The sequence below is a fragment of the Arthrobacter sp. efr-133-TYG-120 genome (assembly GCF_030209785.1).
In the GTDB taxonomy this organism is placed as follows: domain Bacteria; phylum Actinomycetota; class Actinomycetes; order Actinomycetales; family Micrococcaceae; genus Arthrobacter.
This window is the reverse complement of the sequence record NZ_JARVRI010000029.1, coordinates 57,494-113,836: the sequence shown is the minus strand read 5'-3', so window position 1 is coordinate 113,836 and position 56,343 is coordinate 57,494. Positions and strand designations below refer to the sequence as shown.

The window sequence follows — 56,343 nt, the reverse complement described above, 5'->3', positions numbered from 1 at the left end:
TCGCAGGCTGCATGGTCACGCACAAGTGCATAGGCGATCCGATTGGCGCGATGGGCCATCGCGCACGCGATGACCCCGCCATGTTTGCCCCGTTCCTTGAGAGTGGCCGCGCGGACCCGGCTGGGCGGGTCGTTGAACCAGAGTCCCATGCCGAGATCGATCAAGGCCCGGCGGAGTGCAACACTTCCCTCGCGGCTGATCGAACCGTCCCGCCGTTTGCCTGCCGACTCATACTGGGCCGGTGACAGCCCCGAGGCCCGGTAGATCTGTGCGGGCCCGGGCCAACGGTGCGGATCGCCCAGCGCCCCGCCGTAGTTCCCGGCGCGGACCACGCCCCAGCCCGGGGTCGTGGTGAGAGTCGCGAACGGGCTCATCGGCAGCAGCCGGGCGAACTCTGTCTCGGCCGCGTCGATCTGCGCGCCGAGCTCCGCCAACAGCGCCAGATCAGCGACAAGAACCTCCCGGGCCACCGCCGCGTCCTCAGTGGTCAGAGCCTCGCGGGCGGCCTGAACCAGCCGTTCGGCCAGCGGCCAGCGCACCCGGAGCCCGCGGGCGGCCGCGAACCGGACGAACCGGCCCGCGCCCAGTTTCGCGAGCCTTTTGGGGTCTGTGAATTCAGCCGCGACAAGGCGCCCCACTTTGGTGCCCAGCACATCCGGCAAGACCAGCGTCAGGCCGGGGAAGGCCCGATCCAACTGGCCCAGCAGCTGGTTCTTCGTCGCGGTCCGTGTCTGGATCCTGCGGGTCCGGTGCGCCGCCCAGGCCCCAAGCTCTCCGATCACGGCCTCACCACCAGCGACGGGGATGCCGCGGCCAGCCAGCACCTGCCAGTCCGCGGGCCACACGGACGGCACCAGCAACGGCCGGTGATAATGCCCGGCAGCTTCGATGCCGACCCGCACCGGCACGTCGGCCCCTGCGAGTCTTCTGCGGATCAGCGCGAGGACACCCTCCACACCGCGTCCGGTCATCTCGAAGTCCACCGGACCCAACAGACGGTGCCGACCGGCATCGGTCACTGACAACGCCACCGCCGTCTTACCAACATCGACAGCCACCACAACAGGCAAATCAGTAGCCACCACGGCCTGAACAGACATAACAAACACCTCCAGGTATCGGGAGGACCACTCAGATCAACCACAGGCCCTCCACGGGGAATCTGATACAACCCGTCCTGACATCTCCGGAGGTGTTTGGGAAGGACTAACTCAACTCATATCAGCCCCGGCCCGTTGCGAGTTTGAAGATTGCCTTTTCGACCTGCACGCGGGTGCGCCCGTATGGCTCGCCCCAGCATGCCAACAACTCGAGATACCTCCCATAAGAAGCGGTCGACTTGTCCAAAGACAAGTCCGTTTCGTTGTCTAACCATCCCGTTATTTTGTCGTCGAGGATTGGCGCTGCCGCCGCATCGTCAGGACCTTCGAGTGCAGATGCGAAATACAACCACTTTGTGAAGTATGAACGCCCGAGGTGTTTGATGAACGCCACAAAATGTCAGTCAAGGCCAACACCGCGATCGCCCGCGAACTCGCCGGCTGGTGCTGGTCACTAGCCGCCCCGCTCCAACAAGGAGAACGCATGAACGCGGCCTGACATGAACTGCCGGCCCGGGACGCGAGCGAAGCGCGATGGCAGCACCCGGAGCTAACTCGGGAAGCGCTCTATGAGCATACGGATCACCAACCGTCGGACGATCGATCTTAGACACCGATACTGCTCCAGCCGAACAAATCGTCATGCGGTAACCAACCCGCGAATGTCAGCCTGACACTGCAGTCGAGAAAGACTCGCCACCACGGGTCACCACGGCCCGGCCGGCAGACGATGAGCGGGCCCCCGGAACCACAAGCCAGGAGCCGCTCATCCACGCATCTTGACAAGCACGGGCTACATATCAGCTGGCGGCTCCGACCGGCGTCGGGTGACCTTTCGATTTTTCAGACTAAAGGTCCTACTTCAAACTGCCGCCAGTGGCGGTCCGGACTGGAGCAGGTAGCCGAGCAGCCGGGAGGATTACCTCCCAGTGGCCGCTCTAGGCCATCTGGAGGCCCTTACTCGACAGCCGGTACGGATCCAGCTGTAGCAGGAAGATGGGGCTGCAGAGGGCTGCCGAGAGCCTAACCGTTGCGTCTCAGCACCCCCGTGCCGGAGCAGCCATTTAACAGCCACTCCTCAGAGAATATGGCGCCTTTTGAGGGAATCTGAGAGACGCCTCTCGAAGGTGAGTCGTCTCATATGGAGAAAAAACCCCCGGAATCTCGCGGATTCCAGGGGTTTCACTTGGTAGCGGTGGGGAGGCTCGATCTCCCGACCTCACGATTATGAGTCGTGCGCTCTAACCAACTGAGCTACACCGCCACGAATGAGAAAAACCTGCGTCAAGCCGGTCAAAAACCGCCTTGACACAGGCCCTCATTCAGAGCCCCCCACCGGAATCGATCCGGTGACCTCGTTCTTACCAAGAACGCGCTCTACCACTGAGCTAGGGGGGCAACGAGTAAATACTCTACCGGACGATTTCTCAGGCCACAAATCGGCTGCGGGACAGGGAAAAACGGCACCGACACAATTTGCATCCGCCCCGTTTTCTTGGGCAGGAAAGGGTCCGAATCAGGGCAGTCGGAGCACTTGGCCAGGGTAGATGTGGTCCGGGTTGGGCACGGTGTCCGCGTTCACGGCGATCAGGGCACCCAAGTCAACCCCGAACTGCAAGGCGATGCCGCTGAGGGTATCGTCTGCCTCCGCTACAACTTCCGTGACCGGCCCTGCGCTGGCGGCGGAAGCACCGGCGTCGGGCAGTGCGGGGCCGGGCGCCACGGGAGCCTCCACTGACGGCTCCGGACCCGGGCTTTGGACCGTTACCCCCGTTGAGGCTTCAGCGGCCTCCTGTGGCGCCTCAGACGGCCGTCCAGTCGGCTTGTGTTCGGCCTTCTCGAAGCCGAGGTTCTTCTTCAACCCATCGAGGAATCCCATGAACCTAGCTTTCCACAGCCGGGCAAGCGCGGAACCTGGGCGGGCGTTAAAGTGGGGCCACCGTTAAACGGCCAGAGGCCGGCTCGAAAGCCGGCCTCTGACGAGAAACCCAGGAACTAGTCCTGTTTACCACTTACCCTTGCGGTTGAAATCGCGGTTGCCCGCGTCGCCACCAGTGCGCGGCTTGCGTGCGCCGCGGTCGGCGTAGCTGCCCGTTCCGGTACCGGCGCTGCTGCGCTCGCTGTAGGAACGGCCGCCGCGATCAGCGGAAGAGCGCTCGCCACCGGAGTAGCCGCCACGGTCGCCTTCAGTCTTACGGAACTCCTTCTTGAAGCCACCGTTGCCCTTGAAGTTTCCGCCACGGTCACCACCGGAGTAGCCACCACGGTCGCCGCCGCGGCTGCCTCCGGAGTAACCGCCACGCTCGCCGCCACGGTCAGAGGCCGGCTTGCGGCCGTTGTCCAGCTCGAGGTGAATCAACTCGCCGCCGATCCGGGTGCGGGACAGGGCACGCAACTGCTCGGGGCTCAGGTCCGCCGGGAGCTCCACCAGGGAGTGGTCCGAGCGGATGTCGATGCCGCCGATCTGTGCCGAGGAGATGCCGCCTTCGTTGGCAATGGCGCCAACGATCGAACCCGGCATGACGCGCTGGCGGCGTCCGACGGCGATCCGGTAGGTGGCGTTGCCCTCCGTCAGGGCGCGGGTCGGGCCACGGGAACCGAAGCCGTCCTTGGAGCGCTCGCGCTTCTGGAATTCCGGTGCAGCCGGCAGTTCCTTGACCAGGAGCGGCTGGCCGCCCTGTGCCATGACGGCCAGTGCAGCTGCGATCTCCGAAGCCGGAACGTTGTGCTCCTCTTCGTAGGAAGAGATCAGGTCGCGGAACGCGGCAACGTCCTCGGACTCGAGGGTCTCCGTGATCTTGTCCGCGAACTTGCCAAGGCGCAAGGTGTTGACCGTCTCGGCAGTGGGCAGGTGCATCTGCTCAACCGGCTGGCGGGTGGCCTTCTCGATCGAACGCAGCAGGTACTTCTCCCGCGGCGTCATGAAGAGGATGGCGTCGCCGCTACGGCCTGCACGGCCGGTACGGCCGATGCGGTGGACGTAGGACTCGGTGTCGTGCGGGATGTCGTAGTTGACCACGTGGCTGATGCGCTCAACGTCAAGGCCACGGGCCGCGACGTCGGTGGCGACCAGGATGTCGATGCGGCCTTCCTTCAGCGCGTCGACAGTCCGTTCGCGCTGCTGCTGCGGAATGTCGCCGTTGATGGCGGCGGCCTGGAAGCCGCGGGACTTCAGCTTGTCAGCCAGGTCCTCGGTAGCCATCTTGGTGCGCACGAAGGCGATAACGCCGTCGAACTCTTCCACCTCGAGGATGCGGGTCAGGGCATCGAGCTTGTGCGGGCCCATGACCTGCAGGTACCGCTGGCGGGTGTTGGCGCCGGTGGTGGTCTTGGACTTGACCGAGATCTCGGCAGGGTTGTTCAGGTACTGCTTGGACATACGGCGGATCTGGCCCGGCATCGTGGCAGAGAACAGCGCAACCTGGCGGTCTTCCGGGGTCTGCTGGAAGATCTGCTCAACGTCCTCGGCGAAGCCCATGCGGAGCATTTCGTCGGCTTCGTCCAAGACGAGGTACTGCAGCTCGGACAGGTCCAGGGAACCCTTGGAGATGTGGTCGATAACGCGGCCCGGGGTACCCACAACAACCTGTGCACCGCGGCGAAGGCCAGCAAGCTGCGGGCCATAGGCGGAGCCACCGTAGACGGGGAGAACCGTGAAGTCATCGATGTGCTTGGCGTACGAGGTGAAGGCCTCGGCAACCTGGAGCGCAAGCTCGCGGGTCGGAGCGAGGACCAGTGCCTGCGTCTTGCGGGACGGGCCGTTCAGGTCGTGGAGTTCGGCCAGGCGGGACAGTGCCGGTACTGCGAATGCTGCAGTCTTACCGGTGCCGGTCTGGGCGAGGCCGACGACGTCGCGGCCTTCGAGCAGCAGCGGAATGGTTGCTGCCTGGATCGGAGACGGCTTCTCGTAGCCGACGTCCTGCAGGGCCGCAAGGACGCGGGGGTCGATTCCGAGGTCGACGAAGCGGATGCCCTCTTCCTCTTCTTCGACAGGCGATTCGGCCGGAACCGCAGCCGGGGCCTTGGCGGAAGCCTCGGCGGGTGCCTCGGCCGGGGCCTTGGCGGAAGCCTCGGCGGGTGCCTCGGCCGGGGCCTCAACGGGCGCTGCAGCCTCGATGAACTCAGCGGCGGGTGCGGCGGTTTCGGCGGGTGCGGTTTCGGCGATCTCGGCGGCGGTCTCTGCTTCTTCAGCAGACTCGGCGACGAACGGGTCGTTCAGGTTTTCGGGCATAGGGGAAAGTTTCCTCATCCATAGGGGGCCAGTCGGCGCGGCCCGGTTGGGCTTGGCCGCAGTACACGTTGCGGGCAAAAGAACCCGAAGGCTCTGGTGCTCGCAAGAAGTCCGGCGCTGTCGCAATCCCATGGCAGGACTTCCCGCTGCATCTCTTGGCTGCTATCTCAGCAGTCTGTACAGCGTTTTCTTCGCCCGGCTCTCCCTATGAAACTGCCCACACACATTTTGCGGGCCCCAACACTGACCAGTCCTGCCTCAAGAATTGGGCAGGAAAAAGGGATTTCCGGAGTGGGGGATACTTCTAGTGTAGGGCACAGATTGGTCCCGCGGCGACATAACTGCCGACGGCGGCGGTGAGCTTGCGCACAAAGCCGCGCCGGGCGCCCTCAAGACCGCCCCTCAGGACGGCAGTACGAGGGCATCTTCAGGCGTCCACCCCGTTGCGGCGCATGAGCTTTTCGAAAGAGTCGTGGTAGTCGGACTGCAGCAGGATTTCTCCGTCCGCCTCTGCGTCGAGCAGCAATTGCATGTCATCGAGGTTGGGGTTGCTGAACCACTGCCCCACCGTGATGCCGTGTTTCGGCACAAACAGTTTGTGGATGTAGTCACCGGCCGAAATGGTGCCGGTCTTCACTACGCGCAGGTAGGTGCCGACCCGCCCTGCTTCGGTGAAGCGCTTGACCCACTGCGGTTCATTCATGCGGCGCTGGAACGTTGCACACGGTACGCGAGGGGACGTGACCTCGACTTCGACGTCCAAGCCGATCTTCCACCGTTCGCCGATCACCGCACCGCTGGTCTCGATTCCGGCAACGCGGAGGTTCTCCCCGAAGATCCCGGCGGGCATGTCCCGTTGGAGTTCATTCGCCCAGTAATCGGCATCCGCCTGGGAATACGCGTAGAGCGCCTGGTCCTCGCCGCCGTGGTGGATCCGGCTCGCCTGGATGTCGCCGTGGATTCCCAGCTTGTGGACCTTCACCGGCCCGTCAACGGGGCGCTTGTCAATGGCCGTCACTCCTACCGACCCTTCGGGATCGGGCAGGAGCTCGTATACCCGGCAAACAGCAAGCAACGATGCGGTATCCATGACTACAGTCTACGTACGCAGCTACGGATCGAAGCGATATCCCATGCCGGCCTCGGTATGGAGGTGTCGGGGCTGTGCAGGGTCGCGTTCGAGCTTGCGCCGGAGCTGGGCAATATAGACACGCAGGTACTGGGTCTCCTTGGCGTAGGCCTGTCCCCAGACCTGTGTGAGGATCTGCTGCTGGCTGACCAGCCGTCCGGCGTTGCGCACCAGCAATTCCAGGATGTTCCATTCCGTGGGCGTCAACCGGACTTCCGCGCCGTCTTTGGTGATCTTCTTTCCGGCCAGGTCAACCAGGAAGTCGGCGGTCTGGAGCGTCGGCGCTTCATGCCGGGGCGCTGCCCGCCTCGAGGCTGCACGGAGCCTGGCCAGGAGTTCGTCAAGGCCGAAGGGCTTGGTCACGTAGTCGTCGGCCCCGGCATCGAGGGCCTCAACTTTGTCTTCCGAACCGTGGCGGGCAGACAACACGATGATGGGCATGGTGCTCCAGCCGCGGATTCCCTTGATCACGTCCACGCCATCCATGTCCGGCAGGCCGAGATCGAGCACCACGATGTCCACGGGCTGCTGGGCAGCCGCCTTGAGTGCGTCTGCGCCGTTGCCGACGCTGATGGCACGGTAGCCGTGGGCATGGAGATTGATCTGCATTGCCCGGGCGATCTGGGCTTCATCTTCCACGATCAGCACGAGGCTCATGGCCGCCCTCCCGTCCACAGAGGGAGTGTGACCACCATGGTCAGCCCGCCTCCCGGCGTCGCCTCGGCCATGAGCGTACCGCCCATCGCCTCGGTGAAGCCCTTGGCGACAGCGAGTCCCAGGCCGATTCCGCTGCGGCCGTCACGGCTGGATGGAGAATCATCGAGGCGTTGGAAAGGCTGGAAAAGCTCCAGCACGGCCGCGGGCGCTATCCCCGAGCCATGGTCCATCACCCGCAGTTCGCTGGCCGGCCGACCATCCACCATGATGCCCGCACCGGTCCGCGCCACCAGCACAACATCGGAATCGGGCGCGTATTTCACCGCGTTCTCCACGAGGTTCGCGACGACGCGTTCCAGCATCCCGGCGTCGGCCTCTATATACGGAAGGTTGGCCAGTAGCTCGTTGCGTATGCGCTCCCCCGGCACCCCGCGTAAAGCCTCCGGCAGGATCTGGTGCCAGCCCAGTCCGCGCAGCAGCGGGTTCACGGCATCCGCGGTGATACGGGACATGTCCAGCAGGTTATCCACCAAGTGATCCAAACGGTCCGCGTAGTCCTCGATAGTGGCCAATAGTTCGCGCTCGTCTTCGGGAGCAAAGGTCACGTCTTCCTGGCGCAGGCTGCTGACGGCAAGCTTGATGCCCGCCAAAGGAGTGCGGAGATCATGGGAGACGGCTCGCAGGATGGAGGTCCGCATCTTGTTGCCTTCCGCCAGGCGCGCGTTGTCCTGCCTGCTCTTGACCAGCTGCTGGCGCTCCCGCACGGCCACCACGAAGGCGCCGAACGCGGCGAGCATGCGGCGGTGCTGTTCGGAGAGCGTTCCGCCCCTGAGCAGGAGCGTGTAGTTGCGATCGACGACGGCGGCATGGTCGGCGGCCGCATGGGTCACCGGTGGTTGAATCCCGGAGCTTGCAAGGACCTTCCAACTCGGACCGGGCGCGTCCGGCGAGTCAAACGTGGAGAGCAGCGTCATCGCTTCCATTCCGAGGTTGACGCGGATTTTGTCCAGGAACGACTCGAGGCTGCCGTCCGAGCTCAGGATACGAAGGGCCAATTCGCTCAGTGCCCTCGCCTCGGCTCCGGAATGCGCGGCTTCCTGGGCCCGTCGGGTCGCCAAACCGACGGCGAGCGCCACGCCGCACGCCACGGCAAGGAAGATGACCAGGGTGAAAAGCGTGGCAGGATCCGCGATCGAGAGGGAGCCCACCGGATCGGCTGAGAAGTAGTTCAAGAGCATGCTGCCGAGGACGGCGGACACCACCGCCGGCCACAACCCGCCGATTGCGGCAACGGCGGCGGAGACGGCCAATTGGAAGAGCATGATCATGGCGAAGTTCCGGTATTGCAACGCGGAGACCAGGACTTCGATCGCAGAGGGTAGCAGCAGGGCCAGGACCAGGCCCGCCAGAATTCGGAGTCGCCCGATTCCCTTGACTGCCGGTAGCTGCAGCCCAATTGCGTTCACATCCGCGGCGGCCATGGCTCAATTCTGGCACGGCGCAGGTGCCGCGCCAGCGCCGACGGTCCTTACAGGACGCTGCGGGGAACATGTCCGGCCTTAGGATGCTGGCATGAGCCATTCAACGACGAATACCTCCGATGTCCTTGCCCTCGATTCCCTCTTGGGCTCCGAGGAACTGGAGCTTCGCGAGAAGGTACGCGATTTCACGGACCAGCGGATCCGGCCGAACATCGCCCGCTGGTACGAGGACGCGGTGTTCCCGCGGGAACTGCCGGCAGAACTCGGCGAACTCGGCGTCCTTGGCATGCATCTGGAGGGCTACGGCTGCCCCGGCCGCACCGCCGTCGAATACGGCGTTGCCGCCATGGAACTCGAGGCCGGCGATTCCGGCATCCGGACCTTCGTGTCCGTCCAAGGCTCCCTGGCCATGACGGCGATCCACAAGTGGGGCAGCGAAGAGCAGAAGGAACGATGGCTCCCGCGCATGGCTGCCGGCGAACTGATCGGCTGTTTTGCCTTGACGGAGCCGACGGCGGGTTCGGACCCGTCGTCCATGGCCAGCTTTGCCCGCCGCGACGGGACGGGCGACGACGCCGGCTGGGTGCTGAACGGTTCGAAGCGCTGGATCGGGATGGCATCGATCGCGGACGTCATGGTGGTGTGGGCAAACACCGACGACGGCATCCGGGGCTTCCTGGTTCCGGCCGGCACCCCGGGAGTCACCGTGACTCCCATCGACGCGAAGCTCTCCATGCGTGCCTCGATCCAGTGCGATGTGGTGTTCGACGCCGTCCGGCTGGGTCCGGAGGCACTCCTCCCGGGTGCCATGGGACTCCGCGGCCCGTTCTCCTGCCTCAACGAGGCGCGGTACGGCATTGCCTGGGGTGCCATGGGCGCTGCCCGCGACTCCTACGAGGCCGCGCTCGAATATGCCGGAAGCCGCATGCAATTCGGCAAGCCCTTGGCCGGCTACCAGTTGACCCAGGAAAAGCTCGTGAACATGGTCCTGGAGATCCAGAAAGGTACCTTGCTCGCCCTGCACCTTGGGCGGCTCAAGGATGCGGGCAAACTGCACCCGGAGCAGATCTCGGCGGGCAAGCTCAACAATGTGCGGGAGGCAATCAAGATCGCCCGCGAAGCGCGCACCATCCTCGGTGGCAACGGCATCACGCTGGACTACCCGCCCATGCGCCATGCCAACAACCTGGAATCCGTGCGCACTTACGAAGGGACGGACGAGGTGCACACGCTGATCCTTGGCCAGCACATCACGGGCGTCCCGGCTTTCCGCTAGCTCCGCGCGCGGGGGGACCAGCCCAGCGAGCTAGGCTCCGACCGAAACCGGTTCCTTCTTTCCCGCGTCCTTGCGGATGGTGGCGCTGATGACGGCGGCCACCGTGCACATCGCTGCGGCGCCGATCCATGCGTAGGTGTAGTGGCCCGTGGCGTCCCGGATGTAACCCGCGAGGAACGCTGCGGCCGCGGCCCCGAGCTGGTGGGCGGCAAAGACCCACCCGAACACCACCGAGCCGTCCGCGCCGAACACCTTCCGGCAGATGGCCGCCGTCGGGGGCACGGTGGCCACCCAGTCCAGGCCGTACACCACTACGAACAGGATCATGCTCGGTTGCACGGCGGAGCCCAGAAGCACGGGCAGCACCAACAGCCCAACCCCGCGGAACTGGTAATACACAGCCAGGAGCACCTTGGGATTGAAGCGGTCCGTCAACCAACCCGAGGCGATGGTGCCCACGATGTCGAAGATCCCGACGACGGCCAGCAACCCGGCCGCGGTGGTTTCCGGCATGCCGTGGTCGTGCGCCGAGGGGATGAAGTGGGTGCCGATCAGGCCGTTGGTGGTGGCACCGCAGATGGCGAAACCGGCAACCAGTGCCCAGAACGTGCGCACTTTGCTGGCGCGCTTGAGGACCTGCAACGCCCGCACCGCCGCGTTGGGCGTCTTGGCGCCTTCAGCGTCGGCGACTTCCGGGACCGGGGCGGGCTCCGCCGTCGTCGGCTCCTCTGCTTCGGCACCGTAAGGCTGGACCCCGACGTCGGCAGGTGAGTTCTTCAGCCAGCGCAGCACGAGCGGCACTACGGCAAGCGCACCCGCTGCGATGAGGAGCGAGGCACCGCGCCAGCCCGGGCTCTGGGCAAGCACCGCGATGAAGGGCAGGAACACTAGCTGCCCGGCCGCGCTGCCCGCCGTCAGGATGCCGATCACCAGTCCGCGGTTCTTGGAGAACCACGTATTGGCGATGGTGGCCGCGAAAACCAAGGCCATGGAGCCGGTGCCCAGCCCGATCAGGACGCCCCAGGTCAGCAGGATCTGCCACGACTGGTTGACGAACACCGTCAGGGCGGAGCCGAGACCGATCAGGCAAAGGGCAATCGCGGTGACGGTGCGGATGCCGAAGCGTTCCATGAGCGCGGCAGCGAAGGGCGCCGTGAGGCCGAACAACACCAAGTTGATGCTGACGGCGAGCGACAGCACGGTGGTTGACCAGCCGAATTCCTGTTGCAGCGGCACCATGAGCACACCGGGCGCCGCCCGGAAACCGGCCGCGCCTACGAGGGCCAGGAACGCGACGGCGGCGACCATCCAGGCGGGGTGGAGGCGCCGCTTCCGCGGAGTCTTGCCAGCTGGTTTGCCGGCGGAAAGTTTGGTGGAATTGGGTGCGGTCATGCGGAGGGCTCCGATTCGTCCAGGAGGTCACGTCTGGCGGGGGCGGTGGCCAGGGCCATGGGGTGTTCCGATCGCGTGAGGCTATGCCAACTGGTGTTGGCCGCGGTCAGGCGGGACCCGCAGTGGGAGCACGTATCAGCCGACGCGGTCGGCAGCCCGCAGCCGTTGTGGATCACGCGCATGTGGGCGTTGTCCGCCGGCGCGTCGAGATGCTTCTCGGACCAGAGAATGATGGCGTTCAAGACGGGCAAGGCATCTTCGCCCTTGGCCGTGAGGACGTATTCCTGGCGCGTGCGGGCGCCATCTTGGTAGGGCCGTTGGGCAAGGAGGCCTGCCTCGACCAGCCAGCCCAGTCTTTTACTGAGGACGTTGTCTGCGATGTGGAGGCGGGTTTTGATGGCGTCGAAGCGGCCGTTGCCGAAGAAGACCTCCCGCAGCACCAGGCTTCCCCAAGGGTCGCCGAGGATATCGAGGCCGCGCGCCAGGCTGCACGTCCGCTCGGACCAATCGGATCGTAAGGGCATGGTTTGAGATTAGCTGGCTTTTCTAAAGAAAGCTAGGTTACTTCGTGAGGGCTTTCAGTCGGTGATGTTGCCGATCGCCTGCTCGAGGTCCGCGATCAGGTCCTCGACGTCCTCGATGCCGCAGGAAAGCCGGATCAGGTTGACAGGCACGGCCAGCTCAGTGCCCTTGACCGAAGCGTGCGTCATCTCCGAGGGATAGTTCATGAGGGACTCGATGCCGCCCAGGGACTCGGCCAGAGTGAAGACCTGGGTGGACTCTGCCACCTTGCGGGCCGCAGCTTCGCCGCCCTTGAACTGCACGGAAATCATGCCGCCGAACTTCTTCATCTGCTTGGCCGCGAGCTCGTGGCCCGGGTGGGAAGGCAGCCCCGGATACAGCACGGCTTCAACCTCGGGGCGCTCCAGCAACCACTCGGCCACGGCTTGGGCGTTCTCGCTATGGCGGTCCATGCGCACGCCGAGCGTCTTGAGGCCACGCGTGGTCAGGAACGCATCCATGGGTCCGGACACGGCGCCGACAGCGAACTGCACGAAGCCGATCTTCTCTGCCAGTTCGGCGTCCTTGACCACGATCGCGCCGCCCACCACATCCGAGTGGCCGCCGATGTACTTGGTGGTCGAGTGGACCACGACGTCGGCCCCCAGGGCGAGCGGGGTCTGCAAGTAGGGGGACGCAAAGGTGTTGTCGACCACCAGGAGGGCACCGGCGTCGTGCGCTACTTTGGCGAGCGCTTCGATATCGGTGATCTTCATCATGGGGTTGGAAGGCGTTTCCACCCAGACGATGCGGGTCTTGTTCGCCGCGACGGCCGCGGCAACGGCGTTCAGGTTGGACATGTCCACTGGTGTGTTGCCGATGCCCCACTCACCCAGCACGCGGTTGATGAGCCGGTAGGTTCCGCCATACGCGTCGTTGCCGAGGACGATGTGGTCGCCGGGCCGGGCAACAGCACGGATCAGTGAGTCCTCCGCTGCGAGGCCCGAGCTGAAACTGAAGGCGTGGGTGCCGCCTTCGAGCGCGGCGAGCTGTTCCTGCAGCGCATCTCGGGTGGGGTTGCCGCCGCGGCCGTATTCGTAGCCGTCGCGCAAACCGCCTATGCCGTCCTGGGCATACGTCGAGCTGAAGTGCAGCGGCGGAACCACGGCGCCGGTGCGCGGTTCGAACGCCTGGCCGGCGTGGACGGCACGCGTGTTGAATCCTGCTTCGTTTGCAGACATATGAACTCCTAGTGTCAGTTGCTCAGGTAGGCGAGAAGGTCGTGGCGGGTCAGGATGCCCACGGGAGCTCCAACGAACGTCACCATGACGGTGTCGACGTCGGACAGCAGCTCGCGTGCGGCGGAAATGGTCTCCAGGGAGCCGATCACGGGCAGGCGCTCCCCCATGTGCTCGGAGATCTTGTCGGTCAATTTCGCCTCGCCACGGAACAGCTTGGAGGTCAGCGTGCGCTCATCGACAGCGCCGAGCACCTCGCCCATGACCACGGGCGGCTCCTGCGAGAGGACCGGGATGTGCGAGACCCCGAATTCGTTCATGATGTTGATGACATCGCGGACGGTCTCGTTGGGATGGATGTGGACGAGGTCCGGCATTTCGCCGGTCTTGGACTTCAGGACCTCGCCCACCGAGGCTTCCTCGCCGCCGGAGAGGAAGCCGTAGGAACGCATCCACTTGTCGTTGAAGATCTTCGCCAGGTAGCCACGGCCGGAGTCCGGCAGGATCACGACGACGACGGCTTCCTCGCCAAGGTCTTTGGCCACCCGCAACGCGGCAACCACTGCCATGCCGGAGGAACCCCCTACCAGGAGGCCTTCCTCGCGGGCCAGGCGCCTGGTCATCTCGAAGGAGTCGGCGTCGCTGACGGCGATGACATCGTCCGGCACAGTCTTGTCGTAGTTGGCCGGCCACATGTCCTCGCCGACGCCCTCCACGAAGTAGGGCCGCCCCGTGCCGCCCGAGTAGACCGAGCCTGCCGGGTCCGCGCCGATGACCTTGACGCGGCCGCCGTCGGACTCCGGCCGCTGGGCGGACACATCCTTGAGGTAGCGCCCGGTGCCGGTGATGGTGCCGCCCGTCCCGGCGCCGATCACGACGTGGGTGATCTTCCCGTCGGTATCACGCCAGATCTCGGGCCCGGTGGTTTCGTAGTGGCTGCCGGGGGCTGCGGGGTTGGAGAACTGGTCCGGCTTGTAGGCTCCGGGGATCTCCGACACGAGCCGGTCGGAGACGCTGTAGTAGCTTTGCGGGCTGTCCGGGGCCACGGAAGTAGGCGTCACGACAACTTCGGCGCCGTACGCCTGAAGTACGGCACGCTTGTCCTCGCCCACTTTGTCCGGGACAACAAAGATGCATTTGTAGCCCTTTTGCTGGGCCACCAGGGCGAGTCCGACGCCGGTGTTGCCCGAGGTGGGTTCCACGATGGTTCCGCCCGGCTTGAGCTTTCCGTCCCGTTCCGCTTCCTCGATCATCTTCACCGCGATGCGGTCCTTGATGGAGCCACCGGGATTCACATATTCAAGCTTCACCAGAATGGTGGCTTTGATGTCCCCGGTCACGTGGTTGAGCTTGATGAGCGGTGTATTGCCAATGAGGTCCAGGACGGACTGGGCGTACTTCATAGGTACCAAGTTACCGCTTGGTCGGGACTGCTCCGGTGCAGCGGAGGACTCAGCCGGGTGCCGCGTCTGCATCTAGCCAAAGGACAGGCTCTCGGGCAAGCTAGCCGTGACACCCTCCAAGGAAAGGACATGCACCATGGATTGGACCCTCGAAGTTGTTGTGCTCCCCGTGAGTGACATTGACCGTGCCATCGAGTTCTACCGCGACAAAGTGGGCTTCAACCTTGACCACAACACCACCAACGAGCACATGCACGTGGCGCAACTGACTCCCCGGGGCTCCGGCTGCTCGATCGTCATCGGAGACTTGCCGGCGCAGAGCGAGATGGCGCCGGGTTCCATGCGGGGCCTTCAGCTTGTGGTCGCCGATGCCCGCGCCGCACGCGAGGAATTGCTCGGCCGCGGGGTCGAGGCCAGCGAAATCACCGTCTTCGACGAGCGCGACGGCGGCACGTTCTTCGGCTTCAGCGATCCGGACGGCAACACGTGGGCGGTGCAGGAACTCAAGGTCCGGGCCGAGAAGCCGCTGATTCCGGCGGAGTCCCGCGGGCGCTTCGGAGAGTAGTTTCGGGAGCGTAGGGCCAGCCCCGCGTAAAGGGCCGGCCCGAGCAACCCACTCACTCTGCCGGTGCAGTGCCTCCTGCCGAAGAGTCCGTCTGCCAGAGGCCAAGGATGTTGCCTTCGGTGTCCTTGAAATAGGCGTAGTAACCCATGCCCGGAACAGCATCCTTGCCTTTGACCACAGAACCGCCCGCACTCTCAATTTGGCCGAGCGAAGCCTCGATGTCTTCGACGTCAACCGTGATGATGGGCGTCTTCAATTCCTCTGTGCGCGGGAACAGTGCACCATTGATGGCCCCTGGCGCGCTCGGCATGCCCGTCTGTGGGTCCGAAGGCGTGGTGATGGCGATCGTGTAGTCCATTTCCTGCATGGGGTTGAGCATCCAGCCGAAGGCACCCTGGTAGAAAGTGTTGGCCCGCTCCTTGTCGTCCGCGGGGATCTCGAAATGCACTACACCGGCCATTGCGTTCTCCTGAGATTGTCATGGAAGGCGCAGACGCCCCGCGCCACACGTGGAGTCTAGTCGTGTGGGTTTCGCGGCGTAAGGGCTTGAGCGCGGCTCTTTTCGAGTGTTGTCACACGAGCATGCGACCATGAATGAATGACCATCGTCGATGCCCCACCCGCCGCAGCGGCTGCGGCCGACGCATCAGTGCGATGGCACCCCGGCGGCCCCTTCGACCTCCTGCAGACCGTGGGAATCCTCATGCGCGGCAACGGCGATCCGTCCTTCGCTGCACGGCAGGACGGGGTGTGGATGGCCTTCACGACGCCGGATGGCCCGGTCACATTGCGACTCACCGCCGCGGGAACCGGCCAAGACACCCGTGTCGATGCCCAGGCGTGGGGCCCCGGCGCGGGCTCCGCCATTGCCTCCGTGCCTGCGTTGTTGGGGAGCGGGGACGACTGGTCCGGCTTTGATGACGCTGCGTTCCATGCCACCCTCCCGCGCATGGTCCGGGAAGCCCGACGCCGGAACCTCACCGTCCGTTTGCCCACCACCGGCCGCGTGGTGGACTCCCTCGTGCCCACGATTCTTGAGCAAAAGGTCACCACTATCGAAGCCCGCCGGGGCTACCGCTACCTGATGTACAGGTACGGCACCGCAGCGCCAAGCGCAGGCCGCCTCCCGACGTCGGGCCCCTCGGGGCTGCTCGTGGCGCCGACCGCCGCCCAATGGTTAGCCATCCCTTCGTGGGAATGGCACAAGGCAGGCGTGGGTCCCCAGCGTTCGGCGACGGTCATGCGGGCGCTGCGATCCGCCGTCGCGCTTGAACGGCTCGCCTCACTCAGCGCGGTTGAAGCCGGGGCAAAGATGCAGACCATCCCGGGCATCGGCATCTGGACGGCCGCCGAGGTGGTCCAGCGGACCCATGGCTGCCCTGATTCGATCGCGGTGGGCGACTACCATTTGGCCTCGTACGTCGGTTATGCGCTCACAGGCAGGAAGACGGACGACGCCGGAATGATCGCCCTCCTGGAACCGTGGCGTGGGCACCGCCAGCGGGTAGTCCGGATGCTCGGGCTCAGCGGCTTCCGCAAGCCGACCTTCGGACCACGGATGACCATCCAGGACCACCGAGGGCACTAACGCCACCAACGCCCCCCAACGCGGGGTCACTTACGGCCCATGTTGCCGCCCAGCATGGGCCGTAAGTGACCCCGCGTTCGGAGTTTCGCGCGTTTGATCCGGACAATCAGGCCAGAGAACCCTTCGGCCAGATCATCGGCGTTGGCCTTGAAGTAGGACCAGCCGGCATTGGTGAACGCTTCGTCCCTCCGGTTGTCCCGTGTCTGCTGTTCCCGCGTGAGATGTGGTGCGCCGTCGTACTGCACGGCGATCCGAAACCGCCGGTACCCCAGGTCCGCGGACGGCGACCACGGATCGTCCGGGTCGAGGCGGAGCTGCAGTTCCGGTTCAGGCAATCGCGCATCCGACATTGCGAGCCGCAGGAATGTCTCCGGAAACGAATCTGCTCCAACTCGCATGTCTTCAAGGGCGAGCCGGGCCTTCTCCACGCCTTTCATGTTCGGATGCTGCCGGATCAGGAGCCGCAATCCTTCCTTGGTGGCGTAGGCCTCCGTCCTTCCTTCAAGGCCAGGCCGAGGCCTACGGATCAGCTGATCGCCCATGGCAATCACGTACCGCAGCGGCTACTGATGCGCCAGGTCAAGCCACGTCCGGGACGGGGAGGACACCGGGATACCGTCTATCTCCGTGACTTCGCCCTGGAGGACACGGACTCGGTGCCCCGTCACCCCGGTCCGGCGGACCCGGGGAAGCTCATGGGGCTTGCTCAGGTGGACCGTCTCGCAGTCGCCCAGCCACGGAGGAAGGCCGAGCCGGGTCAGTACCGCGGCGCTCTCATGGGACACCCAGGCGCCCGGTGTTGCCGCGGCAAGGACCCGCGCCTGTTCGGCAAACTCAAAGTCACGACCCGCAGGCAAGTAGATCAGCCGCCCGCCGTCGGACATATCCCTGGCCCGGAGCCGCTTCGGAGCGACGCCAAGCACGCGGGCTTCATAGACCGTGAAAGGACGTTCACTGAGTTCCTCCGGCAGCGGCATGATGCGGACCATGGGATCCAGTTTGTCCGCAATTTGACCCCGGCAAGGAGTTATCCACAGGCTGACTTCCAAGCAAGCCAACGCGGGGTCACTTACGGCCCATGTTGCAGCCCGGCATGGGCCGTAAGTGACCCCGCGTTGGAATTAGAGTCCGAGGCGGGCGATCGCTTCTTCGCGCATGTCGATCTTGCGCACCTTGCCGGACACCGTCATGGGGAAGCTCTCCCTGATGTCCACGTAGCGCGGGATCTTGTAGTGGGCCAATTTGCCTCGGCAGAACTCCTGCACCCCTTCCAGGTCCAAAGCCGCTCCCGGTTTGAGGATGATGCACGCCATCAACTCCTCGCCGTACTTGGGGTCAGGCACCCCGATGACTTGGACGTCCTGGATGGCGGGATGGCGATACAGGAACTCCTCGATTTCGCGGGGATAGATGTTCTCCCCTCCGCGGATGACCATGTCCTTCATGCGGCCTTCGATGATGATGAAACCGCCCGAGTCCATCCGGGCGAGGTCGCCGGTGTGCATCCAGCCGTCGTCGTCGATGGCCTCGGCTGTCTTCTCCGGCTGGCCCCAATACCCGGCCATCACGGCGTAGCCCCGCGTGCACAGCTCGCCGATCCCCCCGCGTTCCAGGGTTTCACCGGTGCCCGGATCCACGATCTTGGACTCGAGCCTGGGCATCGTGCGCCCTACAGTCGTGGTCCTTTGCTCCAGGGTGTCGGCCGCGAGGGTCATGGTGGATACGGGAGAAGTCTCGGTCATGCCGTAGCAAATAGCCACGTCCCGCATGTTCATCTCGGCGATGACACGCTCCATGACCTCGATAGGGCATAGTGAGCCGGCCATGACGCCAGTACGCAGCGTCGAGAGGTCGTAGGACGCGAAATCCGGCAAAGCCAGCTCGGCGATGAACATCGTGGGCACGCCATACAGCGACGTCCCGCCAAAATCCTGCACCGCTTCCAGCGCTGCGGCCGGGGTGAATCCGCGGCCGGGAATAATGGTGGCCGCCCCGAAGCTCAGGGCGTTCAGGTTCCCGATGACCATGCCGAAACAGTGGTAGAAAGGCACCGGAAGGACCACGCGGTCGCGTTCCGTGTATCCCAACAGCCTGCCGATTTGGTTGCCGTTGTTGAGGATGTTGTGGTGCGTCAGGGTGGCGCCCTTGGGGAAGCCCGTGGTCCCCGAGGTGTATTGCAGATTGATGGGATCGTGCGGGTCCAGCTCCGCCATCCGAGCCTTGAGCGCTGAGGGGACGACGTCGTCCGCCCGCTTGAGCAGTTCGGCGTACGTCAGCTCGGCGTCAGTTTGCGGTTCGCCTGCGTTAAGCATGTCCAGTCCCAGATCGGGAAGAAACACGAGCTCCCGAAGCTCAGGGCAACTGGTCAAGGCCTCCCGGGCCATGGCCACATAGTCACTGTTCTTGTCCGACGGCGCGGCCACCAGCATCCGCATGCCGTTCTGGCGGACCACGAATTCGAGTTCATGGCTGCGGTACGCCGGATTGACGTTGACCAGGATCGCCCCGACCTTCGCCGTGGCGTATTGCAGGATGGTCCATTCGGCGCAGTTCGGGCTCCAGATGCCTACCCTGTCACCCTTCGCGACGCCCATGGCGAGCAGCGCACGCGCGAGGCGATCGACGTCGTCGTTCAGTTTTTCGTAGCTCCAGCGCCTGGCCTCATCGCCCGGCACCACGGCGGCTTCGATGAGCGCGTCCCGCAACGGAAACCGCGCCGCGACGCGTTCGAAGTTGGCGCCGATGGTCTCTTCAAGCAGCGGGACGTCAGTGTCCCCGGCTGTGTAGGAAAGCATGAACGCACGCTACCAACTCCGGGGGGCCAAGAGAAGACTTTTGCTTGGAAGTCCTACAAAATATTTCAGGGCCTTGGCGGGCCAGCCGGTAATGTGAATCCCATGAGTGCACCCATTGACCTGCAGGCCACGTTCATTCCCAACGACGGCGAATTCTTCCGCGTGAAACTCGCGCTGGAAATCGCGATCGACGAAGTGGTCAACGAACCCGGCTGCATCCGTTACGAGCTCACCGAAGCCAACGAGGACAAGCTGGTCCTGACCGAACAGTGGGCATCCGAGGAGCACCTCGACACCCATTCCAAGGGCATCGCCGTCCAGGACCTCAACGAATCCCTCAGCGCCCTGCTCGCGGAGCCGGTGAAGCTCGAGCGCCTCTAACTAGCATCGGCTGTTGCCCACTGGAAAGTGGGCAACAGCCGATGGCGTTTGCTAGGAGTTTTCGGCGCGCTGCTTTGCGATGTGCGCGTGGACCTCATCCATGTCGAGACCCTTGACGGCCTCGATGACCTGCTCCAGCTGTGGTCCGTTCAGTGCGCCCGGCTGGGAGAACACGAGGACCTTTTCGCGGAAGGCCATGAGCGTGGGGATCGAGGAGATACCGGCTTCGGCGGCCAGCTGCTGCTCGGCCTCCGTGTCCACCTTGGCGAAGAAGACATCGTCATGCTTCTCGGAAGCGGCTTGGTAGGTGGGCGCAAACTGCCTGCAAGGGCCGCACCACGCAGCCCAGAAATCCACCAGGACAATGTCATTGCCCTCGATGGTCGATGCGAACTGCTCGCCGGTGATGTCAACTGTAGCCATGCTTCCACGGTACGCGACCGCACCGCCTAAGTCGCCCTTGTTCGCTACCCGGCAAACCGGGAATAAAGCACGACGCCGGGCAGCTCGCTTGGGGCCGCCCGGTACCGCCGGCTAGTGCCAGAGGTGAGGGGCGGCCTTCCGGGCGCCGGGGAGCGCGTTGTTCTCGCGCCACTCGTGGATCCATTCCGGAAGCTCGAGGTCCGCGGGGGGCTCGCCGAACTCGGCCAGGATTTCCTCCTGGCTCACGGGCCGGCCCTTGGCGACAAGCCGTGTGGCGATGTGCGCGCGGGCGTAGATCTCGCCGTCGGCCACCATTCGTTGTTCAAAGTAGATCGCCTTTGAATCGAGCCCGATGATCTTGGACTCGATGGTGTATTGCTGCCAGAGCTGCAACGACTTCCGGAACGCGATGGTCTCCCCAGCTGCCACGGGGCTCCAGCGGCGTCTGCGCATCTTTTGCCAGATCCCCGCGCGCACCATGAGGTCGAAGCGTCCAAGATCCATCAGCGAGAAATACATGCCGTTGTTGACATGCATCGCAATGTCGATGTCCGTGGGCAGCACTCGCATGGGCAAGGAAGACGTGCCCCAAACGCTGAGCCGGCTCCGCCTGGACGAGGTGAACAAGAGCAAGAGGGTTCGGAGAAGCAAATGCATAACCGCAATGTTACTCCCCAGTAACATTTCGGGACAGCCCCGTTTTGTGTGTCGCTACATGGCATGTCGTTTACCACCGGTTCACATGCCGAGGGAAGAATGTCTGAAACAAATTGCAGAAGGCACCAAGGAGATTCCGTGAGCACCACCCAAACCATCAGGCCACACGCAGAGGTGTGGCCGGAACTTCCGCTTCACCAGGAGCTCGTGTTGCAGGACACCCGCGGCAACAGGATCGTAGGCACCTTGGACGGCATGACCGAGGATCGCAGCACGCTCTGGATCCAGTTGTCCGGAGGCCTGGGCCGGCAACTCGTCCATCACCAGGACGGTTACTGGCTGGAGCCGGGCAGCGCGAGCTAACTGGGCTTTCGTTTTCGACACGCAAAGTCCCTGACGACACCGGAATTCGTGCGTCGAGAATCCACCAGCGCCGCGCAAAGGATTTTCCGCGTCGAACGGCCCCGCGCGCCTCGAACGGGGCCTCCCCAGAAAACACGGACAAAAAAAATCCCCGGAACCATGTGGTTCCGGGGATTTAATTTTGTGGCAGATGAGGGATTCGAACCCCCGTAGGCGTTGCCAGCTGATTTACAGTCAGCCCCCTTTGGCCGCTCGGGTAATCTGCCGAACTTCAAAGAAGTCACTCCCGATCATCGTTTCGTTTCCGATCCGGTAAGCGCGAGCAAGACAACCTTACAGAACTTCTGCCGAAGAATCGAATCGAGCCCTCAAGGGCCCAAAATCGGCGGAAATCTCCGACTAACCAAGTATCCGGCCTGCCACTTTGGCCTCGAAACTGGCCGCCTGCTCAAGGGTGATCTGGTTGAGCTGCACGGCCCGCAACAAGTCCGCGTGGACGCCATCCATCCGCGACGCCGCGTCCGGGACCGGGCTCAGGACCACGGAGGCGGCGAGCGCTGCGGCTGCAACCGCGCCTGCGGCCGTGGCGGCAGCGACTCCGATTGAACCGGCGGCGGCAGCGGCTGACTTGGTGACGTATCGGACGGCCTGGTTGCTCATGGTGCTCCCTTTCAGGATGGGCTCTTCAAACTGATACAACTCTGTCGGGGCTGTCTCAGTTCCGGCCATGCGTGTGCTGTGAGCGAACTGTGAACGTTCAGCACACGCCGGGCGCTTCCGTACTAGGCTGGATGGCAGACAAAACCGCCCGTTTCCGGGCCACCCCCAACGATCACAAGGAGAGTCATGGCAGGCGAATCCACATTCGACGTCGTCAGCAAGGTAGACAAGCAGGAAGTCGCCAACGCGCTCCACCAGTCCCAGAAGGAAATCGCACAGCGATACGACTTCAAGGGCGTCGGCGCTGAGATCGACTTCAGCGGCGAGAAGATCCTCATGAAGGCCAACTCGGAGGACCGCATCCTCGCTGTCCTGGACGTGTTCCAGTCCAAGCTCATCAAGCGCGGCATCTCCCTGAAGTCCCTCGACCAGGGCGAGCCTTACCCCTCCGGCAAGGAATTCCGCCTGGAGTGCTCCATCAAGGAGGGCATTGCCCAGGACATCGCGAAGAAGATCAACAAGATCATCCGCGACGAAGCCCCGAAGTCCGTCAAGTCCCAGATCCAGGGCGACGAGCTCCGCGTCACTTCGAAGTCCCGCGATGACCTGCAGGAGACCATGAACATCCTCAAGAAGTTCGAAGAGGCCGATCTCCAGTTTGTGAACTTCCGCAGCTAGGACTTCGTTGCGGCCCAGGCCGCCATCCAGAAGTACGACGACGGCGCGTTGCCCCCTGAGCGGGCAACGCGCCGTCGTCGTTAACGGAGACAGGCGCGTCACTCCACGCAGCCTTTTGGGGCCGAGGCCTGGCGAAGGCCCCGGGATTCCGCGACTGCACCGATCCGCGGAGGTCAAAAGACTGCGGCGCGTGACATCCACCCCAAAATAATTACGACACGTTTCTTTTGCGCAATCACTTCCAGCGGGTACTGTACTTCCTTAGGCGAGCCTAAGTGTGGCTCCCCTAACGAAGGATTCCACATGACCGCGAACTTCCTGATCGGCCTGCGCGAGGGCCTTGAAGCCACCCTCGTTGTGGTCCTGCTCATGGCCTACCTGGTCAAGACGGGACGCCGCTCGCTGCTCCCCCGGCTCTGGGCCGGCGTCGGCATCGCCGTGGCCGTATCCATCGCCTTCGGCGCCTTGCTCACCTTCGGTCCGCAGGGACTGACTTTCGCCGCGCAAGAGGCGATCGGGGGCGGATTGTCGATTGCCGCCGTCGGGCTCGTCACCTGGATGGTCTTCTGGATGGCGCGCACCGCCCGCAGCCTCGGCGGCGAGCTGAAGTCGCAAGTGGACAAGATGGCCGACGGCGCCGCGTGGGGCCTCGTGGTGGTGGCGGCACTGGCGGTGGGCCGCGAAGGACTTGAGACTGCGCTGTTCCTTTGGGCTGCTGCCCAGGCCGCCGGCGAGTCGTCGCAGCCGCTGCTCGGCGCGCTGCTCGGCCTGGCCGTCGCCGCCGGGCTCGGATACCTGCTGCATCGCGGCGTCCTCAAGGTCAACCTCTCGCGGTTCTTCACGTGGACCGGAGTCGGCCTCATCGTGATCGCGGGCGGCGTGCTCGCGTATGGCATCCATGACCTCCAGGAAGCCGGAATCCTGCCAGGGCTCCACACCCTCGCTTTCGACGTCTCCGCGGCCATCCCGCCGTCGTCCTGGTACGGCACCCTGCTGAAGGGCACCCTTAACCTGTCCCCGGCCACCACGTGGCTCGAAGCCGGGGCCTGGCTGCTGTACGTGATCCCTGTGCTCTATTTCTACATCCGCGCTAACGGTTCCACGCCGAAGAAATCCACGGGCAACGCCCCCACGGCCCAAGCCGCCACCGCCGCCTAAAAGCTTCCCGCACCCCACAACAGAAGGAAACCCAATGCCTGGCACTCCCCTGCCCAAAATTCCCCTGCCCACAACGGCTTCACGCCGCCGGACGTCCCTCGCCCTCGTCGCCGCTGCCGCCGCCGTGCCGCTCGTACTCACCGGCTGCACGGATAACACCAAGACGCCGGGCGCCAGCGCCTCCGCCGGACCGATCCAGGTCACCAGCACCAAAACCGAATGCAAAGTCTCCACGGGCAGCGTCCCCAGCGGCAACCTGAGCTTCGCGGTCAAGAACGACGGCACTGAAATTACTGAGTTCTACCTCCTCGCAGAGGACGGCCTGCGGATAGTCGGCGAAGTGGAGAACATCGGTCCCGGCCTGACCCGCAACCTGGTGGTCACTGCTCCCGCGGGCAAGTACACCACCGCCTGCAAGCCCGGCATGCAGGGCGACGGTATCCGTGCCGCCTTTGAGGTCACGGACTCCGGAAACAAGACCGGCGTCGATGCCGATTTCCAGAAGCTTGTGGACACTGGGGTCCAGCAGTACACGGCGTACGTCAAAGACCAGACTGAGCAGCTTGTGACCGGCACCAAGGCCTTCGCCGATGCCTACGCGGCGGGCGACGTAACGAAGGCCCGCGAACTGTACGCCGCAACCCGCATGCACTGGGAACGGATCGAACCCGTAGCGGAATCCTTCGGGGACCTCGACCCCAAACTCGATGCCCGCGAAGCCGAGCTTGAACCGGGCCAGGAATGGACCGGCTGGCACCGCGCGGAGAAGGACTTGTTCCCGCCGTCGGGCTACACAGCGCTGACGGCCACCGAGCGGGCCAAAATCGCCACGCAGCTCGTTTCCGACACCGAGGAGCTCGGCAAGCGCACCCGCACAGTGGTGCTCTCCGCGGACAAGCTCGGCAACGGAGCCAAGGAACTCCTGGACGAAGTCGCGCGCGGCAAGGTCACAGGCGAGGAAGAAATCTGGTCCCACACCGACCTCTGGGACTTCCAGGCCAACATCGACGGCGCCCGGATAGCGTTCGAAAACCTCAAGCCCGCGCTCGCGCAGAAAGACCCGGCCCTGGCCACGAGCCTCGACGGGAAGTTCGCTGCCCTGCAGGTCGAACTCAAGAAGCACGCCAAGGGTGACGGCTTCGCGTACTACAACGAACTCAGCCGCGCCGAGGTCCAGCAGCTCGCCGCGCTGGTCGACGCCTTGGGAGAGCCGTTGTCCAAGCTCACCTCAGCCGTGGTCCTGTGAGCGGCTGCCCTTTCAACCACGAAACCGCTGAGGCGCCCGACGGCGGGACCCAGGCTGCCGCCGTCGGGCAGGCCAATGCGGCCGTTGCGTCCGCTGCCAAGGACGACGACGGCAAGCGCGGCATGTCCCGTCGCGGACTGTTCTCCCTCGCCGGCGTGGGCGGTGTCGGTGCAGTGGCAGGCCTTGCCGCCGGGTACCTCAGCCATGACGCAGTGGCAGCTGAGGCGGCCCCGGCCAGTGCTGCGAGCGACGTGGTTCCTTTCTACGGCGAGCGCCAGGCAGGCATCATCACGCCAGCGCAGGACCGCCTCCACATCGCTGCCTTCGACGTGACGGTTGAGGACCGCGCCGCACTGATCCAGCTCCTGAAGGACTGGACCGCCGCGGCCGAAGCCATGACCACCGGTCGCACGACCGGCGCGACGGGCGCCGTCGACGGCCCCTACGACGCGCCGCCTGAAGACACCGGGGAAGCCCTCGATCTGGCGGCCGGCAAGCTGACGTTGACGTTCGGCTTTGGCCCGGGCCTTTTCGAAAAGGGCGGCAAGCCGCGCTTCGGGCTGGAGGGCCGCAGGCCCGATGCCCTGATCGACTTGCCGCATTTCCCCGGCGATGCCCTTGAGCCCGCGCGTACCGGCGGCGACATTGTGGTCCAGGCGTGCGCCGACGATCCGCAGGTCGCCGTGCACGCGATCCGGAACCTCGCACGCATCGGCTTCGGCAAGGTGCGCGTCCGCTGGTCCCAGCTGGGGTTCGGCCGCACCTCGTCCACCTCCCTGGCCCAGACCACCGCGCGCAACCTCTTCGGCTTCAAGGACGGCACGGCCACCCTGAAGTCGGAAGACACGGCACTCCTCAACGAGCACGTCTGGGCCACCGCCGGAACCCGCCCGGGTGAAGCGTGGATGGCGGGAGGCAGCTACCTTGTCTCCCGCCGGATTCGGATGCATATCGAGATCTGGGACCGGACATCGCTCCGCGAACAGGAAGGGCTGATCGGCCGCACGAAAGGTGCCGGAGCGCCGTTGTCCGGAGGGGAAGAATTCACGGTGCCGGACTTCGCAATCAAGGGCCGCGATGGCGAGCCGCTGATTCCCATCGATTCCCACGTCCGCCTCGCCCACGCGGACCAGAACAACGGCGTGAAGATGCTTCGCCGCGGATACAACTACGCCGACGGTTCGGACGGGCTCGGCCACCTCGATGCAGGCCTGTTCTTCATCGCCTTCGTCAAGGACCCGCGGACGCACTACGTGCCCATGCAGATGACGATGGCAAAGAGCGACAAGCTGGCCCTGGAGTACCTCAAGCACACGGGCTCCGGCCTGTTCGCGGTGCCTCCGGGCATCAAGGCGGGCGGCTTCATTGGTGAGGGCTTGTTCGCATGAAGCCGCCCGTCGTCGGACGCGGCCGGTAGGGCGCTCTACGGGACCGCTGGCTAGGAAAGCGGCCGTCCGGCCATCCGTTCGAGCCGCTCGATGCGCTCACGCATGGGCGGGTGGGTGGCGAACAGCTTGGTCATGGCACCGCCGCGGAACGGGTTGGCAATCATCAGGTGCGATGTATTCACGAGGCGCTGATCCTGCGGCAGCGGCACCTGCTTCACGCCTGCTTCGATCCTGCGGAGGGCTGAGGCGAGCGCCAGCGGATCGCCGGTGAGCTCCGCGCCGTCGTGGTCGGCGTCGTACTCCCTGGTGCGGGAAATGGCGAGCTGGATCAGCGAGGCGGCAAACGGCGCCAGGAGGGCCATGGCAATCATGGCAAACGGGTTGGCGTTCCGCCGGTCCCCGCCGCCGAAGAACAGCAGCATTTGGCCCACCGAAGTAATGACGCCGGCGACGGCGGCCGCGATGGACGAAGTGAGGATGTCGCGGTTGTAGACGTGCATGAGTTCATGCCCGAGGACGCCGCGGAGTTCGCGCGCGTCGAGCAAGTTCAAGATCCCCGCGGTGCAGCACACGGCGGCGTTCTTGGGATTGCGTCCCGTGGCGAAGGCATTGGGGGTCATGGTCGGAGAAACGTAGATCCGCGGCATGGGTTGGTTGGCCCGCACGGAGAGCTCCCGGACGATTTGGTACAGCTGCGGAGCCTGTGCTTCCGAAACCGGGTACGCGGCCATGGAGCGGATGGCGATCTTGTCGCTGTTCCAATATCCATAAGCAGTTGTGGCGACGCCGATCACTGCCATGATCCAGATGGGCGACGCACTGCGGGTGCCCACACCGATCACGGCACCAAGACCCAGCAGCACCGCCCAGAGCACACCGAAGAGCGCTGCGGTCTTCAGGCCATTGTGATGATTATGCACTTCACTACTTTCTTGCAGTACGGCTTTTGGTTCTGTTCCGATTAACGCCGACGGCCGCCCGGACGTTCCGCCCAACTAGCTCGCATTTGTTGTCGTTCTGAGCCGCCATAACGACAACAACTGCGGGCTAGTTGGGCGCGGGGCTGGGTCCGGGCTAAGGCACCGGGTGGAGCGAATCGTACTGGAGGAATCCACGCTGACCGCGCGCCACCAGCCAGGCAAGCACTGCGCACAGCACGCCGCCGAGGAGCAGCACCCAGCCCTCGCTGAGAACTTTCGTGACTCCACCGGCGAGCATGTCCCCCACGCGCGGACCACCGGAAACCACCACAATGAACACGCCTTGCAACCGTCCCCGCATGTGGTCCGGAGTGGCCGATTGCAGGATGGTGGTGCGGAAGACCGCGCTGACGGAGTCCGAGATCCCGGCAAGGGCACAACACAAGGCCGCCGGGATGATCCACAGCGTGACGCCATCGCGCCCTGCGTCCCCGGCCAGGACCACCACCAGCCCGAAAGCAGCAATCGAGAAGCCCCATCCTGCCACGGACCACACCACCGCGCTCCCCTGGCGCCGCACCCTCCCCAGGGGCCCGGAGAACAGTCCCGCCAGGAAGGCGCCGACGGCCACGGACGCGAGCAGCACACCCACAGTGGCGTCACCGCCCCCGATCATCGTGGCTCCGATCGCGGGCATGAGGGCACGGGGCTGGGCGCAGATCATCGCAATGAGGTCGATGATGAACGTCATGCGAAGGTTGGGCCGGGTGCCCAGGAAACGGAAGCCCTCGACGACGGAGCGCAGCCCGGGTGCCGACGCGTTCTCCGCCGCGGGAAGGGCCGGGAGCTTGAACAGGCTCCACAGCGCGAAGGCGAAGCTGAGCGCATCGATCGTGTAGGTCCAGCCAAAACCGCTCGACGCGACCAGCACACCGGCCAGCAGGGGGCCTGCCGTCATGGAAATGCCCATGTTGAGCATGCTCAACGCGTTGGCGGCGGGCAGCAGTTCCTTGCGGACCAGCAAGGGAATAATGGCGCTGCGTGCCGGTCCGTTGATGCCCTGCGCGCCGCTCTGGATAGCGACGAGGAGGAACAGGATCCAGACATTGTTGAGCTGGAACCAGGCCTGGAGTGCCAGGGCCACGCTGCAGGCCCACAGGACGAGGGACGCAACAATGGCGACCTTCCGCCGGTCATAGGCATCCGAAAGGGCGCCGCCGAACAAGCCCGCAATCACCAGCGGAACCAGGGCAAAGATGCTGAGCAGTCCCACGTAGAGGCTCTGTTGGGTGATGCTGTAGACCTCGAGGCTCACGGCAACCAGGGTCAGCTGGGATCCGACCATCGACACCGAAGACCCCAGCCACAGGCGGCGGAATGCGGGGCTTTCGCGAAGCGGGGTCATGTCAGCCAGGAGTTTTGCCACCGTCCAACCCTACCCACCAAGCCATCCGCCCTCCCGGAGCGCCGCGGGGGCAGGGTTCGCAGCTGCGGTGCGGTCCGCCGTCGGGCACCCGAGTCCGGGCCGTGAGCGGGGTGCCGTCGCGCGGGCCGCGAGCGGGGTGCCGTCGCGCCCGAGTACCGGCCGCCGTCGGCGGGTTCATCCGAAGTTAGCCTCACCTTATTGTGAAGTACTCATAATAAGTGCTTCAATGGGCGTATGGCAGATCACACGGCAGACCAGGAAGCGTGGGCTTCCGCCCTGCATTCCCACGGACGCCGCGTGACCAAGCAGCGATTGGCGGTCCTCGCGGCCGTTCAGCACAATCCACATTCCCCGGCCGAAGGCATCCTGGCTGCCGCGCGCAAGGAACTTCCCGAACTGACAGCGCAGTCTGTTTATGTGGTGCTGAGCGACCTCACGGACCTACAGATGCTGCGGCGGTTCGAACCGCCCCACTCTCCCGCGCTGTATGAGACCCGGGTGGGCGACAACCACCACCACGCCGTCTGCATCAGTTGCGGCCGGGTGGAGGATGTCGACTGTGCCGTCGGCCATGCCCCCTGCCTCACCCCGCACTGGGATGAGCACTCCAAACCCATGACCATCCAGATCGCAGACGTCCTGTACCAAGGCATCTGCCAGGACTGCCAGGCCAAACAACAGCTTCCTACTCACACGCAAGTAACCACGAAATAGGAGAACGATGACCGCGAACATCTCGACCACCCAGTCGGGCGCCCCCGTCACCTCGGACGCGCATTCCAAGTCCGTTGGTGCCGATGGTGCCATCATCCTGACCGACCACTACCTGGTGGAAAAGCTCGCCCAGTTCAACCGCGAGCGCGTCCCGGAGCGTGTTGTCCACGCCAAGGGCGGCGGCGCTTTCGGTACCTTCAAGACTTCCTCGGATGTTTCCAAGTACACCAAGGCTGCTTTCCTGCAGCCCGGTGTCGAGACGGACATGCTCATCCGCTTCTCCTCCGTCGCAGGCGAGAACGGGTCCCCCGACACATGGCGCGACCCCCGCGGATTCGCCGTCAAGTTCTACACTTCCGAGGGCAACTACGACCTCGTGGGCAACAACACCCCGGTGTTCTTCATCCGCGACGGCATCAAGTTCCCGGACTTCATCCACTCCCAGAAGCGCCTCCCGGGCACCCACCTGCGCGACGCCGACATGCAGTGGGACTTCTGGACCCTCTCCCCCGAGTCCGCACACCAGGTCACCTGGCTCATGGGCGACCGCGGCCTGCCGGCTTCCTGGCGTGAAATGCAGGGCTACGGCTCGCACACCTACCAGTGGATCAACGCCGAGGGCGAGCGCTTCTGGGTCAAGTACCACTTCAAGTCCAACCAGGGCGTCAAGACCATCACGGGCGACCAGGCTGAAGAGCTGGCCGGTTCGGACGCGGACTTCTACATCCGCGACCTCCAGGAGAACATTGCCGCCGGCAACTTCCCGTCGTGGGAACTGCACGTCCAGGTCATGCCTTACGAAGACGCGAAGACCTACCGCTTCAACCCGTTCGACCTCACCAAGGTGTGGCCGCACGCGGACTACCCGCTGATCCACGTTGGCACCATGGAGCTCAACAAGAACCCGGAAAACTACTTCGCGCAGATCGAGCAGGCCACCTTCGCGCCGTCGAACTTCGTTCCGGGCATCGCCGCCTCCCCGGACAAGATGCTGCAAGCCCGCATCTTCTCCTACGCCGACGCACACCGCTACCGCGTGGGCACGAACCACGCCCAGATCCCGGTAAACCAGCCGAAGAACCAGGTCAACAACTACAGCCAGGACGGCGCGGGACGCTACCTGTTCAACGCTCCTTCGGTTCCGGTCTACGCACCGAACTCCGTGGGTGGCCCGGCTGCTGTTGAGCCGCAGAACCCGGCCGGCGGCTGGGAGAACGACGGCGAGCTGACGCTCTCCGCACACTCCCTGCACGCCGAGGACGGCGACTTCGTCCAGGCCGGCGCGCTCTACCGCGAGGTGTACGACGACGGCGCCAAGGCCCGTCTGCTGGACACCATCACCGGCGCCGTCGGTGGCGTCAAGAGCGCCGACATCAAGGAACGCGCCATCCAGTACTGGACCAACGTGGACGCCGAACTCGGTGCCAAGCTGCGCGCCAACCTCGGCGCGGGCGAAGGCGAGTCGGCCGCGGAAGCAGCCAACAAGCTGTAACAACGGCCTCCAACGAAGCAACCCCGCTGCGGAATTTACGTGGCGGGGTTGCTTTTTTTGGCATGAATAGCGGGTCTTGTTTAGCGTTCCTCGGCGGGTTTTCCACATAGCAAGCAGTGGCTCTGGCTAGCTCGGCATGGTGATCCATAGGATCCTTACATGAGCACATTTACCGGGATCCCCGCAGAGGCGATCGCCTTCTATGCCGAACTTGAAGAGAACAACAACCGCGAATGGTGGCTGGAGCACAAAGACATCTACGACTCCGCCGTGAAGGAGCCATTGACGCTGTTATTGGACGAGCTTGAGCCACGATTCGGGCCGGGCAAGGTGTTCCGTCCGAACCGGGATATCCGTTTTTCCCAGGACAAGTCCCCCTACAAGACGGCACAGGGAGCGTTTGCGGCAGACAAGGAGGGCGTCGGCTTCTACCTCCAGCTCAGTGCAGACGGCCTGTTGGTCGGGGGTGGATGCCACTCGCGCACCCCGGAGCAGATTGCCCGTTTCCGCGCAGCCACGGATTCGCCGGCCAGCGGGGAGCAACTGCAGAAGATCGTCGATTCCATCGCCGCGGCAGGTTTCGCGGTGGAAGGCGAGAAGCTCAAGACCGTGCCTCGTGGTTTCGACAAAGACCATCCCCGGGCCGAGCTTCTGAAGCACAAGTCGTTGTCCGCAGGCATGACCTTGGGCGAACCGGAATGGATGTCCAAGCCCTCGGCCAAAGAAGAAATCGCCAAGCGTTGGGAGGTACTGCGCCCGCTTGTGGAATGGGTCAACGAACACGCGGCGCCGTAAGCGTAGGGCCGTGAATCTAGCCAAGCAGTGAGCCCGGTCCCGGGATCAAACCTTGCTGAGGCTGTCTTCGTCGTCGCCGCTCTTGTCGGAAGCCGCGGCCTTGTCGGACATAGCGGCGTTCCCGGCCACAGCGGCTTTCGCCGATGCGAACTTCTCGTTCAAGCGGGAGTGGCGCTGTCCATAGGCAAAGTAGATGGCAAGTCCGATTGCCAGCCAGATGGCGAAGAAGATCCAGGTCTCCACTGCCAGGTTTGTCATCAGGTAGACGCACAGCACCGCCGAAACCACGGGAAGCACCTTGCCGAACGGAACCCGGAAAGCCGGCTTCAGATCTGGACGCTTCTTACGCAGGACCAGGATGCCCAGGCTCACCATGACGAAGGCCGAAAGGGTACCGATGTTGATCATTTCCTCGAGAAGATCCACATTGGTCAGGCCAGCGACGATTGCCACGGCAGCGCCGCAGATGATCTGGAGGCGGACCGGCGTCGAACGCTTGGCACTGGTCTTGGACAGCGCGCGCGGGAGCAGGCCGTCACGGCTCATGGCAAGGACCACCCGCGCCAGGCCCATGAGCAGCACCATGATGACGGTGGTCAAACCGATGAGCGAGCCAAACGCAATGACCTTGGCCGCGTCGGTGTTTCCAACTGCCTCGAAGGCCGTGGTCAGCGTGGGGTTCTTGGCTTCGGCCAGTTGGGTGTAGGACACCATGCCGGTCAGTGCCAGGGAGACCAGGATGTACAGCAGCGTCACCAGCGCCAAGCCGCCGAAGATGCCCCGGGGCAAGGTCTTCTGCGGGTTCTTGACCTCTTCCGCGGAGGTGGCAACCACGTCGAAGCCAATGAAGGCAAAGAACACCAACGCTGCGCCGGCAAAGATGCCCAGCGTTCCGTACTGCGCCGGAACCGCACCAGTGAGGAAGCCGAAGAAGGACTGCTTCATGACATCCGCGCCGTCGTTGCCCCCGGTAGGCTGCGATTCCGGGACGAAGGGCGCGTAGTTGGAGAACTTCACGTAGGTGAACCCGACAACAATCACGAACAGCACCACGGCGATCTTGATCAGCGTGAACACGTTGCCCACCCGTGCGGAGAGCTTCGTGCCAAGCACCAGGAGCACCGTGAAGATCGCGACAATCAGGAAAGCGCCCCAATAGAGATCCACGCCGGCGATGTTCACGGCCGGAGGCATATCCACACCCATGAGCGCAAAGACTTTGCTCAAGTAGATTCCCCAGTACTTGGCGATCACCGCAGCAGCGGTAAAGAGTTCAAGGATGAGGTTCCAACCAATGATCCAAGCGAGGACTTCTCCCATCGTGGCGTAGGTGAAGACGTAGGCGGACCCAGCAACAGGGATCGCGGTAGCGAATTCGGCGTAGCACATGATGGCCAAGGCACACGTGACGGCCGCGACGGCGAAGGAAATCGTGACGGCCGGGCCGGCGAAGTTCGCAGCCGCCTTGGCACCGACGGAGAAGATCCCGGCGCCGACGGCAACGGCGACGCCCATGATCATCAGATCCCACGTGCTGAGGGAACGCTTGAGCTTGCGTCCGGGCTCATCGGCGTCCGCAATGGACTGCTCGATCGATTTGGTCCGGAAGAGGTTCATAGAAGAGTCCACAATCTTGATGAGGTGGTAGAAACAGACTCATCAAGAGTAGTGTCCAGCCAATGGACCCCCACATTTGTCCCGAATCGTGAGACACAAGCACGGTCCATCTTCAGAGATTGGAGACGTTCCAATCCATCAACGTGGAACGAATAAGGAAGCGCTTCCCCTCAGGCGATTCCACCGAGAACCCACTCCCGCGGCCGTCCACTACGTCCACCGTCAGATGGGTGTGGGACCAGTAATTGAACTGCTCCCGGGACATCCAGAACTCCAGGAGCTGCGGCCGTTCGGGCTCGCCAATATCGAAAAGTCCGAGCAGAACGTCCGAATCACCGGTGATGAATTCGCCGGCGGGATAGCACATGGGTGAGGAACCGTCGCAGCAGCCACCCGATTGGTGGAACATGAGGGGACCGTGTTGCTCCCACAGCTTCCGGAGCAGTTCGATGGAAACGGCGGTGAGCGCCACCCGGGAAAAGTCTTCCCCGGGCAGCGTCACTGCGGCGTCAAGCCGGTTGTGGGGCATTAGAACCTCAGCACCACGCGGCCGTCGATCTTGGCATGCTTCATTTCGTCAAAGACCGCGTTCACCTCGGAGAGCTCCCGTGTGGACACGGTCGGGTGGATCTTGCCCTGCGCGTAAAAGTCCAGGGCTTCCTCCAGGTCCTGGCGTGTTCCCACGATCGAACCACGGACGGTCAGGCCCTTGAGCACGATCTCGAAGATCGGCGCGGGGAAATCTCCCGGCGGGAGCCCGTTGAAGACGATGGTCCCGCCACGGCGGGCCATGCCGATCGCCTGCCCGAATGCCGAGGGGTGCACTGCCGTGACCAAGACGCCGTGGCAGCCTCCGGTTTCCCGTTGAATGACTTCCGCCGGATCTTCGTGCAGGGCGTTGACGGTGAGTTCGGCGCCGTGTTTCCTGGCGAGGGCGAGCTTGTCGTCGGCGATGTCCACAGCGGCAACGCGCAGGCCCATGGCCACGGCGTACTGGACTGCGATGTGTCCCAGGCCGCCGATGCCGGAAATAGTGACCCATTGGCCCGGCTTGGCCTCGGTCATCTTCAATCCCTTGTAGACCGTGACTCCGGCGCACAGCACCGGGGCGACCTCTACGGGGTCCGAACCTGCCGGGATCCTCGCAGCGAACCGGCTGTCCACCAGCATGTACTCACCGAAGGAACCGTCCACGCTATAGCCGGCGTTCTTCTGGGCTTCGCACAGCGTCTCCCAACCGGTCCGGCAGAACTGGCAATCGCCACAGGCGGACCATAGCCAGGCGTTGCCCACCAGGTCCCCGACGGCAAGGTCGGTGACGCCTTCACCGAGGGCAACCACTTCACCCACGCCTTCGTGGCCGGGCACGAACGGCGGTGAAGGCTTGACCGGCCAGTCCCCCTCGGCGGCGTGCAGGTCGGTGTGGCACACGCCGCTGGTGATGACCTTGACCAGCGCTTCTCCTCGGCCGGGCGTGGGAAGGGGAAGTGACTGGATCTGAAGGTCTTGTCCGAATTCTGTTACTACGGCTGCTTGCATTGTCGTCGTCATTGGCGAAATCCTTGCGTCGTTAAAACTAGATGTGCTGTGTAGGTGCTGCTTTCCTGAGGGGTGGCCAGGGTGGGCCGGCGGGGAAGGATCTGTGCTGGTCCCGCCCCGCCAGGTCAAATGCGGCTTAGAAGAAGCCGAGTTTGTTTTCGTTGTAGCTGACCAGGAGGTTTTTGGTCTGCTGGTAGTGGTCCAGCATCATGGCATGGTTCTCGCGTCCGATGCCGGAGGACTTGTAGCCGCCGAACGCGGCACCGGCCGGGTAGGCGTGGTAGTTGTTGACCCAGACGCGGCCAGCCTGGATCTCCCGGCCTGCCCGGTAGGCAATGTTGCCGTTGCGGGACCAGACGCCGGCGCCGAGTCCGTAGAGGGTGTCGTTGGCGATCCCGATGGCGTCGTTGTAGTCGCTGAACTTCGTCACGGACACCACAGGGCCGAAGATCTCTTCCTGGAAGATCCGCATCCGGTTGTGGCCTTCGAAGATGGTCGGCTGGACGTAGTAGCCGCCGGCCAGGTCACCGTCGAGCTGCGCGCGGGCGCCGCCGGTGAGGATCTTGGCGCCTTCCTGCTTTCCGATGTCGATGTAGGAGAGGATCTTCTCGAGCTGGTCGTTGGAGGCCTGGGCGCCGATCTGGGTGTCGGTGTCCAGCGGGTTGCCTTGGATGATCTTGTTGGTGCGTGCCACGGCGTCGGCGATGAAGGAGTCGTAGATGCCTTCCTGGACCAGGGCGCGGGAGGGGCAGGTGCAGACTTCGCCTTGGTTGAAGGCGAAGAGCGTGAAGCCTTCCTGGGCCTTGTCGTAGAACGCGTCGTTCTGCGCGGCGACGTCGTCGAAGAAGATGTTAGGGCTCTTGCCGCCCAGTTCCAGGGTCACGGGGATCAGGTTCTGTGACGCGTACTGGCTGATGAGCCGGCCCGTGGTGGTCTCGCCGGTGAAGGCGATCTTGCGGATTCGCGGGCTGGAGGCGAGCGGCTTGCCGGCCTCGACGCCGAAGCCGTTGACCACGTTCACGACGCCGGCGGGCAGCAGGTCGGAGATGAGTTCCATGAGGACCAGGATGGAGGAGGGGGTCTGTTCGGCAGGCTTGAGGACGACGGCGTTGCCCGCGGCCAGGGCCGGGGCGAGCTTCCACACCGCCATGAGGATGGGAAAGTTCCACGGGATGATCTGGCCCACGACGCCCAAGGGCTCGTGGAAGTGGTACGCGGTGGTGTCCTCGTCCAGCTGGGACAGATGGCCTTCCTGGGCACGGATCGCGGAGGCGAAGTAGCGGAAATGGTCCGCCGCGAGGGGGATATCCGCGTTCAGGGTTTCGCGGATCGGCTTGCCGTTGTCCCAGGTCTCGGCGACGGCCAGCAGCTCGACGTTCTCATCGATGCGGTCGCCGATCTTGTTCAGGATTGCGGCGCGTTCGGTCGCGGAGGTCTTGCCCCAGGACGGTGCCACCTTGTGCGCGGCGTCCAGTGCCAGCTCGATGTCCTCGGCCGTGCCGCGGGCCACCTCGCAGAAGGCCTTGCCGGTCACCGGGGTGATGTTCTCGAAGTACTGCCCCTTGACCGGGGCAACCCACTCGCCGCCGATCCAGTTCTCGTAACGGTCCTTGAACGTGACCTTCGAACCCTCGGCACCCGGCTGTGCATAAACAGTCATCTGTAGCTCCTTTGCTGCGCATGATGGTGGCTTTGCTGTGCCATCAGCGTAGGAGCGGGGAGGTTGCAAGCAGGTTGCAACCTTGTGGTTCAGATCACGTCGGGGCAGTACTCCCCTGTCGGGCCCGGAACGCTAGAGACCTGCAGGGAAATTGTAGGAACTCGGAACCGGCGAAGGTGCGGAACCGAAGGAGAGCACCACTTCGTCGTGGGCCTTGAGAACCACGTCAGACACCGGCGCACTCTGTTTTACGCCGTTCAGGTATACGGTCCAACCTCCGGTTCCGCCGTGCGGTGCTCCGGTGGCATCCTTGCCGTCCAACACTCCCCATTCGCTGAGGACTTGGCCGAGCGTGTACTTCAGGCCGGCGGTGGGCGCTTCGATGTGGATGACGCCAGTCGTGTCGTGGGTGTGAAGTGCCGAGATTCCGTTGGGTTGCCCGTCGGCCCCGAAACTGAAACCAATCTCGGCCGGGACCGTGACGGCTTTGCCATCCACCAGGACGTCCAGATGGGCGTGGTAGTGCTCGGCTGTGCCTTCGGCGGTCAGGATATCCAGACCTGCGGACTTGATTCTCTGGGCGCCCGCCGCGGGATCAAGTCCCCAGTCGGCGGCAGCCGTGGTGGCCGAAGCCGTGGTGGCCGAAGCCGAAGGCGTTGCCGACGCGGGGGCTGTCTGGGCGGGTGCCCCGCAAGCTGTGACTCCGGCAAGGAGTCCGGACACAGTCAGGGCAACGGCGAGGCGTTTGTTCAACACGGAGGAAGCTTCTTTCGTTTGGCTCGCTTCTACGATACGGTCCAAAACTCCGTATTGCCCGAGTGCCACACGAGGGGCCAGCGTCAGGCCGACAGTTCGCTTTCCAGGCGTTCAAGCTCGGCGACGACGGCTGCCCGCTTTGGCGAGCGCGGCGGCAGGAGCCTGAGGGCGGCAAGCCGGACGTCGACGTCGTTTTTCGCCTCGGGCAGTCCGGCATACTTGAGCAGCGCCTCGGCACTGCCGTCGTTCAGGACCGCCTCGCGCAGGAGCGCCGAAACCTTCTCGCGGAGCTCCACGATGCCGGGCGCTTCCGAATGCGGAAGGACGGCGCCTTTGTAGATCTCCAGCGCGATGCGGTGGGCGCCCCGCTGCAGGCAGGACAGAACCTGGGCCGCATCCTGGCCAAGGTCGATCGGGAGCCGGTAGGGGCGTGATTCCGGGACCGCGGCGGGGTCGAGCTCGTGGAGCACCTTGCGCAGGCGCACCATTTCGGCCCGCAACGTCACGCTCGAGCCATCCCCCGGATAGAGGGCCAGGGCGAGCTCCTCGGCACTGAGCCCTTCGGGACGGGTTCCCAGCAACGCCAGGATCTCGCTGTGCCGTGCGGACAGCGGAATGCTGCGCCCTCCGATGCTCAACAAGGCCTGGTCCCGGCCGAGCAGCTGGAGGCTGTTCCGGTACAGTCCTGTCCCCTGGCGTGAGCCGACGGCGGAAGGCGAGTTCCGGCGTCGGGCAGGCGCAGAGTGCTTAGTGGCCGCGAGTTGGAGCCTTTCCACACGCAATTGCGCCTGCGCGGCAGCCACAGTTGCTTCAACGAGGGAAAGTGTGTGGGGTGCGACGGCGGCTTCCGTGCCGGTGATGTCGACGACGCCGAGCAGGGCTCCGGAATCAGGGTCATGGAAGGGCACGGCGGTGCAGCTCCACGGGTGGACGGAGCGCTTGTAGTGCTCGGCGCCGGAGATCTGGATTCCACGGCCCAAGGCGAGCGCCGTGCCGGGCGCACTCGTGCCGACCGCGGCTTCGGACCAGTCCGCGCCGGCGACGAACATCATGCCTTCGGCGCGGCGCCGCATCGCGGGATTTCCGTCCACCCACAGCAGGCGGCCCAGCTCGTCCCCCACGGCGACCAGCAGCCCGCTCTCATAGCTGGGCTGGATGAGGAGCTTCTGGATGACGGGCATGATGGTGGCCAGCGGGTGTTGGCGGCGGTATTCCTCGAGCTCGTCGAGGTCGATGACCAGCGGCGCCTCGGGCTGGTCCGGGTTTGCTTTGAGCTGGGCGGATCGCTGCCAGGATTCCTTGATCAGGCTGCGTAGACCGGGAAGCTCCGTGGCGTCGGGAAGCCCGTAACGCCACGATTCCAAGTGTTCGTGCCCGGCGCGGGCATGACGCTGCAGCAGCTCGGCGGCGTCATTGACCGAAGCTGCCGGATGGATCGGATTCTTCATCGAACTCCCAAAACCGGACGCAGCACAGTACGGGCCAGTCTAGTTGCGACGCAGGGGTTTGTGTACCCGCTCACTCCGGGTGGAATTCGTACGACTCGACGTCGCCCAACGCTTCGATCCGGGGTACAGGCAGGCCGACTTCCGCGACGAGTTCCGCGAAACTGTGGCCGCTGCTGAAGCGGTCAAATGTTGCCCTGTCCGGGCAGGTGTCGTAGACCGAGATGCCACCCTCAGTGGATAGGCACACGTGGATTTTCAACGCGCCGGGTGGCAGGAGGCCCACCATGCGCTGGTGGCCTTCCAGCAGTTGAGCGGGATCTCCGTCGAAATGGTAGACGCCCATGAACATTGCTTCTCTCCTGTCTTGCTTCAGCTTGAGTGCGGTGCCGCCAACGCCCGCTCGAGGGCTCCGGGTTTGCGGTCGGCCCAGGGTGCGGCCTTCTCGAGCTGGCCCGCCAAGCGAAAGAGTGTGGCCTCGTCTCCGAACCGGCCAAGGAAGGACATGCCCACCGGCAGGCCGGCCGAGTCGACTCCGAGTGGCACCGACATGGCCGGGTTGCCCGAGATGTTGGCATATTCGCCGTCGAACATGAGGAAGCGGCCGGCCTCGCGCTCGCCGCGCAGCGGTTCTTCCTCGGTTCCATTCAGCGTTCCGAGGGGCAACGGTGGCCAGCCGACGGTGGGTGTCATCCAGACGTCGAATTCCTCGAAGAATCCAGCCAGGCGGCGGCTGAAGCGCTGCAATTCCCCCATGCCGAGGAGATACTGGCCACCTGTCACAGCCCGCGAGCGCTCGAAGTCGGCTGCGGTGAACGGCTCGATCTCACCGGCTTCCGGAGGCCTGCCCATCCGCTGCGTCCAGTACGCCTCGATCCACGCGATCGCGCCACCATAGACGGCCCTGACTGCCCGGTGCCCGGCCCGTCCCAGGCCCTCGGGGTGCGCTTCCGTGACACTGTGGCCCAGCCCGGCCAGCAATTCCACGGTTTCCTCGAACACCCCTAGGTAGTCCGGATGCACTTGTTGCCCGGAGTTGGGCGTCGCGGTTGCGGCGATGCGAAGCTTTCCAGGAGCAGTTCCGGCCTCAAGCAGGAATGGCCGGGCCCGGGGCGGAGCCCAATATGGATCGCCGGGCGACTGACCGGCCGTCGCGTCAAGGAGCGCCGCCGAATCGCGAACGCTCCGCGTCAGCGCATGTTCGACGGCGAATCCCCCGGCCACGTCGCCATACTCCGGGCCCATGGGAACCCGTCCGCGGGTCGGCTTGAACCCGAAAACCCCACACCAGGCGGCCGGGTAGCGCAGTGATCCGCCAAGATCGTTTCCGTGCGCCATGGGGACCATTCCAGAGGCGACGGCGGCGGCGGACCCGCCACTGGAGCCGCTGGTGGACAGCCCCAGGTCCCAAGGGTTCCGGGTGGCACCATGCAAGGCCGGCTCGCAATGCGGGCTGAGCCCGAATTCCGGTGTGTTGGTCTTCCCCAGGATCGCAAGTCCGGCTTGGCGGTACCGGCGGGCAAGTTCCTGGTCCTGGCTTGAGACGTTGTCCTTCAACCAGCGGGAGCCTTCGTTGAAGGGAGCTCCCGCGATCTCGAGCGAGAGGTCCTTCACCAGGAAGGGAACCCCGGGAAACAGTGCGTCAGGGGCCGGGTCGACTGCTCCGGGTTCCAGGTGCGCGACGATGCAATGCAGGACCGGATCAATCTCCCGGATACGGTCCCGGCCGGCGTCGAGCAGTTCGCCCGGCGAGATCGCGCCGCTCTGCACCAGTTCTGCCTGCCCGACGGCGTCCGTCCAGCGGAGCTCCTCGTCCATGGCTCATTTTAGGACCGGTCGGCCGGGGCCGCTAGGCGCGGTCCGCGAGCCGTCAGGCGCGAGCCGCGTCCCCTAGCCGCGGGAGATCTCGATCATGTCCTCGCGCGGAACCACCTTGATGCGTTCGCGTACGACGCCGGCGTCCGGGTTTTCGGCGGTCCATGCGGCACCGAGGGCTAGTTCGTGCGCATCGAGCTTGTTCCAGCCTTCCCAGGTGGTGTACTCGATGCCCCGCTCTTCCAGGAGGTTGATGATGGCCTGCGGGTCCGGGTTTTCGGCCGGGGGCAGGGTGAGGCGGTCCTCCAGGAGGCAGCCGATGGTTTCCAGTGCATCGCCCTTGGTGTGCCCGATCAAGCCGACGGGTCCGCGCTTGATCCAGCCAGTTGCGTAGATACCGGGCACCGGCTTGCCGTCGGCGTCCAGCACCCGTCCGCCGTCGTTGGGAATGACGCCGCGGCGGGCATCGTACTCAAGCTCGTCCAGCGGCGATCCGTGGTAGCCGATGGCGCGGTAGACCGCTTGGATCGGATAATCCACGAACTCGCCGGTGCCCTTGACGTTGCCCGTGCCGTCCAGTTTCATGCGCTCGAACTTGATACTGGAGACTTTCCCGGAGCCGTCTTCGGAAACGATCTCCACCGGGCTGTGCAGGAAGTGCAGGTGCAGGCGGCGGGACGAGGGCTGCTCGGCTTCGGCATGTTCTTCGACGAGCCAGTTGGTCAGCGTGTTGACCATGGTCTTGATCTGGTTGTTGCTGCGGATGGCCTCGTCCGAGGCTTCGTCAAACTCGAAATCTTCCGGGTACAGCACAATGTCCACGTCGTTGGAGTGCGAGAGTTCGCGCAGCTCCAGCGGAGTGAACTTGATCTGGGCGGGGCCACGGCGGCCGAAGACGTGCACATCCGTGACCGGGGAGGCCTTGAGGGCGGCATAGACGTTGTCCGGGATTTCGGTCACCAGGAGGTCGTCGGCGTGCTTGGAGAGCATGCGGGCCACGTCCAGCGCCACGTTGCCGTTGCCGATGACCGCCACTTCCTTGGCATCCAGCGGCCATTCGCGGGGCACATCGGGGTGTCCGTCGTACCAGGAGACGAAGTCGGCGCCGCCGAAGGAGCCTTCCAGTTCGATTCCCGGGATGTTCAGGTCCGCGTCCTTGATGGCCCCCGTGGAGAAGATCACCGCGTCGTAGAACGAGCGGAAGTCGTGCAGGGTGAGGTCGCGGCCGTACGTCACGTTGCCGAGGAAGCGGATGTCTCCGCGGTCCAGGACCTTGTGAAGCGCGTTGACGATGCCCTTGATGCGGGGGTGGTCAGGGGCTACGCCATAGCGGATCAGGCCGTACGGCGCAGGGTATGCCTCGAAGAGGTCGATGCTGACCTCGACCTCGCCGTCCTTGACCTCGTTCGATTTGGTCAGGATATCCGCGGCGTACACGCCGGCCGGTCCTGCGCCGACGATGGCGACGCGCAACGGACGTTTTGAGGTGGTTTCGGCCGAGTTGGACACCGTGAACCCTTCTGAGACGGGAATCCGCCCCGCGTGGTGGGGCGCGCAGTTTCCAATTCTAGTTCTCAGTTGCGGCCGGAGTGTCAGTACGTGGCGCGAGGTGACACAACGGGGCGAGGAAACTCCCAATAACTTTCCGGCCGTACGGTCAGGAATACCTCCGCAATATGTGATGTTCTTGACTTTGTGTCTACGCCCGAGCAAACCGCGCCCGCCCCGTCCGCCACCCCCGCTTCGAATGCTGCAAGTGCAGCTTCCGCCGCTGCCACGGCGAAGAAGGAGACGACGGCGGGCGTCGTCTTCGGTATCGGGGCGTACGGTCTGTGGGGGCTGCTTCCGCTCTACTTCCTGGTGCTGCACCCCGCCGGAGCGGTGGAAATCGTCGCCAACCGGGTGGTGTGGTCGCTCATTTTCTGCGCCCTGCTCATCACCCTCACCCGGACATGGCGCCTCCTCGGCAACGCCTTCAGAGACCGGGCGGTCCTTGGCCCGCTCGCCATCGCTGCCGGGCTCATCGCCATCAACTGGCTGACCTACACTTTCGGCGTTACCACCGGCCACGCGGTCGAAGCCTCGCTCGGTTACTTCATCAACCCGCTCGTGTCGGTCCTTCTTGGGGTGTTCGTCCTGAAGGAAAAGCTCCGCCCGCTCCAGTGGGCCGCCGTCGGGATCGGCTTCATCGCCGTCGGGGTCCTGACGGTCTCCTATGGCAAGCTGCCGTGGATCGCCCTGGTCCTGGCGTTCAGCTTTGGACTCTACGGATTCGTGAAGAAGCGCGTGGGGCCGAAGGTCAATGCCATCACGAGCCTCACGGTGGAGACTGTTGTCCTCGCTCCGATCGCCGGCGCCACCATGATTGTCCTCGGCCTCACGGGAGCCGGAACATTGGGAAGCAACGGCCCGGGCCATTTCTGGCTTTTGGCGGCTTCGGGCATCATCACCGCCGTGCCGCTCCTCTTCTTCGGGGCCTCCGCACGCCGACTGCCCATGACCACCATCGGCCTCCTGCAGTACTTCGCGCCGGTCCTCCAGTTCATCGTGGCCCTGGCCGTCTTCCACGAGGCCATGACGCCGGACCGCTGGGTGGGCTTCGGCATCGTGTGGCTGGCCCTACTGCTCCTGACCCTCGACATGCTGCGCACGGCACGCAAGAACTCGGTCATCAGGAAAAGCGCACGCCTCAGCGCAGCCTAGTCCGCTTCCCTGCCTGGCGCCCATACCGGACATGCCCCTCGTTAAACGCCAAGGATGGACATAGTCAGACTATGTCCATCCTTGGTGCGTAGAGGTGGGCATGTCCACCTGAAGGTTTGCGGCTAAGCGTTGGCCTTGATGGCCGCTGCCAGGACCTCAAGGCCGTCCAGGAGCAGTTCGTCGCTGATGACCAGCGGCGGCAGCAGACGGATCACGTTGCCGTAGGTACCGCAGGTCAGGATGATGACGCCTTCCTGGAGGCATGCCGCGGCAACGGCCTTGGTCAGTTCGGCGTTCGGCTCCTTGGAGCCGGCCTGGACCAGTTCGATCGCCAGCATGGCACCGCGTCCACGGACGTCGCCGATGACCCCACCTGCAGAAGGATCAGCCGCGAGTTCGCGCAAGCGGCCGAGTGCGACTTCCTCGATGTGGCGGGCGCGGGCGTTGAGATCGTGCTGCTCCATGGTGCCGATCGCCGCAAGGGCTGCGGCACAAGCAACCGGGTTGCCACCGTAGGTGCCGCCCAGGCCGCCCGGGTGGACGGCGTCGAGCAGGTCCGCGCGGCCGGTGATCGCGGACAGCGGGAGACCGCCGGCGATGCCCTTGGCCATGGTGATGATGTCCGGGACAACGCCCTCGTGGTTGACGGCGAACCATTCACCCGTGCGGCAGAAACCGGACTGGACCTCGTCTGCAATGAAGACGATGCCCTTTTCCTTGGCCCAGGCGGACAGTGCTGGCAGGAAGCCTTCAGCGGGAACGATGAAGCCGCCCTCGCCCTGGATCGGCTCGATGATGATCGCGGCAACCTGGTCGCCGCCGATCTGCTTCTCGATCATGGTGATGGCCCGCTTGGCGGCCTCGGCACCGGTGATCTCCGGGTTTTCCTCGCGGAACGGGTAGCTCATCGGCATGCGGTAGACCTCGGGCGCGAACGGGCCGAAGTTGGTCTTGTACGGCATGGCCTTGGCGGTGAGTGCCATGGTGAGGTTGGTGCGGCCGTGGTAGGCGTGGTCGAAGGCGACGACGGCGTCACGGCCGGTTGCCAGGCGTGCCACCTTGACGGCGTTCTCCACTGCCTCGGCGCCGGAGTTGAAAAGCACGGTGCGCTTCTCGTGGTCGCCCGGGGTAAGGCGGTTCAGCTGCTCGGCGACGGCGACATAGCCCTCGTACGGGGTAACCATGAAGCAGGTGTGGGTGAAGTGCGCAGCGGCGTCCTGGACGGCGGCGACGACGGCGGGGTCCGAGGCGCCGACGCTCGTCACCGCGATGCCGGAGCCGAGGTCGATGAAGGAGTTGCCGTCGACGTCGCGGATGATGCCGCCGTCGGCGTCCTCAACGTAAACCGGCACGCCCGAGGACACGCCGGCGGCGACGACGGCCGCGCGGCGCTCGTTCAGGGCCTGGGACTTGGGGCCGGGGAAAGCGCCGTTGAGGCTGCGCTTCTGGTCCAGGCGGTAGGTGATTTCATGTGCTGTTGCGGTCATGATGGTTCTTTCTTTCTTATGCTTGCCGTGTTTGGGCGTCGGGCGTTGCGCCTGAGTCAGGCATCTGAGTCATGCGTCCAGCGCACTCATCACGTGCTTGATGCGCGTGTAGTCCTCGACGCCGTACATGGACAGGTCCTTGCCATAGCCGGACTGCTTGAAGCCGCCGTGCGGCATCTCAGCAGTCAGCAGAATGTGCGTGTTGATCCAGACCGCGCCGAAGTCCAGGTCTCGGCTCATCCGCATGGCGGTGCCGTGGTCCGTGGTCCAGACGCTGGATGCCAGGGCGTATTCGACGTCGTTGGCCAGCTCGAGTGCCTCGGCCTCGGTGGTGAACTTCTGGACGGTGATGACGGGGCCGAAGGTTTCCTTCTGGACGACGTCGTCAGTCTGCTTGGCGCCGGTGATGATGGTCGGCTCGAAGAAGAAGCCCTTGTCACCCGCACGGTGGCCGCCGGTTTCGATCTTGCAGTTGGCCGGAAGGTGCTCCACCACCGAGTTCACGGCGTTGAAGTGGTTCACGTTGTTGAGCGGGCCGAAGTAGTTCTCGTCGTCGTTCTGCGAACCGGTGTGCAGCGTCTTGGTGTGCTCCACCATGGCGGCAACCATGTCGTCGTGGATGGAGTCCTCGATCAGCACACGGGTGATGGCCGTGCAGTCCTGGCCGGCGTTGAAGAAGGCGAATTCGGCGATGGCGGCTGCGCTCTTCTTGATATCGGCATCCTTGAAGACGATGGCCGGGGCCTTGCCGCCGAGCTCCAGGTGGGCACGCTTGAGGCCCTTGGCCGCTCCACTGGCTACGGCAATGCCGGCGCGGACGGAACCGGTGATCGAGACGAGGCCCGGGACCTTGTGCTCAACCATCATGGAGCCCGTGGCCGCGTTGCCGAGGACCACGTTGAGGACGCCGGCCGGGAAGATCTCCCCCGCAAGACGTGCCAGGACCAAGGTGGATTCCGGAGTGGTGTCGGAGGGCTTGAGGACAACGGTGTTGCCTGCTGCGAGGGCGGGGCCGATCTTCCAGATGCCCATGAGGAACGGGTAGTTCCACGGTGCAACCTGGGCCACGACGCCGATCGGTTCGCGGCGGACGTACGAGGTGTGGCCCTCGAAGTACTCGCCGGCGGACTTGCCTTCCATGATGCGCGCGGCGCCCGCGAAGAAACGGAGCTGGTCTGCGCCGGCGGCAACTTCCTCGGACGCGATGAGGGCGCGGACCTGGCCCGTGTTTCGGTGCTGTGCCTCGACGAGCTCGTCGCTATTGGCCTCGATGGCATCAGCGAGCTTGAGCAGCATGAGCTGGCGCTGGCCAGGCGTGACATGCTTCCAGGACTTAAAGGCTTCCTTCGCCGCGTTCATGGCAGCATCGACGTCGGCCGCGGTGGAGATAGGCGCGTGGGCGACAATCTCCCCGTTGGTGGGGTTCACGATGTCGAGCAGTTCGGTGCCTGCCGGCGTGACGAACTCGCCGTTGATGAAGTTCTGCAAGGTTTGGACCACGGTGTACAACCTCTTTCGGTGTCTAGGCATTGGTTGCAGCTGCTCCGAGCCTATGCCAGCACCCCCCGGCGCGGAATAGTCAGGTGCACACCCCGACTCCCCCGACTTAGTGCGAATGACCAGTGCGGGGATATTCTTTTTGGCATGGCAATGTCAATCGCCGCGCTCGTCGCCGTCCCCTCCCTTCGGCTCCGCAAAGCCGGCCTCGCGGAAACCACCTGGAACGAAGATATCCGCTGGGTGGCCGTGACCGAGCAGGAGGATCCCCAGCGCTTCCTCAACGGCGGCGAGTTGATCCTGACCACCGGGCTCCGGCTCAACGGGGCCGCTGAACAACGCCGCTTTGTGCGCCAGGTCCAGCGCGCGGGAGCAGTCGGCATCGGTTTCGGCACCGGGCTGACCCACGAAGCCGTGCCCCCCGCCCTCGTTGCGGAAGCGAACCGCTGGGGGCTGCCCCTCGTGGAAGTCCCGTACGAGACCCCGTTCATTGCCATCGGCAAACTCGTGGCCGATTCCCAATCCGCCGACCACTACTCCAAGCTGGAGCGCCTTATCGCCGGCCACCAGATCCTGGCCCGGGCCCTGCTGACCGGTGGCGGGCTCGGGGAATTGCTCAAGCAATTGGGCAGCATGCTCCGGTCCGACATCGCACTCACCCAGTTCAGCGCGCAGCTCTACAACAGCGTGGCCGGCAACCCCGCGCCGACGGCCGACGACTGGGCATCCTTCCCCATCCCGACAGGACGCCGCGACGCCTGCACCCTATGGATCAAGCAACCCTTCGGCGACACCGGGATTGTCAGTTATGCGCAGAACCTGATCAGCGTGGAACTCAACAACATGGTCAAACAGCGCCAGAGCCAGCGGGCCTTGGCAGGCCAGGTGCTTGACGATGTCATCCACGGAACCCTGGACACCGTCGAGGGCGCCCGCCGCCTGGCCGGCGTCGGAATCAACAGCACCCGCAAGAACGTGGTGCTCCTGGTGGTCTCCGCCGCCCACCACAAACAGCTCAGCAGCACATCGCTGCCGCAGTCGCTCGACGGCGGGGTGACCGCCGTCGTCGGGAAGGACCTGGTGACGGTAGTGCCCGACGACGGCAGTTCCGCGAGCGCGCTCGCCAAGGACCTCAGCGATCACCTGTTGGAAGCGGGAATCCACGCGGTGATCGGGATCGGCGGCGCGTACACCAAGCCGAACGGCGTGCGCTGGAGCTATTTCGAAGCGCGCGACGCCGTGGCGCACGGTTTACCGGTCAACGAACCTGAGCGGCTCAGCCTGACCTCTCTGTTGCTGGCGAGCGAGGACGTGCCGTTGGCGGACATGGCCAGCGAAGCGCTCACTCCCCTGCGCAAGTTCGACGCCACGCACGGCTCCGAGCTCGTTTCGACCCTTGAGAGCTACCTCAACCACAACGGCTCGGTAGCCGCCGTCGCCGAAGCCCTGACTTTGCACCGCAATACGGTGCGCTACCGCTTGGCGCAAATCACCGACCTCACCGGCTACGACCCCGCCCAGACGCCGGACCGCGTGCAGCTGTGGCTTGCCTTGGCGGTGCAGCGACTGGGTGCCCGGAACCCGCGCTAAGGTCCCCTGCCGCCGTCGGCCAGCCCCGCCGCCGTCGGCCCAACTAGCTCGCATTTGTTGTCGTTTTCGGGGCTGAATACGCCATTAAGTGCGAGTCAGTTGGGCTCCTGCGCAGCGTGGAGAGATTCACCACAAAACTTCCCGCACCAAACATCAAACGTCTAACCTTTAAGCATGGCCTCGACTCACCCGACTCCCCACGCAACGGAAGCAACAACTGTGCCCATCAGCGGCGGTACGGTGGCGCCGAAATCCCGGGTGGTCGCCGTCGTCGGGATCATCGCCGTCATCCTGATCGGCCTGAACCTGCGCGCCGGCATCACCAGCGCGGCGGCGCTGTTCCACGATTTGCAGGCGTTCCTCGGCTACGGGGCGCTTGTCGCGTCGATTCTTCCGTCGATCCCCTTGCTGTGCTTCGCCGTGGCAGGGCTGGGAACCTCGTGGCTGTCGCGCCGGATCGGCGTCGAGAAGTCCATCCTCGTTGCGCTGGCCATGCTGGCCGCCGGACTCCTCGTCCGCAGCATCCCCGCGACCGGCGCCCTCCTCGCCGGGACCGTGCTGGCGATGTCCGGCCTGGCGGTGTGCAACGTGGCCATGCCGTCGTACATCCGCGAGCATTATGCAAGCAAGACGTCCATGATGACCGGCCTCTACACCTTCACGATGTCCGCAGGTGCCACCTTCGCGGCAGCGGTCAGCGTCCCCTTGGCCCAACAGCTGGGCTCGCCCTCGATGGGCCTGGCCGCATGGGGACTCCTTGGCGTCGCCGCACTTCTTGGCTTCCTCCCGATGGTCCTCCACACCCATCGCACTTCACGGAAGGCCAGCCAGGAGCACGTGTCGATGTGGCCCCTCCTGCGCACCCGGCTGGGATTCCTCATCACTTCCATCTTCACGTTGCAGGCCCTCCTGGCGTATGCCGTGATGAGCTGGTTTGCCTACATCCTGACGAGCCAAGGACTGAGCGCTTCCGAGAGCGGCCTCCAGTTCGGGCTCATGCAGCTGGTTTCGGTGGCAGCGGGCATGATCCTGCTGGCCATCGGCTCGCGGCCCGGCATGATGCGGCCTGCCCTGTACCTGGGTAGCGGGACCACCCTTCTGGCCATCCCCGCAATGCTGTTGCTCCCGACGTCGTTCGCCGCCGTTCCTGCCGTGATGTTCGGTTTCGGGCTGGGCATCTTCCCCCTGGTCCTGGTGATCATCAGCCGCAGCGGACGTACGACGGCGGAGACCACCGCCATGTCCACCGTCGCCCAGTCCGTGGGGTACTTGATTGCGGCTTTGGGTCCGTTCGGCATGGGCCTGCTCCATAGCGCCACCGGTGCTTGGACGCTCCCCTTGGCGCTCCTTGCCGCGGTTGCCCTGGCCCTCATGGTCACCTGCCACCAGTTGACCAGCAAGCGGACGCCGATCAAGGCCGGGCCAAGGCCTGTCGCATGAGCCTCACACCTTCGCACCGGCCCGTCCTGGCCGATGAGGTCACCCGCCAGCTGCGCACCATGATCCAGTCCGGGGAGTGGCCCCTGCAGGAGAAGATCCCGGCCGAGCCGGAACTCATGGCCTCGCTCGGAGTCTCGCGCGGGACGCTCCGCGAAGCCATCAAAGCTTTGGCGCACAGCGGCATGTTGGAGGTTCGCCGCGGCGACGGAACCTATGTCCGGGCCACCAGCGAGATCTCCGGCGCGGCCCAACGAATGTACAAGGAACACACGCAGGAGCACGTGGTCGAGGTCCGGGTGGGGCTGGACACCCAGGCCGCCCGACTGGCCACGAAGCACGCCACGGCCGAGGACATCGCCGCAATGCGTGCCCTCCTCCAAGTACGCCACGACGCATGGCTCGCGGCCGACTACCCCGCTTGGGCCCGGGCGGACTGGGATTTCCACGAACGGGTGGCCCTGGCTTCGGGCAACCCGCTGCTGCACCAGTTGTATGTGTCTTTCGGCGGGGTCTTCCACGACGATCTCCTGCGCCAACAGCGCAAGGCCGGCTTCAACGGCATCCCCCACGAGGGCCACGACGAGCTCGCCGACGCCATCGAGGCACGCGACGAGGCCGCCGCCGTCGCGAGCGTTTACCGCAACCTGGACTTCGCCGCGGAATGGCTCACACACTGACCCTCGCTCACACATGGCTGGTTTTCCCCCGACGCTCGCTCACATCTATCGCGGTTTTGACCGACGCCCGCTCACATCATGTGAGCGGGCGTCTATAGGAAACACCCCAAAGGTGAGCGGGGGATTCACGAAAAGCCGTCATAGCTGAGCGAGCGTCCGCGGTGGCCCGGGCATCTAGGCCGGAGCGGCGCTCACCAGCTCGACGCCGGCATGAGCCGCCTCGCGGAAGAGTGCGTCGATGAGCACTACGCTGCGGCCGGCACGATGCAGCAGGCTTGCGGCGACGCTGGCCCGGTAGCCGGAAGTGCAATGCACCCAGATCCTTGAGTCCGGCAGTTCGTCCAGCCGAAGCAAAAGCTCGTGCAGCGGAACGTTCACGGCCCCGAGCACATGGGAGGCGGAAAATTCCTCGGTTCGGCGCACGTCCAGAACTGTTTCACCGGAAGCCCGGTCCCGCTCCAGCCCCGCCCAGTCGGTGATCGGATATTGCACCAAAGCAGTGGCTGGTGCAAGAGCCCCAGGATCGTCGCCGACAGCTGCATCCGGGGAGTCGATTCCGATCCTCGCGAGGTCGCGGATTGCCTTTTCGACGTCGTCATGGGCACCTAGCAGGGTCAGCGGCTGGTTCCACGGCAGGACCCAACCGAGGTAGCTCGTGAAGCTCGAGCCTGTCCCGTATTCAAAGGCCACACTGCCGCGCAGGTGGCTCGCGGCGAATGCGACCCGGTTGCGCAGGTCCACCACCCATTCCCCTGCCTCGAGCCTGCGCTCCAGTTCCGCGGACTCCACCGATTCCGACACCTGGAGCGTCGCGGGGCCCGGGCCTAAGGCATTGAGCGGGCTCATGTGCGCGTAGTAGCTCGGGTAGGCCGTGATATTCGCCAGGAGGTGCCGGACAAAATGGTCTTCGTCCGGGTCGGTGAGCGCATGGTTGGTGGCTGCCTGCTCTCCGATTGTCGATGCGGCGATCCTGCTCGCGGGACCGATGGAGCAGAACGAACCGAAGCCATGGGTGGGATACAGGATCGCGTCCGGTGCTGCCTCGGCAACAAGCCGCCGAACCGAGGCGTATTGGTCACTCGCCAGTCCGGCGGTGTCATCCGGGCCAATCAAATCGGTCCGGCCCACCGAACCGTACAGCAGGCTGCCACCGGAGAACACCGCTTGCCGGACGCCCGCCCCTGGATCGGGGTCCGAAACAATATAGGCCAGATGCGTGTGCGTATGGCCCGGCGTGGCCACCGGTTTGACGGAAAGCCTACCTACAGCGAACGCCTGCCCCGGAACAATCGGTTCATGTTGGAAAGCCACCTTGTCCGCGGCATTCACCAAGTAGCGGGCGTCGTGATCACGGGCAAGGATGAGGCCACCCGTGAGGTAGTCGTTGTGGAGGTGGGTCTCAGCGACATGCGTGATGGCAACCCCCGCAGCACGCGCTGCTGTTTCGACGCGGTCGGTATCACGCTGGGGGTCGATCACGAGCGCCACAGTGCCGTCATGAACGAGGTAGCTGCGGTCCCCCAGTGGGGTCGTTTCGACGACGACGACGTCCATGCGGAGAGTCTAACCCCGATAAAGAGCAACGCGGGGTCACTTAGCGCCCATTCCGATGCTCCGGATGGACCCTAAGTGACCTCGCGTTGCTCTGAGGCAGTAGAACTAGACCTGTGCGGCCACGCCGTCGCGGGAAATGTCCACCATGTCCTCACGCGGTACAACCTTGATTCGTTCGCGCTTGACCTCGACGCCGTGCGATGTACCTGCCTCGGAAGCGGCGGTACCCAAAGCAAGCTCGTGGGCATCCAGTGCCAGCCAGCCTTCCCAGCTGGTGAACTTCACGCCGCGGGCGTCCAGGAGTTCGACGACGGCGTCCGCCTCGGGAACTGCGGCGGATGGCAGGTTTTCGCGGTCCTCCAGGAGGTACGTGACCGTCTCCAGGGCGTCACCCTTGGTGTGGCCGATCAGGCCGATGGGGCCACGCTTGATCCAGCCCGTGGCGTACAGGCCAGGAACGTGCTCGCCGGAAGCGTCCAGCACGCGGCCGCCGTCGTTCGCGACGACCCCCCGCCTGTGGTCAAACTCGACGTCCGGCAGCGCGGAGCCGAAGTAGCCGATGGCACGATATACGGCCTGGACCGGGTAGTCGACGATCTCGCCGGTACCGCGTGCGTTGCCGGTGCCGTCCAGCTCGGTGCGCTCGAACTTGATCGCGGCAACCTTGCCCGGGGTCTCTGCGGAATCCACGATCTCCACCGGGCTGTGCAGGAAGTGCAGGTGCAGGCGGCGGGAGGCCTTGAGCTCGGAGAGGTCTTCGGGCTGCTCGGCGATCCAGTTGGTGAGGGTGCCCACCATGGTCTTGGTCTGGTTGTTCGTCTGGATCTGGCGGTCCGACTCGTCGTCGAACTCGAAGTCCTCCGCGTAGAGGATGATGTCCACGTCCTTGGAATGGGACAGTTCGCGGAGTTCCAGCGGGGTGAACTTCACCTGCGCCGGACCGCGCCGGCCGAAGACGTGGACGTCGGTGACCGGGGAAGCCTTGAGGCCGGCGTAGACGTTGTCCGGAATTTCAGTGACCAGGAGGTCGTCGGCGTGCTTGGAGAGGACACGGGCAACGTCCAAGGCCACATTGCCGTTGCCGAGCACGGCCACTGAGGTGGCTTCAAGCGGCCATTCGCGGGAAACGTCGGGGTGGCCGTCGTACCAAGAGACGAAGTCGGCGCCGCCGAAGGAGCCTTCAAGCTCGATGCCCGGGATGTTCAGGTCCGCGTCCTTGATGGCTCCGGTGGCGAAGATCACGGCGTCGTAGTGCGTGCGCAGGTCTTCGATGGAGATGTCCGTGCCGTAGTCGACGTTGCCGAAGAAGCGGATGTCGCCGCGGTCCAGGACCTTGTGCAGGGCGTTCACGATGCCCTTGATGCGGGGATGGTCCGGGGCAACGCCATAGCGGATCAGTCCGTAGGGAGCCGGGTACCGGTCGAAGAGGTCGATGCTGACAGTCAGCTCGCCGCTCTTGACGGCCTCGCTCTTGGTCAGGATGTCAGCTGCGTAGACGCCGGCCGGGCCGGAGCCGACGACGGCGACGCGCAGCGGACGTGCGGCGGTTCCTACGGTGGTGCTAGATGACACGGCTGTGTTCCTTTTCAGTGTGCAACGGGGCTAAGGGGTAACGACGCGGGGCTTGTTGGGGGTCAGGGTGCTGTAGTCAGCGGTCTTGAAATGTTCGGGGGCAAACGGGCTGACACGCACCACATCGCCGATCACAATCACGGCGGGATTTGCGACGCCGGTGGCTTCGGCTTGGTCGGCGATCGTCGCCAACGTGCCGATCGTGACGCGCTGTTCGGGCATGTAACCGTTCTCTACGATACCGACCGGCGTGTCCAAAGGCATTCCGGAGGCCGCGAGGGCAGCGGCGGATTCGCGGAGTTTGGCTACACCCATGAGCAGGATCACGGTGTGGTCGGGGCGGGCCGGGACCTCGGACAGTTCCTCGTGGCCGGTCACCACGCTGAAACCCTTTGCGAGTCCACGGTGCGTCACGGGAATGCCCGCTGCGGCCGGCACTGAGATCGCCGAGGTCACACCGGGAACAACTTCAACCTCGACGCCGTTCTGCCGGCAGAATTCGGCTTCCTCGCCGCCGCGGCCCAGGACGTAGGGGTCGCCGCCTTTGAGCCGCACCACGCGGTGGCCGGCAAGGGCTTCCTCCACCAGGATCCGGTTGATCTCCAGTTGCGGCACGGGGTGGTGGCCGGGGGTCTTGCCGACCTCGATCACGCGGACGTCCGGAGCAAGTTCCTGCAGCAAGTCGCGCGGCCCGAGGCGGTCCGCGACGACGACGTCGGCCTGGCCCAGCAGGCGACGGCCGCGGACAGTGATAAGTCCCGAGTCACCGGGACCGCCACCCACGAGCGCGACGCTTCCGGTGGACGCACGACGACGGCGGAGCGGGAGGTCTCCCGTTTCCAGCGCGGTGGCAACTGCGTCGCGCAGGGCCATGGCGCGGCGAGGGTCTCCCCCGGCGTTGATGGCGATCTTCACGTCGTCGACGACGGCGACGGCGGGCGTCCAGGCTGCCGACGATTCGTGGTCCGAGGCGTTGACGCACCAGATGCGCTGCGCCTCGGCGTCGGCGGCTACCTGGGCGTCCACAGCGGCGACGCCGGTGGCCGTCTGGACGAACCAGACGCCGTCGACGTCGGAGGAAAGGTAAGTGCGCGGCTCCCAGGTGAGCAGGCCGGAGGCGGCGAGTTCGCGGAGCGCGTCAGAGGCAACGGGGGCCACCACGGTCACCCGGGCGCCGGCATCGAGCAGCCCCTTGGCGCGTCGGGCAGCCACGGGTCCGCCGCCCACCACCAGCACCGGGCGGCCAAGCAGCCGCAGGGCTGTGGGGTAGATGTCCTGTATTGCCATGAAAAAACTGTAGGGCCGGGCCGTAACATGCTTCAAAGGTCCGGAAACACCAGTTCACGCTAGGTAACCCGGCGTCACATTACGCCTGCGGGGTGGGTGCCTCCCAGCCGATAGCGGGAGCGACGTATTTGGCGATGTTGCCCAGCAGCTTGGCGTTGTATTCCACCCCGAGCTGGTTGGGTACCGTGACCAGCACCGTGTCAGCAGCCTGGACTGCGGCGTCCTGCGCCAGATCCTCGGCCAAGGCGTCGGGAGCGCCGACGTAGCTTTTGCCGAACCGCGACAACGCACCGTCGAGCATGCCCACTTGGTCCCGGTTTTCCACCTGGGCGCGGAGCCCGAAATAGTGTTCGTCCTCGGCGTCCACCACGGGAATGATGCTGCGGCTGACTGAGACCCGCGGCTCAAAACCGTGTCCGGCTGCGGACCAGGCCTCCCGGAACATGCTGATCTGTTCGGCCTGAAGCTGGTCGAAGGGAACCCCGGTGTCCTCGGTGAGCAACGTGGAACTCATGAGGTTCATGCCTTGTTCCGCGGCCCACACGGCGGTTTTGCGGGTGCCGGCGCCCCACCAGATGCGTCGCGGCAGCCCGGACGACGTCGGCTGGATCGGCAGGAGCCCGCGTCCGCCGCCCATGAAGGAGGGATCGGCTTCGGCCACTCCGTGGCCCGCGATCGCGTGCCGGAATACGGCGGTGTGGCGGCGGGCCATCGCGGAGTCGTCCTCACCCTCGGCAGGCGCATAGCCAAAGTACCGGGCGCCGTGCAGGGCCGGCTCGGGCGAACCACGGCTGATGCCCAATTGGAGCCTGCCTTGGCTGATGAGGTCCGTGGCCGCGGCTTCTTCTGCCATGTACAGCGGGTTTTCGTAGCGCATGTCGATCACGCCCGTGCCCATCTCGATCATGCTGGTCCGGGCCGCGATGGCCGCCAACAAGGGGAACGGCGAGGCCTGCTGGCGCGCAAAGTGGTGCACCCGGAAGAAGGCGCCGTTGATGCCGAGTTCCTCCGCCGCAACCGCTAGGTCGATTCCTTGGAGCAAGGCGTCGCCGGCCGAAGGAGTGCGCGAGCCTTGGACTGGACCCCAATGGCCGAAGGAAAGAAAACCGATTCGTTTCATGCCCGCGTCAACCACGGGACAAGCCGGGGAATTCCTTAGCGCGTGTTCCCCGCGAGCAGGCCGCCAGTTAGCGCGTGCTGCCCGCGAGCAGGCCGCGGCGCAGCAGGAGGCGGCGCTCAATCGGGGCGAACACGACAAGTTCGATCAGGATGCCCACAAAGAGGATCGCCAGGATCGCGGACATGACCGTGGCCATATCGGACAAGGTGCGGCCCTGGTCCAGGAGCGAACCGAGTCCGAAGCCGATGGTGCCGCCCACCGCGATGATTTCGGCGGCCATGAGGGAGCGCCAGGAGAAAGCCCAGCCCTGCTTGAGGCCGCCGAGGTAGCCCGGAAGGGCCGCCGGCAGGACGATCTGCAGGGCCATCTGTAGTCGGGAGGCTCCAAGGACCTTGCCGACGCTCCGGTATTGCGGCGGGATCTGGTCCACGCCGGAAATCAGCCCGTTGATGATGGACGGGATGGCACCCATCAGGACGACGAAGTACACGGTGCCGTCCGAGAGCCCGAACCAAATGATTGCCGCTGGAACCCACGCCACCGACGGGAGGACCTGGAGCCCTGAAATGAGGGGTCCGAAGGCGCGGCGCAGCGGCTGCACCTGTGCGAGGAGCAGGCCCACCGGGGTGGCGACGGCGACGCTGATGAGGAAGCCGATCACGCCGCGCTGAAGGGAGGTCCAGACGGCTTCCTGGGCTTTGCCTTCGGCCCAGAGGGAACCGAACTGGCTCAGGACGTCGAGCGGTCCGGGAACCTGGTCGCGGCGCTTGAAACCGAGGGAGACATAGAACTGCCACGCCAGGATGAGGACCAGAAGTGCCGCAATCGGGAGGATGATCCGGGTCCAGTCGATGTGCGCCTTGCGGTGGGCATCCGACTGCAGCTTGTCCAGGCCGGCCTCGAGGTCACGGAGTTCGTCCGGGTTTC

General features: G+C 64.8%; 52 protein-coding genes and 3 tRNA genes (2 of these 55 only partly in view). 16 read left to right on the top strand and 39 right to left on the bottom strand.

The features are described from left to right. From QRN51_RS16980 to QRN51_RS16940, 9 genes are all read right to left on the bottom strand, one after another. A protein-coding gene (locus QRN51_RS16980) for a transposase (protein WP_284991010.1) crosses the window boundary here: on the bottom strand, positions 1–1,100 show its 5' portion. Its footprint begins 19 nt before the window's first position; 1,100 of the gene's 1,119 nt are visible here — the first part of the coding sequence; it begins with the start codon at positions 1,098–1,100; its stop codon lies off the left edge, out of view. A gap of 121 nt (positions 1,101–1,221) precedes the next feature. Beyond that, a complete protein-coding gene (locus QRN51_RS16975) occupies positions 1,222–1,494 on the bottom strand; it encodes an 8-oxoguanine DNA glycosylase OGG fold protein (RefSeq protein ID WP_284991009.1) in 273 nt (90 codons plus the stop codon). Positions 1,495–2,287: 793 nt separating this feature from the next. Continuing rightward, positions 2,288–2,364, bottom strand: a tRNA-Met gene (locus QRN51_RS16970). 62 nt (positions 2,365–2,426) lie between these two features. Continuing rightward, positions 2,427–2,498, bottom strand: a tRNA-Thr gene (locus QRN51_RS16965). Positions 2,499–2,616: 118 nt separating this feature from the next. Further along, a complete protein-coding gene (locus QRN51_RS16960) occupies positions 2,617–2,979 on the bottom strand; it encodes a LysM peptidoglycan-binding domain-containing protein (RefSeq protein ID WP_284991008.1) in 363 nt (120 codons plus the stop codon). A gap of 126 nt (positions 2,980–3,105) precedes the next feature. Continuing rightward, the gene (locus tag QRN51_RS16955) at positions 3,106–5,331 is read right to left on the bottom strand and encodes a DEAD/DEAH box helicase (RefSeq protein ID WP_284991006.1); all 2,226 of its coding nucleotides are present in this window, start codon (positions 5,329–5,331) and stop codon (positions 3,106–3,108) included. A 427-nt stretch (positions 5,332–5,758) separates the two neighbouring features. Continuing rightward, entirely contained in the window at positions 5,759–6,421 is a 663-nt protein-coding gene (locus QRN51_RS16950) for an MOSC domain-containing protein (RefSeq protein WP_059387284.1), read from the bottom strand. A 21-nt stretch (positions 6,422–6,442) separates the two neighbouring features. Further along, positions 6,443–7,117, bottom strand: coding sequence for a response regulator (locus QRN51_RS16945; protein WP_059387283.1), 675 nt, complete (start codon positions 7,115–7,117; stop codon positions 6,443–6,445). Continuing rightward, positions 7,114–8,598: a sensor histidine kinase gene (locus tag QRN51_RS16940; RefSeq protein WP_284991003.1), complete on the bottom strand. Its 1,485-nt coding sequence runs from the start codon at positions 8,596–8,598 to the stop codon at positions 7,114–7,116. Before QRN51_RS16940 ends, QRN51_RS16945 begins: the two co-directional genes overlap by 4 nt. Positions 8,599–8,689: 91 nt before the next feature. On the opposite strand from QRN51_RS16940, the gene QRN51_RS16935 reads away from it, so the two are divergent. Continuing rightward, complete coding sequence (locus QRN51_RS16935) at positions 8,690–9,874, top strand: acyl-CoA dehydrogenase family protein (RefSeq protein ID WP_284991002.1); 1,185 nt, start codon at positions 8,690–8,692, stop codon at positions 9,872–9,874. 30 nt (positions 9,875–9,904) lie between these two features. Here QRN51_RS16935 and QRN51_RS16930 read toward each other — a convergent pair whose 3' ends face one another. The 4 genes from QRN51_RS16930 to QRN51_RS16915 are packed head-to-tail and all read right to left on the bottom strand — an operon-like array spanning position 9,905 to position 14,408. Beyond that, positions 9,905–11,266 carry an MFS transporter gene (locus QRN51_RS16930; RefSeq protein ID WP_284991001.1) on the bottom strand — a complete coding sequence of 454 codons (1,362 nt, stop codon included), beginning with the start codon at positions 11,264–11,266 and terminating at the stop codon, positions 9,905–9,907. Next, a complete protein-coding gene (locus tag QRN51_RS16925; RefSeq protein WP_059387281.1) occupies positions 11,263–11,790 on the bottom strand; it encodes a winged helix-turn-helix transcriptional regulator in 528 nt (175 codons plus the stop codon). The genes QRN51_RS16930 and QRN51_RS16925 overlap by 4 nt, the downstream gene beginning before the upstream one ends. Before the next feature lie 54 nt (positions 11,791–11,844). Then, the gene (locus QRN51_RS16920; RefSeq protein ID WP_284990999.1) at positions 11,845–13,008 is read right to left on the bottom strand and encodes a cystathionine gamma-synthase; all 1,164 of its coding nucleotides are present in this window, start codon (positions 13,006–13,008) and stop codon (positions 11,845–11,847) included. 14 nt (positions 13,009–13,022) lie between these two features. Then, positions 13,023–14,408: a cystathionine beta-synthase gene (locus QRN51_RS16915; RefSeq protein WP_284990997.1), complete on the bottom strand. Its 1,386-nt coding sequence runs from the start codon at positions 14,406–14,408 to the stop codon at positions 13,023–13,025. Between the two features lie 136 nt (positions 14,409–14,544). On the opposite strand from QRN51_RS16915, the gene QRN51_RS16910 reads away from it, so the two are divergent. Beyond that, positions 14,545–14,973, top strand: a complete 429-nt coding sequence (locus QRN51_RS16910; RefSeq protein ID WP_284990996.1) for a VOC family protein — start codon at positions 14,545–14,547, stop codon at positions 14,971–14,973. A gap of 52 nt (positions 14,974–15,025) precedes the next feature. Here QRN51_RS16910 and QRN51_RS16905 read toward each other — a convergent pair whose 3' ends face one another. Further along, positions 15,026–15,433: a VOC family protein gene (locus QRN51_RS16905; RefSeq protein WP_059387279.1), complete on the bottom strand. Its 408-nt coding sequence runs from the start codon at positions 15,431–15,433 to the stop codon at positions 15,026–15,028. A 138-nt stretch (positions 15,434–15,571) separates the two neighbouring features. Between QRN51_RS16905 and QRN51_RS16900 the strand changes: the two genes are divergently transcribed. Then, positions 15,572–16,561, top strand: a complete 990-nt coding sequence (locus QRN51_RS16900; protein ID WP_284990995.1) for a DNA-3-methyladenine glycosylase family protein — start codon at positions 15,572–15,574, stop codon at positions 16,559–16,561. A gap of 26 nt (positions 16,562–16,587) precedes the next feature. On the opposite strand, the gene QRN51_RS23365 is transcribed toward QRN51_RS16900, so the two are convergent. The 3 genes from QRN51_RS23365 to QRN51_RS16890 all read right to left on the bottom strand — a co-directional run bounded on the left by QRN51_RS23365 (position 16,588) and on the right by QRN51_RS16890 (position 19,356). Then, positions 16,588–16,998, bottom strand: coding sequence for a putative endonuclease domain-containing protein (locus tag QRN51_RS23365; protein ID WP_350224998.1), 411 nt, complete (start codon positions 16,996–16,998; stop codon positions 16,588–16,590). Positions 16,999–17,124: 126 nt separating this feature from the next. Further along, positions 17,125–17,550, bottom strand: a complete 426-nt coding sequence (locus QRN51_RS23360) for a hypothetical protein (RefSeq protein ID WP_350224997.1) — start codon at positions 17,548–17,550, stop codon at positions 17,125–17,127. A gap of 132 nt (positions 17,551–17,682) precedes the next feature. Beyond that, positions 17,683–19,356 (bottom strand): AMP-binding protein, encoded by a 1,674-nt coding sequence (locus tag QRN51_RS16890; RefSeq protein WP_284990994.1) that lies wholly within the window; start codon positions 19,354–19,356, stop codon positions 17,683–17,685. 102 nt (positions 19,357–19,458) lie between these two features. Between QRN51_RS16890 and QRN51_RS16885 the strand changes: the two genes are divergently transcribed. Further along, the gene (locus QRN51_RS16885; RefSeq protein ID WP_059387275.1) at positions 19,459–19,737 is read left to right on the top strand and encodes a putative quinol monooxygenase; all 279 of its coding nucleotides are present in this window, start codon (positions 19,459–19,461) and stop codon (positions 19,735–19,737) included. 51 nt (positions 19,738–19,788) lie between these two features. On the opposite strand, the gene QRN51_RS16880 is transcribed toward QRN51_RS16885, so the two are convergent. Both QRN51_RS16880 and QRN51_RS16875 read right to left on the bottom strand, forming a co-directional pair. Beyond that, entirely contained in the window at positions 19,789–20,160 is a 372-nt protein-coding gene (locus QRN51_RS16880) for a thioredoxin family protein (RefSeq protein ID WP_059387274.1), read from the bottom strand. A gap of 111 nt (positions 20,161–20,271) precedes the next feature. After that, a complete protein-coding gene (locus tag QRN51_RS16875) occupies positions 20,272–20,817 on the bottom strand; it encodes an acyl-CoA thioesterase (RefSeq protein WP_059387273.1) in 546 nt (181 codons plus the stop codon). Positions 20,818–20,955: 138 nt separating this feature from the next. On the opposite strand from QRN51_RS16875, the gene QRN51_RS16870 reads away from it, so the two are divergent. Beyond that, positions 20,956–21,180 (top strand): hypothetical protein, encoded by a 225-nt coding sequence (locus QRN51_RS16870; protein WP_059387272.1) that lies wholly within the window; start codon positions 20,956–20,958, stop codon positions 21,178–21,180. 184 nt (positions 21,181–21,364) lie between these two features. Here QRN51_RS16870 and QRN51_RS16865 read toward each other — a convergent pair. Together QRN51_RS16865 and QRN51_RS16860 are read right to left on the bottom strand one after the other, a co-directional pair. Beyond that, a tRNA-Tyr gene (locus QRN51_RS16865) sits at positions 21,365–21,446 on the bottom strand. Between the two features lie 133 nt (positions 21,447–21,579). Then, the gene (locus QRN51_RS16860; RefSeq protein WP_284990992.1) at positions 21,580–21,840 is read right to left on the bottom strand and encodes a hypothetical protein; all 261 of its coding nucleotides are present in this window, start codon (positions 21,838–21,840) and stop codon (positions 21,580–21,582) included. A gap of 186 nt (positions 21,841–22,026) precedes the next feature. Here QRN51_RS16860 and QRN51_RS16855 point away from each other — a divergent pair, with 186 nt between their 5' ends. From QRN51_RS16855 to efeB, 4 genes are all read left to right on the top strand, one after another. Continuing rightward, positions 22,027–22,518 carry a YajQ family cyclic di-GMP-binding protein gene (locus QRN51_RS16855; protein ID WP_059387254.1) on the top strand — a complete coding sequence of 164 codons (492 nt, stop codon included), beginning with the start codon at positions 22,027–22,029 and terminating at the stop codon, positions 22,516–22,518. A 303-nt stretch (positions 22,519–22,821) separates the two neighbouring features. Further along, complete coding sequence (gene efeU / locus QRN51_RS16850) at positions 22,822–23,676, top strand: iron uptake transporter permease EfeU (protein WP_284990991.1); 855 nt, start codon at positions 22,822–22,824, stop codon at positions 23,674–23,676. A gap of 34 nt (positions 23,677–23,710) precedes the next feature. Beyond that, positions 23,711–24,922, top strand: a complete 1,212-nt coding sequence (efeO, locus tag QRN51_RS16845) for an iron uptake system protein EfeO (RefSeq protein WP_284990990.1) — start codon at positions 23,711–23,713, stop codon at positions 24,920–24,922. After that, a complete protein-coding gene (gene efeB / locus QRN51_RS16840; RefSeq protein WP_284990989.1) occupies positions 24,919–26,310 on the top strand; it encodes an iron uptake transporter deferrochelatase/peroxidase subunit in 1,392 nt (463 codons plus the stop codon). Before efeO ends, efeB begins: the two co-directional genes overlap by 4 nt. Before the next feature lie 50 nt (positions 26,311–26,360). Here efeB and htpX read toward each other — a convergent pair whose 3' ends face one another. Both htpX and QRN51_RS16830 read right to left on the bottom strand, forming a co-directional pair. After that, complete coding sequence (htpX, locus tag QRN51_RS16835) at positions 26,361–27,230, bottom strand: zinc metalloprotease HtpX (RefSeq protein ID WP_284990988.1); 870 nt, start codon at positions 27,228–27,230, stop codon at positions 26,361–26,363. Positions 27,231–27,384: 154 nt separating this feature from the next. After that, complete coding sequence (locus tag QRN51_RS16830) at positions 27,385–28,656, bottom strand: MFS transporter (RefSeq protein ID WP_284990987.1); 1,272 nt, start codon at positions 28,654–28,656, stop codon at positions 27,385–27,387. A 234-nt stretch (positions 28,657–28,890) separates the two neighbouring features. Here QRN51_RS16830 and QRN51_RS16825 point away from each other — a divergent pair, with 234 nt between their 5' ends. The 3 genes from QRN51_RS16825 (at position 28,891) to QRN51_RS16815 (ending at position 31,657) form a co-directional block, all read left to right on the top strand. Next, positions 28,891–29,370: a Fur family transcriptional regulator gene (locus QRN51_RS16825; protein WP_059387252.1), complete on the top strand. Its 480-nt coding sequence runs from the start codon at positions 28,891–28,893 to the stop codon at positions 29,368–29,370. Positions 29,371–29,377: 7 nt separating this feature from the next. Continuing rightward, complete coding sequence (locus tag QRN51_RS16820; RefSeq protein WP_284990986.1) at positions 29,378–30,862, top strand: catalase; 1,485 nt, start codon at positions 29,378–29,380, stop codon at positions 30,860–30,862. Between the two features lie 159 nt (positions 30,863–31,021). Beyond that, a complete protein-coding gene (locus tag QRN51_RS16815) occupies positions 31,022–31,657 on the top strand; it encodes a DUF2461 domain-containing protein (RefSeq protein WP_284990985.1) in 636 nt (211 codons plus the stop codon). 45 nt (positions 31,658–31,702) lie between these two features. On the opposite strand, the gene QRN51_RS16810 is transcribed toward QRN51_RS16815, so the two are convergent. From QRN51_RS16810 to QRN51_RS16770, 9 genes are all read right to left on the bottom strand, one after another. After that, positions 31,703–33,274, bottom strand: coding sequence for an amino acid permease (locus QRN51_RS16810; protein ID WP_284990983.1), 1,572 nt, complete (start codon positions 33,272–33,274; stop codon positions 31,703–31,705). A gap of 112 nt (positions 33,275–33,386) precedes the next feature. Continuing rightward, complete coding sequence (locus tag QRN51_RS16805) at positions 33,387–33,803, bottom strand: DUF779 domain-containing protein (RefSeq protein ID WP_284990981.1); 417 nt, start codon at positions 33,801–33,803, stop codon at positions 33,387–33,389. Continuing rightward, positions 33,803–34,825 (bottom strand): alcohol dehydrogenase AdhP, encoded by a 1,023-nt coding sequence (gene adhP / locus QRN51_RS16800; RefSeq protein WP_284990979.1) that lies wholly within the window; start codon positions 34,823–34,825, stop codon positions 33,803–33,805. The genes QRN51_RS16805 and adhP overlap by 1 nt, the downstream gene beginning before the upstream one ends. A 124-nt stretch (positions 34,826–34,949) precedes the next feature. Then, entirely contained in the window at positions 34,950–36,473 is a 1,524-nt protein-coding gene (gene exaC / locus QRN51_RS16795; RefSeq protein ID WP_284990978.1) for an acetaldehyde dehydrogenase ExaC, read from the bottom strand. Positions 36,474–36,605: 132 nt separating this feature from the next. After that, the gene (locus QRN51_RS16790) at positions 36,606–37,229 is read right to left on the bottom strand and encodes a hypothetical protein (protein ID WP_284990977.1); all 624 of its coding nucleotides are present in this window, start codon (positions 37,227–37,229) and stop codon (positions 36,606–36,608) included. 83 nt (positions 37,230–37,312) lie between these two features. Continuing rightward, a complete protein-coding gene (locus QRN51_RS16785) occupies positions 37,313–38,677 on the bottom strand; it encodes a GAF domain-containing protein (protein ID WP_284990976.1) in 1,365 nt (454 codons plus the stop codon). A 70-nt stretch (positions 38,678–38,747) separates the two neighbouring features. Beyond that, positions 38,748–39,026, bottom strand: coding sequence for a hypothetical protein (locus QRN51_RS16780; RefSeq protein ID WP_059387247.1), 279 nt, complete (start codon positions 39,024–39,026; stop codon positions 38,748–38,750). 20 nt (positions 39,027–39,046) lie between these two features. Continuing rightward, positions 39,047–40,492 carry an amidase gene (locus QRN51_RS16775; RefSeq protein ID WP_284990974.1) on the bottom strand — a complete coding sequence of 482 codons (1,446 nt, stop codon included), beginning with the start codon at positions 40,490–40,492 and terminating at the stop codon, positions 39,047–39,049. Between the two features lie 72 nt (positions 40,493–40,564). Continuing rightward, positions 40,565–41,998 carry an FAD-dependent oxidoreductase gene (locus QRN51_RS16770; RefSeq protein WP_284990973.1) on the bottom strand — a complete coding sequence of 478 codons (1,434 nt, stop codon included), beginning with the start codon at positions 41,996–41,998 and terminating at the stop codon, positions 40,565–40,567. Between the two features lie 186 nt (positions 41,999–42,184). Here QRN51_RS16770 and rarD point away from each other — a divergent pair, with 186 nt between their 5' ends. After that, entirely contained in the window at positions 42,185–43,192 is a 1,008-nt protein-coding gene (gene rarD, locus QRN51_RS16765; RefSeq protein ID WP_284990972.1) for an EamA family transporter RarD, read from the top strand. Positions 43,193–43,314: 122 nt separating this feature from the next. Here the strand turns inward: rarD and gabT are convergent, their stop codons facing one another. Continuing rightward, positions 43,315–44,679, bottom strand: coding sequence for a 4-aminobutyrate--2-oxoglutarate transaminase (gene gabT / locus QRN51_RS16760; protein WP_284990971.1), 1,365 nt, complete (start codon positions 44,677–44,679; stop codon positions 43,315–43,317). Positions 44,680–44,748: 69 nt separating this feature from the next. Then, positions 44,749–46,179 (bottom strand): gamma-aminobutyraldehyde dehydrogenase, encoded by a 1,431-nt coding sequence (locus tag QRN51_RS16755; RefSeq protein WP_284990970.1) that lies wholly within the window; start codon positions 46,177–46,179, stop codon positions 44,749–44,751. Positions 46,180–46,323: 144 nt separating this feature from the next. Between QRN51_RS16755 and QRN51_RS16750 the strand changes: the two genes are divergently transcribed. From QRN51_RS16750 to QRN51_RS16740, 3 genes are all read left to right on the top strand, one after another. Further along, on the top strand, positions 46,324–47,766 hold the full coding sequence (locus tag QRN51_RS16750) for a PucR family transcriptional regulator (RefSeq protein WP_284990969.1): 1,443 nt from the start codon (positions 46,324–46,326) through the stop codon (positions 47,764–47,766). A gap of 174 nt (positions 47,767–47,940) precedes the next feature. After that, positions 47,941–49,206: an MFS transporter gene (locus QRN51_RS16745; protein WP_284990967.1), complete on the top strand. Its 1,266-nt coding sequence runs from the start codon at positions 47,941–47,943 to the stop codon at positions 49,204–49,206. After that, positions 49,203–49,883 carry a FadR/GntR family transcriptional regulator gene (locus QRN51_RS16740; RefSeq protein ID WP_059387243.1) on the top strand — a complete coding sequence of 227 codons (681 nt, stop codon included), beginning with the start codon at positions 49,203–49,205 and terminating at the stop codon, positions 49,881–49,883. The genes QRN51_RS16745 and QRN51_RS16740 overlap by 4 nt, the downstream gene beginning before the upstream one ends. Before the next feature lie 174 nt (positions 49,884–50,057). Here QRN51_RS16740 and QRN51_RS16735 read toward each other — a convergent pair whose 3' ends face one another. The 5 genes from QRN51_RS16735 to QRN51_RS16715 all read right to left on the bottom strand — a co-directional run. Then, positions 50,058–51,437 carry an MBL fold metallo-hydrolase gene (locus QRN51_RS16735; RefSeq protein ID WP_284990966.1) on the bottom strand — a complete coding sequence of 460 codons (1,380 nt, stop codon included), beginning with the start codon at positions 51,435–51,437 and terminating at the stop codon, positions 50,058–50,060. Between the two features lie 105 nt (positions 51,438–51,542). Next, positions 51,543–53,009 (bottom strand): FAD-dependent oxidoreductase, encoded by a 1,467-nt coding sequence (locus QRN51_RS16730; RefSeq protein WP_284990965.1) that lies wholly within the window; start codon positions 53,007–53,009, stop codon positions 51,543–51,545. 30 nt (positions 53,010–53,039) lie between these two features. Beyond that, a complete protein-coding gene (cobA, locus tag QRN51_RS16725; RefSeq protein WP_284990964.1) occupies positions 53,040–54,296 on the bottom strand; it encodes a uroporphyrinogen-III C-methyltransferase in 1,257 nt (418 codons plus the stop codon). A 79-nt stretch (positions 54,297–54,375) separates the two neighbouring features. Then, positions 54,376–55,416 carry an LLM class flavin-dependent oxidoreductase gene (locus QRN51_RS16720; RefSeq protein WP_284990963.1) on the bottom strand — a complete coding sequence of 347 codons (1,041 nt, stop codon included), beginning with the start codon at positions 55,414–55,416 and terminating at the stop codon, positions 54,376–54,378. Between the two features lie 67 nt (positions 55,417–55,483). After that, a protein-coding gene (locus QRN51_RS16715) for an ABC transporter permease (protein ID WP_284990962.1) crosses the window boundary here: on the bottom strand, positions 55,484–56,343 show its 3' portion. The gene runs 91 nt beyond the window's last position; only the last 860 of its 951 coding nucleotides appear in the window; its start codon lies off the right edge, out of view; the stop codon is at positions 55,484–55,486.

Bases quoted from the DNA above. Each gene is read 5' to 3' on its own strand.
- QRN51_RS16915 (WP_284990997.1), bottom strand. From the start codon at position 14,408: ATGAAGTACGCCCAGTCCGTCCTGGACCTCATTGGCAATACACCGCTC.
- QRN51_RS16815 (WP_284990985.1), top strand. From the start codon at position 31,022: ATGAGCACATTTACCGGGATCCCCGCAGAGGCGATCGCCTTCTATGCC.
- QRN51_RS16810 (WP_284990983.1), bottom strand. From the start codon at position 33,274: ATGAACCTCTTCCGGACCAAATCGATCGAGCAGTCCATTGCGGACGCC.
- QRN51_RS16940 (WP_284991003.1), bottom strand. From the start codon at position 8,598: ATGGCCGCCGCGGATGTGAACGCAATTGGGCTGCAGCTACCGGCAGTC.
- QRN51_RS23360 (WP_350224997.1), bottom strand. From the start codon at position 17,550: ATGGTCCGCATCATGCCGCTGCCGGAGGAACTCAGTGAACGTCCTTTC.
- QRN51_RS16890 (WP_284990994.1), bottom strand. From the start codon at position 19,356: ATGCTTTCCTACACAGCCGGGGACACTGACGTCCCGCTGCTTGAAGAG.
- QRN51_RS16855 (WP_059387254.1), top strand. From the start codon at position 22,027: ATGGCAGGCGAATCCACATTCGACGTCGTCAGCAAGGTAGACAAGCAG.
- QRN51_RS16780 (WP_059387247.1), bottom strand. From the start codon at position 39,026: ATGTTCATGGGCGTCTACCATTTCGACGGAGATCCCGCTCAACTGCTG.
- QRN51_RS16950 (WP_059387284.1), bottom strand. From the start codon at position 6,421: ATGGATACCGCATCGTTGCTTGCTGTTTGCCGGGTATACGAGCTCCTG.
- QRN51_RS16945 (WP_059387283.1), bottom strand. From the start codon at position 7,117: ATGAGCCTCGTGCTGATCGTGGAAGATGAAGCCCAGATCGCCCGGGCA.
- QRN51_RS16910 (WP_284990996.1), top strand. From the start codon at position 14,545: ATGGATTGGACCCTCGAAGTTGTTGTGCTCCCCGTGAGTGACATTGAC.
- QRN51_RS16935 (WP_284991002.1), top strand. From the start codon at position 8,690: ATGAGCCATTCAACGACGAATACCTCCGATGTCCTTGCCCTCGATTCC.
- QRN51_RS16880 (WP_059387274.1), bottom strand. From the start codon at position 20,160: ATGGCTACAGTTGACATCACCGGCGAGCAGTTCGCATCGACCATCGAG.
- QRN51_RS23365 (WP_350224998.1), bottom strand. From the start codon at position 16,998: ATGAAAGGCGTGGAGAAGGCCCGGCTCGCCCTTGAAGACATGCGAGTT.
- exaC (WP_284990978.1), bottom strand. From the start codon at position 36,473: ATGACTGTTTATGCACAGCCGGGTGCCGAGGGTTCGAAGGTCACGTTC.
- QRN51_RS16860 (WP_284990992.1), bottom strand. From the start codon at position 21,840: ATGAGCAACCAGGCCGTCCGATACGTCACCAAGTCAGCCGCTGCCGCC.
- efeO (WP_284990990.1), top strand. From the start codon at position 23,711: ATGCCTGGCACTCCCCTGCCCAAAATTCCCCTGCCCACAACGGCTTCA.
- efeU (WP_284990991.1), top strand. From the start codon at position 22,822: ATGACCGCGAACTTCCTGATCGGCCTGCGCGAGGGCCTTGAAGCCACC.
- QRN51_RS16740 (WP_059387243.1), top strand. From the start codon at position 49,203: ATGAGCCTCACACCTTCGCACCGGCCCGTCCTGGCCGATGAGGTCACC.
- QRN51_RS16920 (WP_284990999.1), bottom strand. From the start codon at position 13,008: ATGTCTGCAAACGAAGCAGGATTCAACACGCGTGCCGTCCACGCCGGC.
- QRN51_RS16820 (WP_284990986.1), top strand. From the start codon at position 29,378: ATGACCGCGAACATCTCGACCACCCAGTCGGGCGCCCCCGTCACCTCG.
- gabT (WP_284990971.1), bottom strand. From the start codon at position 44,679: ATGACCGCAACAGCACATGAAATCACCTACCGCCTGGACCAGAAGCGC.
- QRN51_RS16925 (WP_059387281.1), bottom strand. From the start codon at position 11,790: ATGCCCTTACGATCCGATTGGTCCGAGCGGACGTGCAGCCTGGCGCGC.
- QRN51_RS16885 (WP_059387275.1), top strand. From the start codon at position 19,459: ATGAGTGCACCCATTGACCTGCAGGCCACGTTCATTCCCAACGACGGC.
- cobA (WP_284990964.1), bottom strand. From the start codon at position 54,296: ATGGCAATACAGGACATCTACCCCACAGCCCTGCGGCTGCTTGGCCGC.
- QRN51_RS16750 (WP_284990969.1), top strand. From the start codon at position 46,324: ATGGCAATGTCAATCGCCGCGCTCGTCGCCGTCCCCTCCCTTCGGCTC.
- QRN51_RS16745 (WP_284990967.1), top strand. From the start codon at position 47,941: ATGGCCTCGACTCACCCGACTCCCCACGCAACGGAAGCAACAACTGTG.
- adhP (WP_284990979.1), bottom strand. From the start codon at position 34,825: ATGACGACGACAATGCAAGCAGCCGTAGTAACAGAATTCGGACAAGAC.
- QRN51_RS16960 (WP_284991008.1), bottom strand. From the start codon at position 2,979: ATGGGATTCCTCGATGGGTTGAAGAAGAACCTCGGCTTCGAGAAGGCC.
- QRN51_RS16775 (WP_284990974.1), bottom strand. From the start codon at position 40,492: ATGGACGAGGAGCTCCGCTGGACGGACGCCGTCGGGCAGGCAGAACTG.
- QRN51_RS16930 (WP_284991001.1), bottom strand. From the start codon at position 11,266: ATGACCGCACCCAATTCCACCAAACTTTCCGCCGGCAAACCAGCTGGC.
- QRN51_RS16825 (WP_059387252.1), top strand. From the start codon at position 28,891: ATGGCAGATCACACGGCAGACCAGGAAGCGTGGGCTTCCGCCCTGCAT.
- QRN51_RS16735 (WP_284990966.1), bottom strand. From the start codon at position 51,437: ATGGACGTCGTCGTCGTCGAAACGACCCCACTGGGGGACCGCAGCTAC.
- QRN51_RS16720 (WP_284990963.1), bottom strand. From the start codon at position 55,416: ATGAAACGAATCGGTTTTCTTTCCTTCGGCCATTGGGGTCCAGTCCAA.
- QRN51_RS16905 (WP_059387279.1), bottom strand. From the start codon at position 15,433: ATGGCCGGTGTAGTGCATTTCGAGATCCCCGCGGACGACAAGGAGCGG.
- QRN51_RS16875 (WP_059387273.1), bottom strand. From the start codon at position 20,817: ATGCATTTGCTTCTCCGAACCCTCTTGCTCTTGTTCACCTCGTCCAGG.
- QRN51_RS16785 (WP_284990976.1), bottom strand. From the start codon at position 38,677: ATGAAGAATCCGATCCATCCGGCAGCTTCGGTCAATGACGCCGCCGAG.
- QRN51_RS16955 (WP_284991006.1), bottom strand. From the start codon at position 5,331: ATGCCCGAAAACCTGAACGACCCGTTCGTCGCCGAGTCTGCTGAAGAA.
- QRN51_RS16900 (WP_284990995.1), top strand. From the start codon at position 15,572: ATGACCATCGTCGATGCCCCACCCGCCGCAGCGGCTGCGGCCGACGCA.
- QRN51_RS16805 (WP_284990981.1), bottom strand. From the start codon at position 33,803: ATGCCCCACAACCGGCTTGACGCCGCAGTGACGCTGCCCGGGGAAGAC.